This is a genomic window from Synechococcus sp. YX-04-1 (genome assembly GCF_030546365.1).
GTDB lineage: Bacteria > Cyanobacteriota > Cyanobacteriia > PCC-6307 > Cyanobiaceae > Parasynechococcus.
The window spans coordinates 1-54,083 of record NZ_JAUONZ010000009.1; the positions used below are offsets into that span (position 1 = coordinate 1).

Sequence of the window (54,083 nt, forward strand, 5' to 3'; positions counted from 1 at the left end):
TCCCGAAGGAACGGTTTAAGGAAGGGCAGGAAAGCCCTGCCTGCTGGGGAGTGTAAAGGAAGTTTGCGCTGTGTGTCCAGAGATTGCGAAACCAACGCTTATGGGCCTCAGGGCAGAAAAGCGAGGCTTCCGAAAGACTTAAGATTCATGAGACTCACTGGGGCGCTTTTTGGTTCTGATCCGCTGGATGCAAGCCGGCCATCGCTTGGAGGAAACCGTTCCTCTGACCCAGGCCCGTTACAGGCGACTGGAGCTGGAGGCTCAAGGTGCCACCGTGTATTGGAGTGAACGTCTGGCCCAACGCTAGTTCTGCTGAGAGGCTGGGGCCAATCGGGACAGGCCCATGCAGCGTTTGATTCCTCTGCTTTGTCTTCTGGTGACCTCGGTTGGCCTCACCAGCTGTGGACTGGTGTCCTCCAGTGGCGACAAGCCAAACGCCAACACGAGAGCTTCGATCAAACAGCTGGAACGACGGATCAATCAGCTGGAGCAAGAGCTGCAAGAACTCAAGTCACCCGCCGGCGATGCCGACAGCAAGACACCAGCCGGCCCGCTGCGATCCCTCACCCTGCGGATCGGCACCGAGGACGATCGATTGCGGATGTATTGGGCGGATGGTCAGACGAGCAATCTGATCTGCTCTGAAGAGGGCAAAGGTGTTTGGGCCTGCGGTTAAGCCGCAGAGAGCAGCTGCTTCAAGGCCGGCAGCCAGGTGGGCTCCACAGGCCACACCTCCCGGCGCGTGAGGGAAAAAGCGATGCTTTTCTCCGCATAGGCCGCTTCGTTCACAAACACCGGAATCTCCCCTTCAACCCACCCCTCACCACAATCGGTCCCATCCGCAGCCCGGAACATGGGCTGAGTTGAGGCGATGTCCTGCCAATCGCGCCCCTGTAGTTCGGGATGAACCAGGGCCTGCGGCTCTCCTTTCTCCGACTTCGGGAGATCGCGACTCCCCAAGTGGCGATGCACCACCAGAGCGTCCGGCAGCCGGGCCAACCCCTGACGTGCCTGATCCACGGCCCTAAGGCACGTTTCCAAGCCAAGACGGGTCTGTTCAACGACCCGGGCATTGAGCAGACCTTGCGGCACAGGGCCAACCTCGATCACCAGTCCGCAGGGCCAGGATTCCACGAGAAAGCCGGTCTGCTGAGCATCGGCTTCGTGCAGATAAATCGGCAGGCCAAGAGCCCCCTGCACCAAAGCCGCGAGGGCGAGATCAGCGGGGCGCCGGCCATACACCACCAAGGAATTGCCCATGGCCGCTGTGGTGCTGTGCAGATCAACGGCTACAACGCAGGGCTGCTCGCCGCTGGGGCCGTGCAAGTGCAGGAGTTCCCCAGCACGCTGGAACTCCAAGCCGGAGGCCCCCTGCTGCAACTGTTCCGGGAGGAAGCAGCGGTTGAGGTCACGATCGACGTAACGGCAGCGGCGGCGCAGCGCTTCCGGGTTGCCGATCACCCGCTGCACCACCAAACCTGCAGCGTCAATCAGATCAGGGTTGGCATGCCACTGCTGCAGCAACCAAGGGGCATTGACCTCATTCCCGTGGGTGCCGGCCACCACAAGAACGCCACAGCTGCTCATGAACCACAGCGAACCAAGTTCTGACTGAAGCACGAGTCACAGCGAGGATGAAAGCGATCCAAACCGCGCCATGTCGATCCCACCTGTCGTGGTCACGGCCGCCCGTCGCAGCTGGCGATGGCAATGGCAACGGCTCATGGGTGGGCTGGGCCCAGCCGATGCGGCCGGCAATTACATCCGACCAAGCAGCGATCCGCTCACCCCGCCGGCCTTGAACCCCGCGGACCTGCTCCAGCGCAGCGCCGGCCAACGGCCGCTGCTGGTGATCGGGCGCAGTTGCCCTTGGGCCCATCGCACCTGGCTGGTGCATCAGCTGCGCCATCTGCACGACAGCGTCAGCCTCCTGATGGCACAGGCGGATCACAACGCTGGACGCTGGGCCCTCAATCCAGCCTGGGAGGGGTGCGCAACGTTGCTGGAGTTGTATCAGCACTGCGGCGCCCCCCCTAGCTACCGGGCCACCGTGCCTGTGCTGGTGGATCCCAAAAACCACACCCTGCTGGGCAATGACAGTGCTCCACTGGTGGACCTGTTAAACCGCTGGCCCCATCAAGACGGGGTTGTTGACCTGGCACCGGCGGAATCAACCGACAAGATCCAGGCCTGGCAGCAGCTGCTGCAACCGGCCATCAACGATGGGGTTTACCGCTGCGGTTTCGCCCGCAACCAAGCGGCCTACGACCGCGCTGAAGCCGATCTCTTTGCCGCCCTCGATGCGGTGGAGCAAAGCCTCGCAACCAATGGTCCATGGCTGTGCGGCACAACACTGACCCTGGCTGACGTGCGGCTGTTCCCCACCTTGATCCGATGGGAGCTGGTCTATGCCCCACTGTTCGGCTGCAGTCGGCACCCGCTCTGGCACTACCCGCAACTCTGGGCCTGGCGACAACGCTTTTACGCCCTACCGGGCGTGGCGGAAACCTGCGACGGCAACGCCTGGCGACACGATTACTTCGGTGCCTTGTTCCCCCTCAATCCCGGCGGGATTGTTCCAGCCGGTCCCGACCTGAGCACACTGGTAAACAGCACGGCAGCGTCGGGATGACCAGCGCAGATCCAACTTTTGAAGGTGTCTATGGCACCTACTCGATCACCGCCGCCGATCGCCTGGAGGTGCGTTCCTATCGAATCGCCCTGTTAATCACCGGCCTCAGCCTGGCCGCTGGAGTGCTGCAGTGGTGGCAAACCGATAACCCCTGGGCATGGCTCTGGGTGCTGCCGATGGCCACGGCCCTGGGCCTGGCGCTCCGCTGGATTCACATTTATCTCCGTCCCTTGCACCGCGCCCTTCAATTGTTCTGGCTCAGCGGTTGCATCGGTTGGGGGGCACTGCTGCTGCAGGCCGGCCCCACCGAAGCGCTCTCCGCCCTAAGGGATCAGCCGATCTGGATCCTGGCCATCGGCCCGCTGTTTGCCGCCTTGGCCGGCATCGGCTTCAAGGAGTTTTTCTGCTTCCAACGACCCGAGGCGATCGGCCTCACCTTGCTGCTGCCTGCAGCGCTGCTAGGGCATCTGATGGGGGTAATCAATGGCCCCCTCTGCCTGGCTCTCCTGGAGTGTGCAGCGTTGCTGCTGGTGCTGCTGGCCCTGCGCAAATTCGGGATGGATGCGGCAGCGGATGTGGGCGACAAGAGCGTGTTTGCTTATCTGGACGGTCAACTGCCCGCTGGCACACCGTGAGTCTGATCAGCCTGGTGGGTGCGGCCAAGGATTTCGGCATCCGCACCCTCTTTTCCGATCTCGACCTCCACATCGGGGATGGCGAGCGGCTGGGCCTGATCGGCCCCAATGGCGCCGGCAAATCAACGCTGTTGAAAGTTCTGGCGGGGAAGGAACCCCTCGGTGAGGGAGAACGCCGCTGTTCTCCCCGGCTGCGGGTGGAGCTGGTGGGTCAGGAGAGCCGAATTACACCGGGGCTCACGGTGATGGAACAGGTGCTGGAGGGCTGTGGCACCAAACGGGATCTGCTGGTGCGCTTCAGCGCTCTCAGCGACGCCATTGCCGCAGACCCCAGCAATGAAGCGCTGATGGCGGAGCTGGGTCAGCTCAGCCAACGCATGGATGAAGAGGACGCCTGGAGCCTGGAGCAGCAATGCCGAGAAGTGCTGCAGAAATTGGGCATCAGCGATCTCCAGCGCCCGGTCGACGACCTTTCCGGCGGTTACCGCAAACGGGTGGGTCTGGCATCAGCCCTGGTGGCTTGCCCCGATGTGCTGCTGCTGGATGAGCCCACCAACCATCTCGATGCCGCTGCTGTGGAATGGCTGCAGAGCTGGCTGGATCGCTATCCCGGTGCTCTGGTGCTGGTCACCCATGACCGCTACGTGCTCGATCGGGTGACGCGGCGGATGGTGGAGGTGGACCGAGGCCAGGCCCGCACCTATCAAGGGAACTACAGCACCTTTCTGCAGCACAAAGCGGAAGAAGATGCCTCAGAGGCAGCCTCAGCAGCCAAATTCAAAAGCGTGCTTCGCCGCGAATTGGCATGGCTGCGCCAGGGCCCCAAGGCCCGCAGCACCAAACAGAAGGCGCGGCTGCAACGCATCGAAGCGATGCGTGAGCAGAAACCCAATCAGGCCAAAGCAAAGCTGGAGATGACCGGCATCAGCCGGCGCATCGGCAAACAGGTGATCGAAGCCGAAGCCGTTGGCGTCACAGCCGATGGCAACCAGGGTGGTCGCCCACTCCTCGATGGCTTCAGCTACAGCTTCAGCCCCGAAGACCGAATCGGCATCATCGGCCCCAACGGCAGCGGCAAATCCACCCTGCTTGATCTCATCGCCGGACGGCGCGAGCCCACCCAGGGCAGCCTGCTCCTTGGAGAGACCGTTCACATCGGCTACCTGGACCAGCACACCGAAGCCTTCAACGAAGGCAAGGGGCTCGATCGCAAAGTGATCGAGTTCGTGGAAGAAGCCGCCAGCCGGATCGATCTAGGGGGTGAACAGGTCACCGCATCCCAGCTTCTGGAACGCTTTTTGTTTCCACCGGGCCAGCAGCACAGCCCCTTGGCCAAGCTCTCCGGCGGCGAGCGCCGCCGCCTCACCCTCTGCCGGATGCTGATCCAGGCGCCCAACGTGTTGCTGTTGGACGAACCCACCAACGATCTGGATGTTCAAACCCTCAGCGTTCTCGAAGACTTTCTTGAGGACTTCCGGGGCTGCGTGATCGTTGTTTCCCACGACCGCTACTTCCTCGATCGCACCGTTGATCGTCTGTTCTGTTTCGACCAAGGACGGCTCAATCGGTTTGAAGGGAACTACAGCGCATTTCTGGAGCAGCAGCGTCAGGAAGAACGCTGCCAAAACCAGGCGAGCAAACCCACCACACCAAAACCAGAGCGCAGCAGCGAAAGCAAGCGCGACGGTCCTCGGCGTCGAAACTTCAAGGAAAACAAGGAGCTTGCGGCTCTTGATCAACAGCTGCCTGAACTGGAGCTGAAGAAAGAGGACCTGGAGCAACAGATGACCCACGCGGGCGCTGACATGGCCAAGCTGAGCCTTGATCTGGCTGATCTGATCTCCCGCATCGAACAGGCCGAAGAACGCTGGCTGGAACTCAGCGAATTGACGCCCTGATCAACGATCTGGAGCCATGGTTGTAGCCACGGCTACCGCCACTTCAGATCAACATTGTCGGATGGTCATGGGGCGGGATTCCACCACTCCAAAACCGATGAATCGCCGTAAAGTGCCTTGAGGCCACGGTCTCAATTCATGAAGTCCATCGACGAACACATCCAGCAGGATCAATCGGAAATCGAAGCTGCCAAGGCAGCTGGAGACGAGGCCAAGGTTCGTCACCTCACCGATGAGCTGAAGTCGCTAGAGGAATACAAGGAACACCACCCCGGCGACAGCCACGACCCCACCTCCCTGGAGCTGCATTGCGAGGCCAATCCCGATGCCGATGAGTGCCGCGTCTACGACGACTGAATCAACAAACGTCGTAAATCCAACGAGGGCTCAGTAGTCCTCGTTGTAGTCAGAGGGGCTGCCGGTCAGGCTGCAGACGACAGCCTCTTCGAGACGCATCGCCTTCACTTCAGCGATGGGACGTCCCATGCGTTGAAGTACAGCAACAGACTCTTTCGTTTGGCACCGGGCGATCACATCGCCCTTGTTGTCCAGACAGGTGTAGAAGGTCATGTCATGGGAGAGACATCCCCGTTATGGCTCGCACCTGATCAACCCACAAGCATTGACGTGGCTGATCACATGAAGATTGTCTGGAGCTCAGCTCACACCCCGAGCTCAGCCCAGGTTTCGGACAGCAACTGATCGAGATTGGTTCCCATCGCTGCAGAAATGCAGAGCACGGGACGACCACTCGCTGCTTCAAGATTTTGCCGCAACGTGGGGAGATCCTCCTCTAACAACAACTCCTGCTTGTTGATCACCAACAACCGTGGTCGATCAACAAGACCATGGCCATAGGCCTCCAGCTCCTGCTGGACGACGTTCAGGTCAGCCACGGGATCCTCGGATCCAGCGTCCACGAGGTGGATCAGTAAACGGGTGCGTTCGATATGACGCAGAAAGTCGTGGCCAAGACCAGCACCCTGGGCGGCCCCTTCAATCAAGCCTGGAATGTCTGCGAAAACGGTTCCATCTCCACTGGGGCGGCGCACCACACCAAGGTTGGGGACCAGAGTAGTGAACGGATAATCGGCAATCTTGGGCCGCGCTGCCGACAGCACGGCGATCAAGGTGCTCTTGCCTGCATTGGGAAGACCAATGATGCCAACTTCAGCCAGCAACTTGAGTTCAAGCTGCAGGGGCCATTCCTCACCCTCTCGCCCCTCGGTGAATTTCTCCGGCGCGCGGTTGCGGTTGCTCAGGTAATGGGCATTGCCCAGACCACCTCGTCCTCCAAAGGCAACGGTGAGACGTTCCCCCGGCGCTGTTAGGTCGCCCAGAAGGATGCCGGTGCGCAGATGGCGCACCTCCGTGCCGCAAGGAACCTTGATCACCAAGTCTTTCCCGGATGCACCGGTGCATTTGTTCGGTCCACCGCGTCGCCCGTCGTCGGCAGCGAACAGGCGTTTGTATTTGAAGTCGAGAAGGGTTTGCAGATTGCTATCGGCCTCCAGAACCACGGGAGCCCCACAACCGCCGTCACCTCCGGAAGGGCCTCCAGCCGGCACATACTTTTCACGGCGAAATGCAGCGATGCCATCGCCGCCGCGACCGCCTCGGACCGTGATCCGTGCCTGATCGATGAACTGCACGGTGCTTCCGGCTGAATCCAGTCCTTAACCCTAAGATTCAGCCGCTGCAGCTCTGCCGTTGGCCGGCGTCCATTTCGAAGACCTCAGCAAGACCTTCCCAGGACGAGGCGGCGGAGATCCCGTTGAGGTGATTCGTCAGTTGAATCTGACGATCATCGATGGCGAGTTTTTGGTGCTTGTCGGTCCCTCGGGGTGCGGCAAAAGCACCTTGCTGAGACTGCTCGCCGGTCTGGACGATCCCAGCAACGGCGAAATCAGAATCGGAACCCGACCCATCAGCAATGTTCCGCCGGCGCGCCGCAACGTAGCAATGGTTTTCCAGAGCTATGCGCTTTACCCGCATCTCAGCGTGCGGGACAACCTCAGCTTCGGACTGCGCAGAAGCCAGGCAAGGTCAACGTTCCAGCGGATCCAAGACCAAGCCTTTCGATCCACGCGCGCGTTGCCCCAATCACTGAGGGTGAAGTCGGTAAGAGAAGAACGAATCGAAGCCAGGGTGAACACCGTTGCCAGATCTCTGGAACTAACGGAATTGCTCGACAGAAGGCCAAAGGAACTGTCTGGCGGACAAAAACAACGGGTCGCCCTAGGGCGTGCCATGGCACGAAATCCTGAGGTGTTCTTGATGGATGAACCGCTGAGCAATCTCGACGCCAAACTCAGAACGAGCACGCGCCAAAGAATCGTCGAGCTGCAGCGAGAACTGGGCACAACAACGGTTTATGTCACCCATGATCAAGTGGAAGCAATGACCATGGGTGATCGCATCGCGGTGTTGAACCAAGGACGCTTGCAACAACTGGGGACACCGATGGAGTTATACAAGTGGCCTTCCAACATCTTTGTAGCCCAGTTCATTGGCAGCCCGGCAATGGGCTTATTGCCCGTAACAGTGGGAGCCAATGCAACACTCATTTTGGGAAGTAAGCGGATACAAGTTGAAGGCGAAATGGTCGAGCCTTTACTTCAACGTGAAGGCCAACATCTCACCGCAGGGTTAAGACCTGAACACTGGCATCTGGCACCACCAACAAACCGAAACCTCCAGGCCGAGGTGAGCCATTGCGAGCGCCTGGGCAATGAACAGATTGTGACGTGTAGACTTAAAGATGGTGAACACCTAATCCAAATAAGACATGACACGGAGACTCAAGTAATCGCGGGTGATCAAATCCACCTAGAAACAGAACCAACGGGCTGGAGATTGTTTGAGAACGACGGGGAGGCAATAAGACGGAAGCAGTAGGTGCCGATACTTCGCGAAGGAAAAATTAAAAAGAATTCAGGCAAGAGTTACAGCTTTCAACCAAAGACCCTGGATATGAGAAGCAAAAACTTGTAGGAATTTAGACGTGGGAACAAGGCTTAGCCGAAAAGAGGCAAAAATGCAGTGAGGAGCAAAACAAACACAAAGAAAATGAGCATTCCAAGACCAAAGAAACGGAACACTAAGCCCCTTAACGACAGAGAGGGGCCAAGAAAGCCCATCAACAAAGGCTCGCAAGAGTTGAAAAGTAAAAAAAAAGAGAAGAATGCAAAGTAAATAAATACAACAGGGTCAAGCAAGAATCATATGGCTAGGTTGAAGAAAATTCCGTAAATGCGATGGCTCGAAATGTCCTTGTTCTAGTAGAGGAACATTACGACGAAACTGAATACAATGTTTTCAACGAATTTTTCCCAAAAAATGGAATTGAAGTTGAATACGGCTCCTATCTTTGGGGCAACGAATCTCTGACATTTGAAGGGAACGATAAAACAAGCAAGGTTAAAGTAACAACATGCGTGAGCAAGGTTAATCTCGCGGAATATGCAGGGCTAATACTGATCGGGGGATATGCAATGGACAGACTACGCTATGAAACAAAGACAGGAGAAAATAACAAAGCCCCCGCAGTTGAGCTACTGAGGAAAGCTGTAAAAATGATGGACAACAACGAAATAGCGATAGGTACTATTTGCCACTCATTATGGTTATTTTGTGCAGACAAAACACTACTGCAAGGGAGAGAGGTTACTTGCGCACACAACATCTTATGCGATGTTGAGAATGCAGGAGGGAAAATAATGATCAAAGACAACGAAACCGTTGAGCTTCACCAGCAAGGCTTACTCATCACTGGAAAGCATCCGGGATGTGTTGATGTATTTGTAGAAAAATTCAAGGATGTGATTAATACCTTGTAAAAAAGTCGAATACTTTCCACACAACAAACATCAAAACAATGAACAATCTTTCATTCTCCTTTTCAGACCTGATCTCCGGATACGTCACTTCGTACGACGAATCAAGCAAACTGGTGGGAATAGAAACATCAGATGGAAGACAATACGAATGCAAGATCACAGGAAATACCTATGCAAGAGGAACCCAAAATCTGGGCGAGGGCTGGAACAGCGCTGACATAGGAAACCTATTGAAAAAAGGGCAAATGATTTTTGCCTATGGCACATATTATCCAGAGAATAAGATTAAATTTGAAATTAATTATATGGTATTCGCAGGTGATCGTGTTGATCACTACAGATACGCCGATGAACATGGTTGGTGGATCAAACAAATTGATCAGATCGCAGCTTCATATTGCAAATGGCAATTCAATGCGCCAGATCAAACAATTGATTACCACAACTACAGGACTGTTATTAGTCTGACAGGTGGAAAGAAGAACGAAGATTACCTCCAAGAGACAGATACAATTTCAAGGATGGTCTACGGGATGGCATGTGCTTACATGCTGACTGGAAAGGATTTGTACCTAGAAGCAGCCGAAAAAGGGACAAAATATCTAAGCGAAAAAATGAAATTCGTAGATACCGACACAGGACTCATCTATTGGTATCACGGGCTTAAAGTTGGTCAAGACGGGGAAGAACAAAAACTTCTTGTTTCCGAATTTGATGATGATTATGATTGCATTCCTGCATATGAACAGATTTACGCCCTGGCGGGCCCAGTACAAACCTACCGACTAAATGGAGATCCAGCGATTTTAGAAGACACAGAAAAAACTGTGGATTTATTTGATGAATGCTTTAAGGATAAAGACAAAGGGGGATATTACTCACACATCCATGCTGTGACGTTGAGTGCCCATGAAGAAACTCTTGGAAGAAACAAAGCCAAGAAAAATTGGAACTCAGTAGGCGACCATGCTCCCGCTTATTTGATCAATCTCTACCTGGCGACGGGAGAGGAACGATACAAAAAATTCCTCGAAGATACCTTCGACACAATCACGGATCACTTCCCTAATTACGATGAAAGTCCGTTTGTCCAAGAAAAGTTTTTTGATGATTGGAGCAAAGATCAAACTTGGGGATGGCAACAGAATCGAGCAGTGGTAGGGCACAATCTGAAAATTGCATGGAACCTGATGCGCTTCTATGCAGAAATGCCCAAAGATAAATACATTCAAATTGCAGAAAAAATTGCTACATTGATGCCTGAAAAAGGATACGACAACCAACGATTCGGCTGGTACGACGTCGTTGAAAGAGTGCTTGGTGAGGATGAAAAATTCCACAGGTATGCATGGCACGACCGTAAGGCTTGGTGGCAGCAGGAACAAGGAATCCTGGCTTACCTCATCCTTCAAGGACACCTTCCAGAGAATAAAGAATACAAAAAGTACTCTGATGAAAGTGCGGCCTATTACAACGCATTTTTCCTTGACAACAACGATGGGGGTGTCTATTTCAATGTTTTGGCCAACGGAGTTCCCTATCTGATGGGGACAGAGCGATATAAAGGAAGTCATTCAATGAGTGCATATCACTCAACAGAACTTTGCTTCCTATCTACGGTATACATTGATCTCATGATCAAGAAGCGCCCACTTGATCTTTTCTTCAAACCACTTCCGAATGGCTTTAAAAACAGACAATTACGCGTCGAGCCAGACATCCTTCCTAAGGGCTCAATCAAGATAATCTCTTGTGAAATCGATGGTCAGAAGTACGAAAACTTTGATGCAGAAGGTCTGACCGTACAATTGCCGGAATCTAGTTCAAGGCTGAAAGTCAAAGTGACCGTTGCACCAAAATAATCAATGGAAGTAACACAAGAACTTCTAGGTAGCTGGCAAGTCATTAAAGTTTCAGGTGAGATTGATTCAAAAACAGTCACAACACTGCGAGATTTTATCGACACAAAGCTGGTTGAAGACAAGGCCGTTGCACTGGACTTGGAAATGGTTCCGTTTATGTCCAGTGCAGGATTACGAGCACTTTTAACGCTGCAACGTAAAACCAGCTCAATGAAAGTTGAATTGGCTTTAATAGGAGTTGCTAGTGAGATTCAGGACACAATGAAAGTCACTGGATTCCTGCAATATTTCAAACTTTATGAATCTATTGAATCACTCCCTTAAAACACATGGAATTAGAGCGGATTGACAATCAACCAGTCGAAACAATTGATGGGTTGAGAGTAAGACCAGGAAAACCATTACCTTTCGGAGTATCAACGGTACCAGGCGGTTTGAACTTTTCTGTCTATACATCGGCAGGAACAGCTTGTAAATTGGTCTTACTCAGCCGCTCGGAAAAAAAGATAATCAAAGAGATAAGGATACCAGATCACTACAGAATAGGAGACGTATACTCCATCGTTGTTTTTGATCTAGATTACGAAGACATCGAGTATGGCTACAAGATAGAAGGGCCATATGATCCTGAACAGGGGTATAGGTTCGACGGAAGTAATATTCTCATGGATCCCTATGCTAGAACAACATCGGGAAGAGAAGAATGGGGTGAAGAACCAAACTGGGAAATACAATATCAGCACCGATCAAGGATATCGTTTGATGACTTTGACTGGGAAGGAGATTCACCACTTGAGTTGAAAGACGAAGATCTCGTGATATACGAGATGCATGTGCGATCATTTACCCAGAGTGAATCTTCAAACGTAAAGTTTAAAGGAACGTACGCTGGAATTGTAGAAAAAATACCCTATCTAAAAGAGTTGGGCATCAATGCTGTCGAATTGATGCCAGTGTTTGAATTTGATGAATTTGAAAATTCAAGAATCCATCCGGATACTGGAGAAAGGCTTTATAACTATTGGGGATACAGCACCGTAGCTTTTTTTGCCCCTAAGGCGGGCTTCGCATCCACAGGAAAATACGGGATGCAAGTCGATGAATTCAAACAACTGATCAAGGAATTACATCGTGCAGGGATAGAAGTGATACTTGATGTTGTGTTCAACCACACAGCAGAAGGGAATGAACACGGACCCTCGATCTCGTTCAAGGGATTAGACAATAAAATATATTATATGTTAACGCCAGAAGGATACTATTACAACTTCAGTGGAACTGGTAACACGCTGAACTGTAATAACCCAATTGTTAGGAATCTGGTTTTGGATTGTTTGCGATACTGGGCAAGTGAATATCACATCGACGGGTTTAGATTTGATCTCGCGAGCATACTGGGAAGAGATCCGTGGGGAGCCCCACTCAGTAATCCTCCACTACTTGAATCACTAGCTTTTGACCCAATTTTATCCTCTTGCAAACTGATTGCAGAAGCATGGGATGCTGGTGGTTTGTATCAAGTTGGTACCTTCCCCGCTTTTGGACGCTGGTCAGAATGGAATGGAAAATATAGAGACACAGCAAGACGTTTTCTGAAGGGTGATGAAGGACAAGTTGGTGAATTGGCTCAAAGAATACAAGGTTCACCAGACCTGTATCAATGGAATGGTCGGTCACAGGCAACATCAATCAATTTCATAACCTGCCATGATGGATTTACACTGACAGACCTTGTGTCATACAATCAAAAACATAATGAAGCAAATGGAGAATTTAATAGGGATGGTGGTGACGATAACCACAGCTGGAATTGCGGCGCAGAAGGATGGACAGATAATCCAGACATCCTCAGTCTGAGAACGAAACAAGCAATGAATGCAGTGGCTCTACTCATGACAAGTAGAGGAACACCAATGTTACTAATGGGAGATGAATTTGGGAGATCACAGCACGGGAATAACAACGCTTACTGCATTGACTCACCGATATCATGGGTTGACTGGACACTGCTAAACAGCAATAGAACCCTATTTGAATTTACAAAAGCAGTGATACAGTTTAGACATCAACATCCGTGCTTACGCGTTAATCGATTTGATCATGCAGGAAGTGAAGTGCTCCCAAGCTGTAGCTTCCATGGAACAACACCCTGGAGTGTTGATTGGAGTTCAGAATCGAGGCAGCTAGGTTGGTTGATGAGCAGTCAACAAGAAAACAACAAGCCAGACACGGTTTACATAGCAGCCAATTCAGCCCATTACGCAACTTGGTTTGAACTGCCACGATTGCCTGAAATATTTGAATGGAATATTTGCTTTAATACCGGCAATCAAGCTGAACCATATCTTAAAGAGCCCAACGTATTTAAAGAAGCGGGTATATTGGTTGGGGAACGATCAATGGTCATTTTCACTGCGTCTCCACGCGAGACGTAAATCAAATTCAAACATCTAACATGCCACTCTCAATCAAAGTCACACAAGCAGAAAGCATCGTTACCCTAAACATTTCAGGGGACGTAGACACCAAGACTGCTCCAGATTTGCTTAAGGAGTTAACTGCTCTAGACCTCAAAGAATTATCTGAGCTGAGATTAAATCTGAGCGAAGTCCCATTTATGAGCAGTGCTGGGCTTCGAGCCATCGTCTTCGCAAAACAGAAAATGCCTCACTCAGGACGTTTGTATTTGATCGGGGCATCTGAGCTCATTGTGGACACAGTCAAGAAAACAGGTTTATCGCAGGCTGTGGTTTTTGCGAAAAGTGAAGATGAGATTTAACGATGTCGTTAATCCCAGCCGAAAATAAATTACTGCTGGTCGAAGAAGAAGCTTCGATGGACAACTGGGATTTGTTCATCGAGAATGCCGGGACAGCAGTCATGAGTGGCCTGAAAAATGCTGAAAAAGCATATAAGTTAAAACTTGCGTATGAAGAGCTGATATCGAACATAATCAGAGCGGCAGGAGAAAACAATGTGGAACATGTAGTAATACTAAAAGTTTACTGCGCAGTCTCAAATCACGACGGAGAAAAGCTATTTATATTGCAAACAGAAGACAATGGAATACCATACGACCCAGGATTTAACAAGGAAAGTACCGTAGATATTGATCAAGAAATAAGCGAACGAGAAATTGGGGGATTAGGAATATTTCTGATAAAGCAATCTGTTGACTTGGCATCCTATGGATACATTAACGGCTTAAATGCAAATCAATTGAGCATGCAAATAAATTAAAAATAAGGTATCCTACACTAAACACAACAACCACAAATGACAGAACCATCAAGAGAAACAGCATTGAATGCTGTAATCGATGATACTGAGCTGAAAGAGGGGCTCTTAAGTCTCAATCAAAGCTTTGGTGACTTGTGCATCCGAGTGTGCGGTGAAGTTTGGGGGAAACCCAATATTTCGCAAAAAACCAAATGCTTGTTGACGATCGCTTTAGACGTAGCCAATCAATCCATAGGGTCAGGAACACCATTTGAAACGCACATTTCGATGGCGATGAAACAAGGAGCTACATTGGAAGAAATCGAAGAACTGCTTATGTTCACCTGCGCTTATTGTGGATTCAACAAGGCAGCAGGTGCCTTCGCGAAGTTCAACGAATTCAAAGCTAAGCTCTAAAAGACAGCATCATTCAACCTAAAACTTCTGTCGAACATGACACGTCAAAACTACTACAAGGACCTCATCGCTGATTACTCACGACCGGGACTTGTGAATGATGAACTAAAAGCAAAACTTATTCAACGATCCAAAGAGATCGGAGAGTTACAAGAAGCTGAGCTGCCAGTGATCGGTCCTGATTACACGCTCGAACAAATCGAAGCCGAAAACCGTGAGTTTTGGCCAACCCACTGTGAGGCTCTGCGTCAAGGTCGTGGGGACTTATTAACCAAGGAGTATCGGCCAGACCTTGTTTATCACTGCCAGGATGGCCCGTACTTTGGCATCAAACAACAGGCAGAAAGGGAGAAGCATTGGTGGGCGATTATTGCCCAGCCTGGAGTTACCATGACTTGGCCAATTGTACAATTCTGGGGTGAATTTACACATTTTGAATGGATTTGCTTTGACGACATCACGGGTGAGCAAATCGCAAAAGGAAGCGTCTGTTGGGTACGACGTGGACATCGAGGTGGTTGCTATTACAAGAGTGAACAGCTCACTTTTACTAGAGATGTGTTCGCCTCAGAACAGTTGCTTAAACTAATCAACACTTAAACCCCTACACCAAAAAAGGGACTAATGAGGCCAGGTTGGTTACTCAACCTGGTCTTTCTTGTGTGTAAAAGAATGCAGGTTGCTGATACAAGAGGTAAGGCTGATTATGATGAGGATATACATAGGATCAAATGAGGATGAAATCGATAACTCGCCAAATGCCATTCACGGTTGTTGTACTGGCGGCCATAGCTGTTCTAGTCACCGTTTATAACTACCCACTCTTTTGGGGAATTCAATTTGTGTTCGGAATGAGCGTTGCCTTGGCAACCCTATTTCTGAAACGCGGATGGTGGGGTTTGATTGTGGCAATCCCTGTAGCAGTAGTCACATACTTCATGTGGGGAGCGCCCTATGCAGGCATTTCTTTTACGACTGAAATTATATTCTTAACATTAATAAGGAATAGCCGCTCAGGCGAAAAGATTCTAAGAAACGGGTCAATTCTTATTTACGATTTTATCTACAATGCTTTGATTGGGGCACCATTTTACTATTTATCTTACACATATATTGTCAAGGCGACAGAAGAGACTACCTTACTGCTGGCACAGAAGTCGGTTGTCAATGGAGTAATAAATTCGCTAATTGCCTATATCGTATATGCAGGAGTCACTTTATATCTGAATAGAAGATACGAGAATAGGCAAACCGTATCTATGCAGGCTTTAGCACTAACAACAGTATATAGCGTAATTGTATTTATATCACTTTTCATGGCCGATAGATTGTACGGGAGCGTAATGATAATAAAAGCAAACTCTATTTTTGAAGAAATGGATACGATGGCAACATTGGTAAGCAAAGCAGCAACATCGCAGAATGAATATCAAGACTATGCGATCAACATGGCAATCGAAAGTAAAAATACTGAAGTTTATTATAAAAAATCTACGGACAAAGGATATGCTTTGTACATGAATAATACAGCCAAATACAAGAATCTAGACAAGGACTACTTAAAGGCCAATTCCAGCTCAAGAATATCAAAGATATTGGCAAAAGTAGCAGGAAAAAAAGACAGTGAGATGAAACTTTTATTGCCAAAACCAGAGATTGAACCTGCGAGAGTAAAAAGATATTTGGGAGGAATATGGGTAGCAGACTTCAACAAAAATGGAACGAGCATAAAGATTATTCAGCCAGCACGAAGAGACTTCTTGGTGAGCGGAAGATTTTTTGAACGTGCCTTCCCAATTATCAATATGACAATCATTGGGGGTATTCTATTAAGCATAGTAATTGCTAACGGAATCGAGAAAGAGTTTCTAACTGTACTTGGGAAATCAAAGCGAAGAAAAATGCAGATCCAGGAGTCTGAATATTATCGATCATTAGAATTATCCCCTGTAACAGAGATTAAGAACTTTGCAAAAGAAATCAATCGAAGAACGAACGAAATTAATGAAGCAAAGGCCAGAATTGAAGAACTAAATAATATCGCACAGAAACAATTGAACACAGCAGGAGAAATCCAGCAAGCATTCCTGGGTGATAGCTCGGATGTTGGCCAAAAACCTGATGTGAGCCTCTTTATGAGACCGGCATTGAATGCAGGAGGCGATTGGTACGACGCATTTGATCTTGACAACAAGACCTTCATCATTGTCGCCGATGTTTGCGATAAGGGTGTTGGAGCTGCATTATTCATGTCTGTGTTCCGAAGTCTCATCCGTTATTCAGCGGAAAATTGGTGCGCTGAACCATCAGAAACTGAACCGTTAGATCAGGTCATCAGCAGCGTCAATGACTATATGAGTACAGAGCATGAAGATATGACGATGTTCGCAACTGTCTTTATTGGCTGTATCAGCCATCCAGCGAAAAGGCTTGATTATGTGTTGGCAGGACATGAAGAACCAGTGCTTCTCAACTCTAAAGGGGAAAAACAATCCTTAGAAGTCACAGGACCTGCAATCGGATTGTTCACAGGAGCTGAATACAGCATGAACAGCATCTTCATCGAAGAGGGTTCTGTACTCGTTGGATACAGCGATGGTGTTGTCGATGCAAGGAATCCGGAGGGTGAGTCCTTCGGGCATCCAAGACTCGTCGAGATTGTGCGATGCATGCAGGAGAAGAAAGTATCAGCTCAATCCTTAAAGGAAGAGATAGTTAGTGAGCTAGAAAGACACATGAAAGATGCAGAGCAATTTGACGACATCACCATTGCTACAGTGATAATGTAATTCACAAAGGAAGATAATATGAAACCAGAGCAATAACGACCATGAAATAAGGTTTGAAACCAAAGATGTATTCATGAGCAAAGGACGATGCACCAATTCGTATTATTAGCACGATGAAGCTCAACCTATCAATTGAAAAACACGAAAACATTATTACACCAATAAATATACTGTTAAAGCATACTGAGACAATTGAGCGTCCTATGGAATACACCTGAAGCGAACCGATTCAAGCAAAAAAATTTGTATGGAATAAGATGCGGATCTCCAAATAGAATCTCGAGAAGTATTAATATCGAGTCACATGCAGAATTCATGGAAATTGGCAAAGGAAATCACAAGGATGCACAAGATATAGCTTGCGCGGAAGTAGCAATACAAAAACATTGAAAAATAAGAGATCAAAAAGCGTAAGTATCAAACTACACAATATATACAAAATGATTTAGGAATTGAAGTTGCTTGAGGCTAGAGGCGAACTAGAATTTAAATATATAGGGCTTTTACAATGGGTGCCAACGATCCACACGCGAACCTGCGCCTGAAGACGGGAGCAGGCAACAATTATATTGGAGAGGAAAGTATTAAAAACGTTCTGCGTATATGGCTAGACAAAAATAAGGAAACATTATTGGCACAAAAAAACGTTGGCGAATTTAACGGTGTGATGATGCAGTGGTTTCATTGGTATACAGATGAAGACGGTAATCACTGGAATAGATTAAAAGAAGAAGCACCAAAATTAGCCAAAGCAGGAATTACAGCAGTTTGGCTGCCACCGGCTTATAAGGGAATGAATGGTGCTAAAGACGTTGGCTACTCAACATATGATCTCTTCGACCTAGGAGAATTTGATCAAAAAGGGAGTGTGAGAACAAAATATGGGACTAAGGAGGAGTACCTAAATGCAGTACGCGAGTGCTCAGCATACGGTATTGAAGTATATGCAGATGCTGTATTTAATCACAAGATGGGAGGGGATTCAGAAGAGGAATTTGAAGCAGTTCCTCTAGATGACAACAACAGAAATCATGCACTCGGAATGGCGAGAAAAGTCAGTGCTTGGACAAACTTCACATTTCCGGGTCGGGAGAATCAATATTCCGAGATGAAATGGGGATGGCAACATTTTGATTCTGTTGATTACAACAGTCTCGAACCAGGGACAAGAGCCGTGTGGCAAGTAAAAGATAAACCGCTCGAAAAAAACGTCGATGGAGAGAGAGGCAACTATGACTTCTTGATGGGATGCGATTTAGACCTTGATCATCCCGAAGTAAAAAATGAACTAAAAAAATGGGGTGAATGGATGCTCGACACCACGGGGGCCAAAGGCTTCCGATTGGATGCCATCAAACATATCAATAGTGACTTCTTCGTAGATTGGATTAAGCATATTGAACAATATGCGGGACGAGATGTGTTTGTTGTTGGAGAATTCTGGAGTTATGACATAAATATTCTATGCAATTATGCATCTAGAACTGGCGGTCAAATGTCATTGTTTGACGCACCATTGCATTTTAATTTTCACAAAGCTAGTGAATCTGGAGGATACTTTGATATGGGGTCTATTCTAAATGGAACACTTGTTCGAGAAGCTCCTCTATTAGCAGTTACATTGGTTGAAAACCATGACACACAACCAATGCAAGCATTGGAATCACCCGTTGCGGACTGGTTTAAACCGTTGGCTTATTCAATTATATTGTTGAGAGCTGAAGGATATCCCTGTATCTTCTATCCTGATTATTATGGTGCGAACTACTCAGATTATGGAGGAGATGGGAATCTTCATGACATAAATATTAAAAGCCATCGTTCCATTATTGATCGCTTATTAATGGCAAGAAAATACTTTGCCTATGGAGAGCAATATGACTACTTTGATTCTCAGGATATTATTGGATGGACAAGATTAGGAACAGAACTTCATCCCTATGGTTTGGCTGTACTAATGAGTGATGGGCCAGGAGGTGAAAAAATAATGCAGACAACAAAACCACAGACCACCTACGTCGATTTAACTGAACATTGCTCAGAGATCATCACTACTGATGAAAATGGCTCAGCAAGTTTCAGATGCGAAGGCGGTTCTGTGTCTGTCTGGGTTGAAGTAGAAGCACTTAAACTACATGAAAGTCAAGTAAAAGTGCTTTAACAAGGATCACTCCGAGAGTTGATTAGTCAACATAAGGTTTTTAATATCATCACGGATTTGATTGGTGGCTCCCAGATCAGTAATAAGTTGCGCAGTAGATGAACCACGCTGACCAGCCAAGGTCATTTGATGATCACAAACAAATGTGGAAGCAAATCGCTCTAGACAAGGTTTGATCATCTGTATAATGCATCCACCATCAGACATGGCCTTAATGTACTGATCTGAGGCAAAAAAGCGCTCACGATCTAAACCATTGCTGAAAGTGATTTCAAAAGCAGCATTGTAGTCTTTACCTTGCTTTTCGACATGCTCTACACCTTGAGCGTCAGGTCGTGATGTATCAATCTCATCGAAGACATGATACCTCAGCTGCAAAACCTCGTCACAACGTCCAAATGAATGCATCAAGGTATGGATGAAATATTCACGGAAATCATTTACTGAAACTTCATCATGCTTGCGAACCATAACATGATATCGAATAGCAGAGATAGGGCCATTCGGGTATGGGTCAGGCAATTTGCTTAAAACTGTGCGAGTATTACCTAAGGAAGTGGTATAGCCAATTGCCTTACTAAAAATATTATGCTCATCGTCCATCAAAATCGCGGAGGCAGTAAACCAAGATGTGCGATCTTCTACACTTGAGAAGGTCAGTTCAGCAATACCAAGGAATTGATCTTCTGGAGAATCATTAACAACTATGTTCTTGATTTCAGGAAAGATTCCACCTTCATAGGCAGAGAGATGATACTGCCAGTATTCCATTTGTCCTGGCAAACGTGCGCAGACAGGACCATGAACATCACGCCAGTAGTCGTCAAACTGGGCGATACTGATACCATTACGTTTCCACAAAGGAACGTAGAACACTACTTCATCACGAGGGTCAGCGAAGCTTGCCATTTCGAGGGTTCATTGCACCCACATCTTATGCGAATCCCAAGAAAGCGATCAACCCCAAACATAATATGCGCGATTAAAAACAAATTAAGGACACAAGGAAATGCCTAAATAGAATAAGAATACAATCTTGATTAAAAGTGAAGCCAGGACTACTCTCTTTCCTCTTGATCTTGGCTGCCTTGCCAACTCTCGACATTGAGAGCAGAGGGAGATGGGCTAGAGCCTCTAATGCAACCAAGCAGGTTGAGACTAGTCTTGGAAATCCACTGGCTAATTTCTCAGAAACAAATGACAAGCTAGATGCGATTATAAAAGATTATCAAGGTCGCGCCAAAGAGTTTTCTCTTGAAGAAGCAACTAATTACGCAATTGCCAATAATTCAACGCTTAAGGCTGCCTACAAGAGCGTACAGTCCAAGCAATGGAGTGCCATCAGTGACAAAAGATTGTGGTGGCCTACTGTTTCAGGAGCTGGTCCGATGGGTGATATCACCCGTGTTCCGACCTTACCGTTAGTTGGACAACGCTACGCATCAAAAAAGGGAGGTACTTACAGCACATCAAGCCTTCCAAGCCAACCACTTAGTTCCTACACAGTACTTGATAGTTTGTCTCCAGCAATACAGGCGCGATGGACATTTTTCAATCTAAGCAGAGGTGAGAAGATCAATAGTTCAACAGAGTCAGCGAAGGCAGAAGAACTAATTTTCAATATGTCTGCTCGAGATATTGTTTTAGATATTCATAGAGACTATTATAAATTATACAGCATTCTTCAGTACATATCCGACCTTGAGCATGATTACAAAAATAATGTTGAGCAACTCATTGAGTCTGAAGATAAATACAATTCCAATGCAACCCTTGCGAACCTGAACGCTGTTCAGCAGAACAAATCTACCTTATACAATCAACTCGAGGTTAGAATCCAACAACACGTATCTTTAATTGAAGCGGCAACAGCATTATCGTCGAAAATGGGATTACCACTAGGAACTCTTATTCGACCCTCTAAAGATTTTAAATTGCGTCCATTAGGGGCCTGGCCTATGGAGCTGATGGAGACAATTGAACACGCACTCAATCATCGAGAGGAAATTAAAATCGCTTCCATTCGAGCAAAGTCTTCCAGTCATTTAGCGACATCACTGAGGTACAGCTACATACCGACGATTTCCTTGTATGGCTATGCAGGGTATTCCAATGATAGTGGAATTAACAATCAGCCAGGGACTCAAAAAGAATATGGAAGTTACATGTATGGGCCAGAAGCAAATATTGGCTTAAAAATGAATTGGCAGTTTGATGGAACAGTGGCAGCTGCAAAAGCCAAAAGTTTGGATTATGAATCCAAAAGGTTTGAGGCTCAAGCACAATCCTATAGAGATAATATTGAAGCTCAAACAGCAACCGCATTCGCTAAATACACTATTGCAAAAATGAGTCTAGATACATCCGCCTCAGCCCTAAAAAACGCCCTAGAGGCGAGAAAAACTAACATGCAGCTCTATAAATTAAATCAAATCTCTGCATCAAGTTACTCGACTACAGCTGGAGCCGTGGCATCTGCCTCCCAAAGATATAACAAAGCTCTGTTCAATTATAATAACTCAATTTCCGAACTATATCGCTATACGTCGATATGGCCAACAGGTATTTCCCAAATGATTGATAACGAAGTCCTTGTGATGAAAGCAGACTAAGACACCTGGTTGTGGGCATGGAGCAATTGGCTCACTCTCAATATATGGATATTCTGACAATCCTCACAGGTTTATGCTAGAGCTTGGTTTTCTGGCCATATTGACAGAAGAAAACTTCCTTTAAGATGGAACTGTACTCTCCGAATCCTCAAGAGAAGGCGTCTGCGTTAGGCCACATGCTACAGGGGATTCAACACTTCGGATTGACAACTCCAGATCTTGAAAAATCTCTTACGTTCTACATCGATATCCTGGGTGGCCGTCTTGCCGTTGGTGGTGATGGCTTTTATGGGCCTGAACTTCACAACCTGCTATTTCAACAAGATGAGCTGAAGAGTAAGGAAGGTGAACATTCTCCAGAATTCTATGGAGTTCCAGATCTGAGAGATGGGAATAAAGATGCATTGGACGTACGTTTTATTCAATTTGGAAACACAAACCTCGAGCTTTTGCATTTCAGAGGTGCATCAGAAACACCCTCCGCACCCAATATCTTTAAACCTGTCTCATCATCCGTGGGATTTGGTAATGTTCCCCACGTTTCTTTTCATATGAAATCGAACGTTGATATGGACGAATTTGCAACCAAGCTTGTTGAGGAGTCACACAAACGTGGGCTTACTGAAGTCTCCGTCAACCGCAAAGTAGAGGTTGAAAACCGTGAAGAACTCAAGCAATCTCCTGATAGCTATGCAATCACAGAATTCCCTGGCTCTTTCGATGGATGGGCTCTCATTTATGCGAAGGGACCAAACGGTGAGCAATTAGAATTCAACCAAGTGCGCTCTGTGTGTCGAGACAACTTCATAACTGCCATGGAGCAATACAACAAACTGAATGGCACAGACCACAGCTGGCCACAGGGCTAAAACTTAAATGAATTCGTGGGAGTCAAAGTAATCTATCCTCACTGATTAAAGTGAGGATACAGTTTTTGAAAAGCCCAATGTCTGCTTTGCGTAATGCATACATTATCGGCAAAAGCAATCATGCGGCTTGGAGTAAGGGCTTTGACTCCAATGCATTTTTGAAGGTTTTACCGCATCCAGATAAAAAAGTTGCTTATCAGAGTGCATGGCAAGAGTGGCAAAAGGGACAAGCTGGTTATAAGGATGGACAATATACATATACAGATCCCAACGGGCTTTACTATTCAAGTTGGGGGCCTAATAGAGATGTTGTAGAGCTTGAACTTAAGCTCTCGTCGTTTAATGAACTCAATATCCCAGGATTGGGGCTGCTTACAGCGAACAACACTGGGGATGATTCATCTTACAATGATGATTTCCAATTTTACAATGGCGAGACGGGATTAAGCCATGGCCCACTAATTGTTGTCGACCCAGGCGATACAATTAAAATAAAGTTAATCAATGACTTACCCGAAGATAAAACCTACTCTTTCTATAACGACACCAACTTACACACTCATGGCCTTCATGTTTCTGCTCAAGGGGATAGCGATAATGTTCTAATAACGATTGATCGCGGTGAAACATGGCATACAGAAATCCAAGTACCCGATGATCACTTTGTAGGTCCGGATTGGTATCACCCCCATCTACATGGGGCAACAAATATACAAGTCTCCAAAGGTCTGGCAGGACCGCTGTTAATTCAGCCATCAACTGAAGAAGCGGACGATTTATATAAATTTGACCCGGTTGAAGATCCTGTCTACTGGATGAATCTGCAGACATGGGGCTTGCAGCAAGAGGTACGAGTAGCGTCTAGCACCGATCCGGTCAATCAAGATCCTCAAGGGAATGCTTACACCATTGCAACCCCTCCTAAATTTAGTAACGATGCCGATGGAATTGCAAATTACAACGTTTCTGATGCTAAATATATAGGCTATAACTATATGCCTTTTGGTTATAACCCTGAGGCTCCTGATCCATCAGAGATGGGTGGCTATGGAAATGGTCTGAATGGTACTCCCATTGAGAATATTATTCATACAGTCAACGGACAATATAACCCTACGATTGATGCAAAGGTTGGTGAGTGGAACTTATTTGGTTTCCTCAACTTCTCTGTCAACGCGCATCACGTTATCCAACTGGTGCGGGAGTACGAAGGGCAACTGACTATTGAAGACTTTGAATTGGTCGCTGTTGATGGTGATGTTGCGGGTGCAGCTGTAGAGGGATTGTTAAGTACAACTGAAACGCCTGTCATCGCCCCAGGCGCCAGAATGACTCTTCAGCATGCATTCACAAAACCTGGTAAATACTATTTTTTAAGTAACGGTACTGATGAAATTCTAGGCGAAGAGCTAGCTCCAAAGATTACCAACACAAAAACGAATGAGCAATCAGCGAAAAATGTCGCAGGCAAATCATATTATGGATTCAATGACGGTCACCTCGTTTGGGGACCTCAGGTTTTAGCAACAGTTGATGTAACGGGGCAAGCCATATCTCAAAAACCGGAATCGCCGGAACCATGGGACTATATCAAAAAAGAGAAGGTTGAAATAACGGCATGGATGGAGGAGACCTCTGCAGAACTTGCAAAAGGTAATCTCAAGACAAGAGAGTTCGTCTGGAGCGCATTTCTAAACGACGAGAATGGCAAACCCGCATATGACCGATTTGGCGAAAATGGTGTTGGTTCTGCACCCTCTGATAATGATCCCCAGAGTTTTGAAGGTGCTTACCGAATCAATGGTCGTTATTTTGGCCATTCACCCCAGGAACAAACCGTTCTGGCCATGCCCATGCTGGGCACAACAGAGGAATGGACCATCGTTAATGAGTCTTATGGAGAAAATAACGGTCAGTGGGGTGAGGCGCACCCATTCCACATCCATCAAAACGATTTTGTTGTCACTGAAATCAATGGACTGACAACAGATCAAATCACTGCTTATCCCACCAATCAACTGGCTGACACAGTTTTACTAGGTGGTGCATACCTCGATGGAACAGAATCAGCAGATAATCCCTATGGACAAGCTGCTTCTCTTAACGATCCACGAAGCAAGCCTTTCACGGCAAACATTCGAATGCGCTTCGAAGATTTCCCTGGAGCTTATGTGAATCACTGTCACATCCTCTTTCATGAGGATGCCGGCATGATGCAAGCCGTAAAGGTTATCCTGAACACTGATTCAACCTTCCTGGCTGCTGATCATGCAGAAAACAGCGTCAGCCTAACTCTTGGAAGCGATAAATCAAAGCAGTACCAACTGACACCATACGCGAGCAGAAAGGACAACAAAAACATTAATGTAGCAATTGGCGATGTTAACTACAATAAGTTTTTCGGAAATCCCGCACTGGAAAATAATGCCAATTACAAGGCAGGCACTAAAGGCTTTAGCGACAACATTACTGACATTGTTACGATCCAAAACTCGACGAGTGGTGATTATACTATTCGCATTTTCGATGGAGACGCCGTAAAACAGGCGGTGACAGGTAATTATAAATTCGCTGGCTTTGCACCAGTTGCTGAAGACGATATGGATAAAACATATATCAATGAAGAAGCAAATTTATCGCAACTCACTTTGGAAAGCGATGTGTACTGGGAAAAGAAATCAGACAATCCTGGCGATCACCAAGGAACAGGTGGTACTGGCACATGGGGCATTAAAACGTTTGAGGGAACAACATATATCGAGGATGTTTTTGACAATGAAGGAAATTACGCAGGATGGAATGCCAATACAGATCCCAGTCAAATCACCGGAGCTAATGGAGAAACCATCCCAAGTTCTTATCCACAGGGTGAATTCGTTTTTACATCTAAGAATGGAAAAGACTCCCTGATTACCAGCGAGTCGCATGGTGTTGATGATATAAATCCAGATGGAGAAGGTGAAGAGTTGTACACCATAACCGGTGGCACCGGACGGTTCAAAGGTGCAAAGGGTGAAATTTTTGGTAGCGAATCTTTCTACGGCGGCGCAGATATAACGTTTTCAACAAATCCCAAACAACTGATCGAAGCCAAACCCCAAACATCGATTGATGGCACAGATAAAAACTATATATTGAAAGACATCACACCCTTTGAGGACATCAAATACACCAAACAAAGTGAGACGTCATTGGCCGTCGGAGACATCGATGGAGACGGACACGCCGATATTATTGCAGGCATTGGTGCCAAGAATATGAAGCCGGTGATCGAGATTTACAGCGGAGCTGATTACTCCCTCATGGGACGGATTAATCCATTCAACAAAAAGGGAAAAACAACGATAAACCTGGCTGTAGGTGATATCAATAGCGATAATTTTGTCGACATCATCGTGGGACAGGGTGAAGGTGGCGTTGGAGCCGTTGAAGCCTTCAGTGGTCGTCGAATTTTTGATGTCATTCAAAATTCAAAAGGTATTGAGATCGGCGGTGAAGATGTTAAAGGCATCAATCCTCTTAATGGGCGAAAACTAGCCGATGCAACAAGCCTTTTCACAGGAGACTTTAGGCCTTTTAAAGAAGACAACTACAAAGGTGCGATTGATGTTTCATCTGGTTATATTCTGCCAAGACCTGAGAATAACCAAACCCAAGAAGAAGTTGACGAGCAGGTAATTCAATCCAGCTTTGCCAACCTTATAGCTTTGAAAGTCGACTCAAAGTCAACAAAAAAATCACCATCAATCAAAACCTTCTATTACACAGGCGGCAGCGGTCATGCTGCACATGGCAATGGCGAGATGGGATCTATGGCTATGGCCGTGAGTGAAGACATACCTACACTTGAATCGTCCTTAGATATCAGAGAGCGATTAACATCCATCAATGGATCATTTATTGATTTATCGCCCAATCCAAAAAACAGAGGTCAAGGTGCTCTGATCGGACGGCTTGAGGATGGGCGCGAATATGCCTACACGATCGATAGCAATGAGATCCAAAAAGGAAAAATGCAGACTTTTAAACACAGAAGCACTTCTTTGAATCCTGGCAAAACCATTCATGCCAGCAATGGTTCATCCAAACAAAACAAACTAACTGGAACATCAGGCAACGACCATATCACCGGCAATCAATTCAATAACAAACTCTACGGATTGGAAGGTGATGATCACCTGATCGGTCGTCACAGGAATGACGTCTTATACGGTGGCAAGGATAATGATCGATTAAATGGAGGTTCTGGCCGCAACACACTGATCGGTGGTGAAGGGGCAGATACTTTTGTCGTTGGAGATGGCTTTGACACCATTCGAGATTTTAATTCCTCAGATGATGTAATTCAAATAACAGGAGATTTCCAACTCATTGCAGACAGGAACAACACCCGTATCGAAATGTCTGATTCCAACAACTGGGTTGTGGTGCTTGGGATTGAAGCCTCTCAACTCAATCTCATCTCTTGACCTAATGAGAGTGATGTGAGGTGAAACCCTCTAATCAGTTTCACCGTAACCAGACAACGCTGCAACCCGGTCCGCCGTCCCCCTGCTCAGCATCGGTCACCCGTTCCACGTAGGGAACAGTGTCCAGCCAGGCGCGCAGGCCGCGCTTGAGCTTGCCCGTGCCGATGCCATGGATCACCCAAACCGGGCCATTGGCACTGCGCAAGCATTCCTCGACTGCCGCTTCGGCCTCATGCACCCGCATACCACGCACATCAAGGGTGTTACGACTGGTGCGCACCTGTGCACCACCGACGCCAGCTGAACGGGCTTGCACCTTCACCACCGGCTTTGGAGGCGGCTCCGGCTTACGACCATCCAGGCTTTCCACCGCCGCAAGATCCACCGTGGTGCGCATCACCCCGCAACGGACCGTCAGCTGAAGGCCGTCATCGGAGATGGCCAACACATCCGCAGCCTTGCCGAGGGCCAGCAAGCGCACGCGATCGCCCACCGCCGGACGCCAGCCCGGCTTGGGTGCACGCCTTTCAGGAATGGGGCGGTGATGGTCCTCCAAGCTGCGTAACCGTTGCCCAGCCCGCCGCGCGGTTTCCCCATCTGCGCGCTCATCACGCAGCCGGCGAATCAGCGTGCGAACTTCCTTCTGGCCTTGGCGGATCGACTGCTCCAAGCGTTGACGCCCCTGCTCCTGGTGTTGCGCGGTCTGCTGCTTTTGCTTGTGCCAGCGCTGCAGCAACTCCTCGTGCAGCAGCTCAGTGCGTGCCAAGAGTGCTGCAGCATCTTCTGCCGCGGCCTGTTGGCGCTGCCGTTGCTCCTCCAAACCGCGGATCACACTGTTCACCTCACCATCTCCGCCTGGAGCCAGAAGCTGCTGGGCCTGGTGAAGCACATCCGAATCGAGACCCAAGCGCGTCGCGATCGCCAGGGCATTGCTGCGTCCAGGAATTCCCCACAGCAATTCGTAGGTGGGAGACAAGGTCTCGGAATTGAAGGCCACGGAGGCATTCTCGAAACGAGCGTCGTCGTATTTGAGAGCCTTGAGTTCACCGAAGTGAGTGGTTGCAATCGTGAGCCGGGCTCGATCGGCAAGAGCCTTGAGCAAAGCCGTTGCTAAAGCCGTTCCCTCGCTGGGATCCGTTCCGGCACCCACCTCATCCAACAGCACCAGGGCAGGGGCACTACCGCACTGCAGCGCCTCAAGAATCCGCCCGATGCGCTTCACATGGCCGCTGAAGGTGGACAAGCTCTGCTGAAGGGATTGCTCATCTCCGATGTCCGCCAGCACCTGGGCACACCAGGGCAGGGAGGGTTGCCCTGAACAGGGCAAGAGCATGCCGGCGCGCGCCATCAGTGCAGCAAGGCCGATGCTTTTCAGGGTGACCGTTTTGCCACCGGTGTTCGGCCCAGTGATCGCCACCACCCGCAGCTCCGGCGACACCTCCACCGAAATGGGAACCACGGGCGGCCCATCCGCCCGTATGTGCTGCCACACCAACAGTGGGTGCCGCAGACCTGAAAAGCGAAACGGAGCCTCCGCTGCTGTCTCAAGCTGCGGCTCCACCCCGCCAAGCCAGCGGCCGTAACGCCCGCGGGCCAGCGCAAGATCAAGTGTGCGCAGCACAGCCACAAGCTGGTTGAGGGCGGATGCCTCTTCAGCCACCAGAGCACTCAGCTCCGCCAACACCTTGCGTTCTTCATCGCGAATGCGCGACTCCAGCTCCACCAACTTGTTGCCCATCGTGAGCACCGAGCGGGGTTCCACAAAGAGGGTGCTGCCTGAGGCCGAGCTGTCGTGAACCTGGCCGGGCACCTGGCTCACCGCACCGGCCTTAACCGCCAGAACAGGTCGGCCATGACGCTCGGCAATCACACTGTCCTGCAGGGATGGGGCCAGGCGCCGCAGCAACGCCTGAAGTTTGTCGCGACGCTCCTGGCGCAGCCCGTTCCATTGATGCCGCAGCGCCGACAACGCCGAGCTGGATCGATCAGCAACGCGGCCCCCCTCTTCGAGGGCAAATTTGAGCCGCTGCTCCAACTCCGGCAGCGTCACCATCGTTTCAATCAACGCAGTGCACACCGGGCGTAGCTCGGGGTCGTCGATCTGACGGCGCAAGCGACGGGCCGCTGCCAACGTTTCCGCCACGGACAGCAGCTCTTCACCGGAGGCCACCCCACCCTTGCTGCAGCGCAGCACCACTGGCTCAAGGTTCTGCACGCCGCGGAAGCTGAGTCCCCCTTCGGTGAGGTCATCGAGCACCGCCATTTCAACGGTCTCAGCCAGGCGTTGTTTCGACTCATCCAGAGTGCCCGGCAGCGGTTGAACCCGGGCCGCATCACGACCCATGCCGGTGCTGGCAAAGCCGCTGAGATGGTCACAGACCCGATGCCACTCCAGCAGTTCAAGGGTTTCCTGCTGAGCCCTATCCGCCTCTTGACTCAAGTCAATTGCAGTTGGAGGGGATGCCACCGGGGGGTTCATAAAGCATTTCGAGCCAGTTGCCTTCCGGGTCTTTCAGATAGAAAGACGCCGTGCCGTCGCGGTGGTCATGGACAGCACCAACGTGCACACCCTGCGCTTTGAGACGGTCGTGAATCACATCCACCTGCTCACGATCGCGGAAATGGAAGGCGAAATGTGGGCCAGCGGCCTTGTAATTCGGGCCTAACAAGGCGAGCCCGTCGCGTCCTTCCCCGGCTTCCAGATAGCACCAGTCGTCGGCGCGCCAGACCAGATGCATGCCCAGATCGGTGTAGAAGGCAACAGCCCGATCGACGTTCTCAACGCGAATCGCAACGTGACCGAGACGATCCACACCCTTGGGTTGATCGGCTGTTGCCATCGGATCAGGCCTCCTTCAACCAGGCCGCTGCATCGCAGGCGTGGTACGTGAGGATCAGATCGGCACCGGCGCGCTTGAAGCTCAGCAAGGTCTCCAGCACGACAGCCTTTTCATCGATCCAGCCCCTCTCCGCCGCGGCCTTCACCATCGAATACTCACCACTCACGTTGTAGGCAGCGATGGGGAGTTCCGACTCCTCGCGCAGACGGTGAATGATATCGAGATAAGCCAAACCAGGCTTCACCATCATGATGTCGGCGCCCTCCTGCTCATCGAGCTGGGCCTCGGTAATGGCTTCCCGAGCATTGGCGGGATCCATCTGATAGGTGTCTTTGTTTTTGGGGATCGGCTTGCTGCCGGCGGCACGCGGGGCGGAGTCGAGGGCCTCGCGGAAGGGTCCGTAGTACGCGGAGGAGTACTTCGCCGTGTAGCTGATGATGCCCACATGTTCGAAGCCTTCATCGTCGAGGGCTTCCCGGATGGCGCCGACCCGGCCGTCCATCATGTCGCTTGGGCCGATCAGATCAGCGCCCGCTTCAGCCTGCACAACGGCCTGCTTGCAAAGCAGTTCAATCGTCTCGTCGTTGAGGACCACGCCGTCCTGACTGACGATCCCGTCATGACCATCGCAGGAGTAGGGATCCAGGGCGACGTCGGTCATGATCGCCATCTCAGGAATGGCTTCCTTAATCTGACGGATTGCCCGAGGAATCAGGCCATTGGCGTTGAAGCATTCAGCCCCGTCTTCGGTCTTCAGCCCCTCAGACACCTTCGGGAAGAGAACGATGCAACGCACCCCCAGGTCGTAAGCGCGCTGCACTTCGCCGGTAAGGGCTGCCAAGCTCCAACGGCTAGCACCAGGCATGGCACCGATCGGCTCCACCTCAGCGCCTTCATGCACAAAGAGGGGATAGATGAAGTCTGCAGCCGAGAGGCTGTGCTCACGCACCATGGCGCGTAGGGCGGGCGTACGCCGAAGACGACGGGGGCGGTAGGTGAGCTCCATCAGACCCAAACACAAGGTGTGATCGTAAGGGTCACCCGATCAGAGGGCCGCCGAACGAAGCCACTCTTGACGTGGATGGTCCGTGCGCTTGGCACGCAACTGCTCGAGCAAGCGACGCTCCTCCTCACTCCATGAGGGCGGCATGGCCAGCGTCAGCGTGAGTAGGAGATCACCGCGACCGGTCTTCGACGGCCAGCCTTTGCCCTTCAGCCGCAGGCTGCGGCCCGGGGCGGTGCCGGCCGGAATGCTCACCTGGGCATCACCATCGGGCGTCATCACCGAGACCATGCCTCCAAGAGCCAGTTCATCAAGGCTGACGGGCAGATCGGCCCGCAGCTGATCCGACTCCAGGCGCCAGATCGGGTGCTCCTGAACCTTGAGGTTGAGGTAGAGGTCGCCCCGCCGTCCGGTTCCCGGTTGCAGGTTGCCCTTGCCCTTCAAACGCAGACGCGAGCCGTTCTTCACCCCGGCAGGGATACGCACCTGAACGCGCTCGTTATTGACCGAGAGGCTGCGTTCGCCACCGCGGAAGGCCTCCGCGAAGGTCACATTCACCGAAGCTTCGGCATCCAGATTCACCGGAGCGCGTGAAGCCTTGGCACCACGGGGGAAACCGCCTCCTGCGAATCCACCGCCGGGGAATCCACCCCCAGGGAAACCTCCCCCCTGAAAACCGCCGCCAGCCGGTCCACCGAAACGGCCCAACAGGTCGTTAATGAAATCATCGAAATTGCCGTAGCGACCGAAGTCAACATCCATGCCAGGAGCTGCTCCCCCGCCCATGCCGCCGGCCTGATTCCAGTACTGGCCGAACTGCTCATAACGACGCCGTTTCTCAGGATCGGAGAGCACTTCGTAGGCCTCACTGATCTCCTTGAACCGCGCTTCAGCCTGGGCATCACCGGGGTTGACGTCAGGGTGGTATTGGCGCGCCAGGCTGCGAAAGGCTTTCTTGATGGCAGTGGCATCGGCACTGCGATCGACACCGAGCACCTGGAAATAGTCCTTGTATCCGCTGCCTGCCATACCCATTCAGTGGTGATAACAGTCTCGCCGCAACAGGGCTTGCGTGGTTACTTCCGCATGGAGGGAAGCCCGAACGCACCAATGCGACCTAGCTTCAGACCAACCGCTGGATCAGCATGAGGAGCACGGCTTCATCTCTGCTGGCAACCGTGCTGGTCGCAGCTGGCGGAGCTGTCGGTGGCCTACCGGTATCGGCAGGTCCCTGGACCAGCACGATCGGAGAGCCCCTGCGCGACTCCAGCCTCCAGGCCCTTGAACTGACGCAGCATCTGAAGGCGATTGGGGCCAAGTTTTACGGCGCTTGGACCTGCCCGGCCTGCTTCAAGCAGATGAACCTTTTCGGCAAACAGGCAGGAGCGGACGTGACCTACGTGGAGTGCCGCAAGCCGAAGCAGCTGCCGGAGCAAGCCGAAGCCTGCAACGCCGCAGAGATCCGGGCCTACCCCACCTGGGTTCTTCCCGATGGACGCCGAAAAGTTGGAGTTCAGTCTTTGGAAGTCCTGAGCCGCTGGAGTGGCCTGAACTGAGATGGCACTGATTCACGGTCTGCATCAGCGCAACATCCGAGGCGACCTCCTCGGAGGATTAACGGCAGCCGTTGTCGCCCTGCCCCTCGCCCTGGCCTTCGGCAATGCCGCCCTGGGGCCGGGCGGCGCCATCTACGGCCTGTATGGAGCAATCGTCACCGGATTCCTGGCGGCCCTGCTTGGGGGAACTCCCGCTCAGGTGAGCGGACCCACCGGACCGATGAGCGTCACCGTGGCGGGGATCGTCTCGAGCCTGGCCGCCATTGGCATCAGTCGAGATCTCAATGCCGGGGAAATGCTGCCGTTGGTGATGGCCGCTGTGGTTATCGGTGGTTGCTTTGAAGCCCTGCTCGGGGTGCTGCGGCTGGGGCGCTTCATCACCCTGGTGCCCTATTCAGTGGTCTCCGGCTTCATGTCGGGGATCGGTTTCATCATCTTGGTACTGCAACTCGGGCCCTTCATCGGGGTGAGCACCCGGGGCGGCGTAGTCGGGTCCCTGAGTTCGCTGATCGAGGCACCCAGCTGGAACCCAGCAGCGCTCGCCGTTGGATTGATGACACTCGCCGTGGTGTTCTTGACCCCCCTGCGCATCCGTCAGTGGGTGCCAACACCACTGCTGGCGCTGCTGATCGTGACGCCGTTGTCGCTGGTGCTGTTCAACGACAACCGGCTGCTGGAACTGGGCCTTGAACCCATTGCCCGGATCGGTGCAATCCCGGAAGGCGGCTTGCAACTGGTGTTTCCCGATTTCAGCCAACACCTGCCGGAGCTGGTGAAAGCCGGCATGGTTCTCGCCCTGCTCGGGGCCATCGACTCATTGCTCACCTCCCTGGTGGCCGACAACATCACCCAGACCAATCACGACTCCAACCGTGAACTAATCGGCCAAGGCATCGCCAACACCGCGGCCGGGTTTCTCTCCGGTCTTCCCGGTGCCGGAGCCACCATGCGAACGGTGATCAACATCAAATCCGGTGGTCAGACGCCCTGGTCGGGCATGACCCATTCCCTGGTGCTGCTGCTCGTGCTGCTGGGGGCGGGTCCTCTGGCAGCACAGATCCCCACAGCGCTGCTGGCGGGAATCCTGATCAAAGTCGGCCTCGACATCATCGACTGGGGCTTTCTCCTCCGCGCCCATCGCCTGTCAGCGAAAACGGCCGCGCTGATGTACGCGGTGCTTTTGATGACAGTGTTCTGGGACCTGATCTGGGGCGTTCTGGTGGGGATGTTCGTAGCCAACCTGTTGACCGTTGATTCGATCACGCGGTCTCAACTGGAGGGGATGGAGCAGGACAACCCTTCCGATGCCACGGAGGCACGTCACGCCAATCTCTCCCCGGAGGAGGAAGCCCTGATCCTCCGCTGCGGCAAGGCCTTGATGCTGTTCCGTCTGCGCGGCCCTCTGAGTTTTGGCGCCGCCAAGGGGATCAGTGCCCGGATGGGGTTGATCCAGAGCTACAGCGTGCTGATCCTTGACCTCACCGACGTGCCTCGCATCGGGGTCACAGCAACCCTGGCGATTGAACGCATGGTGGAGGAAGCACAATCAGCGGGCCGCACCCTGTTCATCGCCGGTGCAAATCAGGGCCTTGAACAACGGCTGCGGCAATTCGGTGTGGAGGGTGTGCTCCGGCATTCCAGGCTGGATGCCTTGCAGGAGGCCGCTCAGCTGATCTGACTGGCATCCACCCCGCAGGAATGCATCCGCACATCTTCAGGGCGTGCCAACTCCCCTGCCAGCGCCTTCACTTCAGCCCGGGCCAGCACTTCGAGGCGCTCGACGATCAGCTCCCGCGGATAGCGCTGCTCACACAGCACCCAATACAAGCCGAAGTGGCGGGCTTCACTCGCCAGCAGATCGCTGTAAAGCGCCCTCAACTGGGGATCCGGACTGTGCTCGGCCAGAAGAGCCATGCGCTCATGGCTGCGGGCTTCGATCAGACCGGCCACAAGGAAGGAGTCGAGCATTCTTTGCGGCTCACCTTTACGGATCTGCCGGGCGAGATCAGCGCCATAGCCCGGGGAAGGCAGCGGTTCCAAGTAGCGCCCCCGCGCCTTGATCAGAGCAAGAACTTTCTCGAAGTGCTCCAGTTCTTCCCTCGCCAGAGGGCTGAGGGCTTCGCCCAGACCCGGTTCGCAGAGATAGCGAAACATCATTTGCACAGCAGCCCCGGCAGCCTTGCGTTCGCAGTGGGCGTGATCGATCAGCACCTGCATCGGCCGGGCATTGGCCTGCTCCACCCAGCTACAACTGGTGGGCGCAGCCAACCAGCGGATCGAGGCCACCGTTTTCGAAGGAACGGTGAGAGTCATGCGTTCGGCCTGAGGTGGCTGAGCAATCCTTTCAAGGCAAGGCTGTAACTGGCGGGTCCGAAGCCGCAGATCACACCTACAGCGCGCTCAGCCAGAAACGAGTGATGGCGGAACTTTTCCCTGGCATGGGTGTTGCTGAGATGCAATTCCACGTAGGGGATCGCGACGCCAGCCAGTGCATCACGGATGGCGATGGACGTGTGGGTGTAGGCCCCGGCGTTGATCAAGATCCCATCGCATCGGCCCATGGCCTGGTGAATCCGGTCCACGAGGGCACCTTCGAAATTGCTCTGAAAACAGTCCAGCTGCACAGATTCCTGTTCCGCCTCCCGGGTCAGCGCCGCTTCGATGTCGGCCAGAGAGGAATGGCCATAGATCCCCGGCTCACGCTGGCCCAACAGGTTCAGATTCGGACCGTTCAGCAGCAGAATGTGCATGGCTGGGGATCGGTTCAGCTCGGCAGATCGTATCGAGATCATGGAGAAGGACACACCGACTGGTAAGTTCTTGCGGTGTGGTTCGGGTCGGTGCCCGAGTGGTTAATGGGGGCGGACTGTAAATCCGCTGGCTCTGCCTACGTTGGTTCAAATCCAACCCGGCCCATCCTCCACATGCCCTTGTAGCTCAGCGGTAGAGCACTCCCTTGGTAAGGGAGAGGTCTCGAGTTCAAGTCTCGACAAGGGCTTCCTTCCTCCCCTCGGCACCAGGGGAGAGGGGTTTCGACCCCAGAACAGCCGCCGATTGCGGTCCAACACCTTGGCTGTCGACAGTTCCCAGCCTCCAAACACAGGAATATCCCGGCTCGATCTTTAGGGGCACATGGTTTGAGCGACTGCGGTTGATCACGACCCGTAGGCCATCCGCAATGCCCTCAAGCACGTCCGCCCCTTGGGCTGACCAGCGCAGACCATCCCTGCGCAAGACCCTATGGGCACAGCGGAGTTCTGCGAGGGACTGAATGAAAGGGCGCAGATCAGCGGGCCAAGGGACATCCCAGGGATAGGCCTCACGGCAGGCCGGTCCAGGACCGCTGGAGGGGCCCGGTTCAGGGCCACCCGCCAGAGCAGCTTCGGTCCCGTAGTAAATGCAGGGCGCTCCCGGGTGGAGAAAGAGCAGCAGTAGGGCCAACTTCAGGGCCGCCAAGTCGTTGTTGAGGCTGTGAAGTGCCCGGGGCACGTCATGGCTATCGAGCAGGTTCATCTGGGCTCTGTTCACCACCTCCCGATAGGAACCCGTTGTTGTCGTCCAAATGGTCAACAGATCCTGACAATCCAGGGGGTCGAGGGGGTATTCGGAATTGCGGTAGTCCCGCCGCAGCGCCTCACCAGCGGCCCAGCAAATGCTGCTCCAGCCCAGCCGGTAATTCATCACGCCATCGAAGTGGTCCCCCTGCAGCCAGGTGGTTGCATCACCCCACACCTCTCCAACAATCCAGGCCTCCGGGTTGGTGGAGCGGACCATCTGCCGAAACTCCACCCAGAAGTCGGCCGGGACCTCGGCGGGGACGTCGAGACGCCAGCCATCAATCCCCTGTTCGAGCCAGTGACGGCCAACCGCCAGCAGGTGCTCCCGCACCCCTGGATTGGCATGGTTGAACTTAGGCAGATCAGGCAGTGCCCACCAGCCGTCGTAGCCGCAGTCCTCGCCTTCAGCGGGATAGGGCTGGAGGGGCAAGCGGTGCACATGGAACCAATCCCGGTACGGCGAATCCGCACCGTTCTCCACCAGGTGATGAAAGGCCCAAAAGCCGCGGCCACAATGGTTGAACACACCATCCAGAACCACCTTCATGCCGCGCTGATGCACAGCTTCGATGAGCTTCGTTAGGGCTGCGTTGCCCCCCAACAGAGGATCAACCTCGAAGTAGTCGTAGGCGTGATAGCGATGGTTGGCGGCTGAACTGAAGATCGGCGTGAGATAGAGGCAGGTGATGCCCATCGCTTGAAGCCCATCAAGAGCATCGATGACGCCGTAGAGATCCCCGCCCTGGAATCCTTCCTCGCGAGGGTCCGCCCCCCATGGCTTGAGGGCGAGATAGCGCTGCGCATCGACCCGTCCACTCCGCCGGAAACGGTCGGGAAAGATTTGATAGAGCACCGCATCGGCAACCCAAGCGGGTGGGTCTCGAAACGGAGTCATCGCTCTCAAAACCTTTGCAGTCAGCCATCTCCTGGCTAGCAGGAGAGAAAGACATTGGCCATGGCTGAACAGCCTCTTCTTCTGGCCCTCGATCAGGGCACCAGCAGCTCCAGGGCAGCGCTGTTCAGTAGCTCGGGGGATCTCGTGATCAGCGCCAGTGCACCGCTGCCGATTTCCTACCCCGCGGATGGATGGGTGGAACAGGACCCGATGGCGATTTGGACCAGCCAGCGGCATGCCCTGGTGCAGCTCGATTCGCAGCTCAGCGATGGGCAGCGCAAGGCGGTGGTGAGCTGCGGCATCACCAACCAACGGGAGACCACCGTGCTCTGGCGACGCAGCAGCGGCCTCCCCTGCGGACCAGCCCTCGTCTGGCAGGACGGCCGCACCGCCGCCATCTGCGAGGCCTGGAAGCAGCAGGGTCTTGAGCAGGAGTGGCGCCGACGCACGGGCTTGCTGCTCGACCCCTATTTCAGTGCCAGCAAGATCCGCTGGATGCTCGATCACTACGACGACGCCCAATCCGCCGCGGCCAGCGATGACCTCTGTTTCGGAACGGTGGAGAGCTGGCTGCTCTGGCAGCTCACGGGTGGCCAGCGCCACGGCAGCGACATGAGCAATGCCAGCCGAACGCTGTTGATGGATCTGGAGCAGCAGCGCTGGGTGGATGACTTCCGAACCCCGACAGGGCTACCCGCCAACGCTCTGCCGGAGCTACTGCCCTGCCGCGGGGAGTTCGGGCACATTGGATCGGATCTGCCTTTTGCAGGCCTACCGATCCAGGCGATGCTTGGCGACCAACAGGCCGCCACCCTTGGCCAGCTGTGCCTGCAACCCGGGGAAGGAAAGTGCACCTACGGGACGGGGGCCTTTCTGGTGATCAACACCGGCGACGTCATCCGCCGCTCGGATGCGGGGCTGCTCAGCACCCTCGGCTGGACCGATGCCGCCGGAACACCCAGCTTCTGCCTTGAGGGAAGTCTGTTCAACGCCGGCACCGTGATCCAGTGGCTGCGGGATGGGCTGCAGATCATTGATCAAGCCCCCCAGGTCAACGACCTGGCGCGTTCTGTGCCGGATTCGGGAGGTGTGATGCTCGTGCCCGCCTTCACCGGCTGGGGGACACCGCACTGGGATCCCCAGGCTCGCGGTGTTCTGGTGGGCCTCACCCGTGACAGTGGGCGCGGTCACATCGCCCGTGCGGCTCTGGAAGGAATCGCCCTGTCGGTGGCGACGTTGGTGGAGCTTGCCGAGCAGGCCCTCGGCACCAGCCTGGGAGAACTCGCCGTGGATGGTGGCGCCGCTGCCTCCGATCCCCTCTTGCAGGCACAGGCGGATTGCACAGGTCTGACGGTCCGGCGGCCCGCCAGCCTCGAGAGCACCGCCCGGGGCGTAGCACTGTTCGCAGGCCTTCAAGCGGGGGTGATCAGCAACCTGGAACATCTCGCGACCGCGCGGAGTGACGGCGCGGAACGATTTCAGCCACAGATGGACGAATCCCAGCGCAGCCGCTGGCGCGCACGCTGGCAGGACGCCGTGACCAGAAGCCTGGGGTGGCATGGCTGATCACCAGGTGGACCTGCTGGTCATCGGGGCTGGTGCCAGCGGTGCCAGCGTGGCCTATGAGGCAACACGACGGGGGCTGAGCGTGGCCCTGCTCGAGGCCGGAGACATCGGCGGTGGCACCAGTTGCCGCAGCACGAAGCTGCTCCATGGCGGAGTCCGCTACCTGGAGCTGGCCTTCAAGACCCTGGATCTGGCCCAGCTGAGGCTGGTGCGGGAAGCCCTGCTCGAGCGGAGCCACTGGTTGGCCCAGGCGCCGTTCCTGGCCCGACGGCTCGAGCTAGCCCTACCCACGCAACAGCTCTGGGGACAGGCCTACTACCGACTTGGGCTGGGAATGTATGACGCCCTGGCCGGTCAGCGGAGCATCGGCCACAGCCGACTGCTATCCCAGAAGCAAATGCGTCAGGCCCTACCTCTGCTGAAGGAGTGTCAAGGCGGAGTGGCCTACAGCGATGGGCAATTCGACGATGCACGCCTGAACCTTCTGCTGGCTCTCACTGCAGAGCAGCAGGGTGCAACCCTGCGCACCCGTTGCCGGGTGGTGGAGCTGGAAACCGATGGCACAGGCCAGATCAAGGCCGCCATCAGTGAATCCGCCACGGGCCAACGGGAACGTTGGTGCGCCTCGGCGTTTGTGAATGCCACGGGCATTCGCGCTGATGAGATCCGGCAAATGGCGCAGGCTGATGCCCCTCCACGGATGCTCACCAGCCGTGGGGCCCACATCGTTCTGGAGCAGAACCTCTGCCCGGAAAACCTTGGGCTTCTGGTGCCGTCCACTGCGGATGGACGCGTGCTGTTCATGCTCCCCTTCCACGGCCGCACCCTGGTGGGGACGACGGATGAGGCCTGCACCAAGGAGAGTGCCACATCCCCCTCTGAGGAAGAGGAGACCTACCTGCTCAATTACGTGCATGACTGGTTTCCCCAACTCGGGCATCCGAAGGTGAGCAGCCGTTGGGCGGGGGGACGACCGCTGCTGAAGCCCGCGGACCAGGGCATGGACAGCAGCCGTGTGGTGCGGGAGCACGAGGTGGAAACCCTGGCCTGCGGCCTGGTGAGCGTGATGGGGGGCAAGTGGACCACCTGCCGACCGATGGCTGAGGACACCCTGACTGCGGTGGAACGGCAGCTTTCAGCACTCCTGCCGAAGCCGCAAAGCCTGCCGCTGCTTGGGACAGCCGCCAACCCCGACCACACCATCGCCGCACTACAGCAGCAAGCCTTGGCTCTCGAGGGCCTACTGCCCGACACGCCCGAACGAGCCCAACAGATCCTGCATCTGCAGCACAACTTCGGCCTACGCGCCGAGGCGGTGGTGGCTGAGGCCCCGATGGAGGCACGCGAACCACTGAGCAGTGTGATCCCGATTTGCCGCGCTGAGATCCAGCACGCCATCCGCAAGGAGCACGCCAGCTGCGCCGATGATGTGCTGAGCCGTCGTTGCCGGCTCGCGATGGTCGATGCAGCCGAGGCAGAGCGGCTGAGCCCTCTGGTGAACAACGAACTGAAATCGGTGTAAATGCGCGCTAGGCGGCCTAGCTTTCCATCATCAGTGGAGAAATCCTTGCACTGCCTTGTTGTTGAAGATCAGCAAATTTTGTTGGATCTGCTGGCAACCATTGTGGACGCTTTCTCCGAGATCTCGACCGTCTCGAAGGCAACATCGTGCGCTCAAGCGGTGGCGATCAACAAAGACATACCGGTGGATTTAGCCATCCTGGATCTGCATCTTCCAGACGGTGATGGCAGCGAACTGGGACAACATCTTGTCCAAAGCAATCCCTCCATTCAACTCATTATCCTGACAGGAGCACCAGAAGACTTCCAAAGTTCGCGTGAACTGCGCGAATCAATCCATGCCTTGATCGACAAGCGGGATTCATTCGATGCGCTGCATCACAGCTTGAGCAGGATTCTGCAACCAGCACATCAAAGTTTGACACCACGCCAGAGCGAAATCTTCGATCTCATTGGTGCCGGCAAGAGCACCAAAGAGATCGCGCGCATGTTGAATAGCGCCACATCAACGATCGAATCGCACCGGAAGGCCATTGCCCAGGCATTGAAACTCAGCGGTGCTGAATTAATCCGCGAAGCATCTTTAACGCGTCAAATCACCCCACGCCCATGAGCCAGCACTCCACATTGAGCCTGGGGCAACGGTTGGTCCGGTCCACCGGCCTGCAACTCATCCTGGTGGCGGGTTCATTCAGCCTGGTGACTTACACCCTGGGGCGGAACAGCGGGATTCAGCAAAGTGAAGCGCACCGCACAAATCTTTCGATTACCCAAATTCGCGAGCAACTGAGCGGCAAGTTGCGCGTCCCAATGTTTCTCAACGACCTCAACGCATCGGCCATTGATGCCCAGCCCGATCTGTTGAAGAACTTCGACACCCTGGGGCGTCGGTTCTGGCATCAGCTGAAAGCCTTCCCTGTTGATTACATCAATTACGGCGCTCGAGATGGTTCCTTCCTGGGCCTAGAACGCGGCACCGATGATGATGTTTTGCTCTACGAGGACAGCACAAGGCTGGGGCGGGGCCAATTGACGGTGTTCTCCCTCTCACCCCGTGGAAAACGTCTCGAGCCAACCGAGATCATCCCCGGCATGAGTGCCACCCATGAAGAAGCCTGGTACGTCGACACCGTTGATGCTGGACGCCCGACCTGGAGCAGCATCTACGCCTGGGAAGACCAGCCGGACGTTCATTCGGTTTCGTACAACACCCCCCTCTTTGACGGTGATGGCCAATTGCTCGGGGTGATCGGCGTGGACATGGTGATCAACCAACTCAGCACCTGGCTAAGCCAGGCCTGGGGGAAGCGCAGCGGCTTGGCTGTGCTGATCGAAGCCGATGGACGTCTGATCGCCAGCTCAGACCCCAGTATTCCGCTCACAAAGACAGGAGGAAGCAACGAGCGCAGCAGCCTCGGGGAGCTCGATCACCCTCTGGCGGAGATGCTGCACCGGATCCATCAGAAGCCCGGAGATTCCGCACAACCAGCACTCCAGCGCCACAACGAAGAAGCTTTCCTGCTGCAGTCAACGCCATGGGGCGGTGACCACGGACTCAACTGGGTTCTGCTGACCGCCAGCAGTGCCAACGAGGAGGTGACGCAAGCCGGCCGCACCCTGTCCCTGGAAATCGGAGCGGCCGTGCTGGCGCTGGGCTTCACCCTGCTGTTGAACCGCAGCCTGATCAACAGGATTCTTCAGCCATTGAGCGCCCTAAGGCAAGCCAGCCGGTCCACAGAACAGCAAATCAACCTGCTGGGGGATGACCAGCCTCAGACCCTGCAATACCGCTGTGAGCTGGACCAGAAAAGCGGCCAGGAGCTGCTGGACCTGAACGTGGCGGTTCAATCGATGGTGAAAGCCTTCAATCAGCTCACCCGGAACCTCGCCACCAAAGAGCAACAGATCACGCAGATGTTTCAGGAGCAGCGCCTGCGGGATGAACAGGCCCTGACCCAGATGAACCAGCGCCTGAAGGTGAGCCTGGAAGCCGCGGCCATCGCCCACGAAATCAATCAGCCCCTGAGCATCCTGCGCCTCACGGCACAGCGTTTGCAGCATCAGCTTCGGCAGCGTGCCAATGGCGATGATCCCATCGAGCTGCTGGAAGCCCTTCAGATCCTTGACGACCAATCCAGCCGCATCGCACGAACAACCGATCAAATCAAGGCGATCCTCCGCAATGCGAACACCAACCTGACCCGGCTCGACCTGCGTGACGTGCTGAACAGCGTCCAGTTGTATGTGAACTCCAATCTGATCGAGGCCAGCAGCTGGATCAGCGCCGCGCTGCCTTCCGAGCTGAAGGGTCATCAGGGCGCCTGGGTGGATGGCGATGCCGTCCAGCTCCAGATCGCCGTGATCAATCTGGTGAAAAATGCTGTAGATGCCCTGTTGCTTCAACCTTCAGCAACCGAAGCTCCGGAAATCGTGATTCGGCTCGAACGCCAGCAACAGAACTGGGCCATCGTTGTCGACGACAACGGTCCCGGACTGCCTGACGACCACCCCGGTGACGTGCCGCTTTACAGCAGTAAGCCTTCCGGAAGCGGCCTGGGGCTGTTCATCGTGCGCTCTGCGATGGACAGCCACAACGGAGAACTCACTCTGGGCATCAGCCCTAGCGGTGGCACCCGCGCGGTGCTGCTCCTGCCCAGGCAGGGCTAAGCCCCCCCCAGAACTGGGGATTGTCCGGGCCGTCGTTGCAGAGAAAGATCAGAGCGCTCTGGTCAACAGCATGGTTTCGGTCGATCAGCTTTGCTGTCTCGACGGGTTGATCTGGCTTCAGTCAGGCAATGCGGTTGGGGCCCTGACGCTCCAGCACCAAACCACTGTCAGCAGAAATCAGCGAAAATGCGCGAAGGCCTTTGACGTCGACGTGCTCAAGCGAGATGGCCTCTGGCAGATCGAGGGCGACAGCCAACTCCTGCAGTTGGAGCGCGGCGTGCATCAAACGGCGCGACTGAAACTTATGCAGGGTCTGCGTCTTGAGGCGGCCTTCAGCCCTGAAACCGCCCTGCCTCAAGACTTCGCACAGGTCTGGAACGTTGGCAGCTCCCGCATCCGCAAGCCCGATCACTTCGCAACCTTGCTGGAACAACGGGTGATCGAGGCCTGGCTCACCTCTGGGGAGAAGGCCCCGAGCCTCAGTGATGCCATCGTCAGCATCCCGTTGTGGGACGAACCTGAAAGGATGCGTTTGGTGGTGCATCGCGACCTCCACCGGCAGCCCGTCATTAAGGAGCTCGTAACCGGCTTGTTAACTCAGCATCAGCAACAGCCGATTCGGCTCCAGTCGCATTAAGCCTCAGCGTCCACCTCGCCGATCAACCACCAGTTGAATCCATAAGGCGGAAGATTCACAAACCACTCCGCTGCAGCGGGGGGGAATTCACAACCCCACATCACCTCACGGGTGCGCTTGCCAGCCCACTCTGAGAGATCCAAACCGAGCGAGGCTCCAGCAGCAGTGACATTGGCGGCCACAAGCACCGTCATCGCCTCGGTGCAGCGGAGATACACCAGCACTCCGGGGTGGGGGCTGTGGAGCAACCGGAAGCTTCCATGCCGCAGCGCTGGCAGCAGACGGCGGCAGGTGAGCATGCGCCGGTGCCAATTCAGCAGCGACCCCGGCAGCTGCTTCTGCACCTCCACATTCACCACGCGGTAGTCGTAGCCAGGCGCGGTGATCGGTGGCAGCACCAACAGCGGATCGGGGGCAGTGGAGAAGCCACCGTTACGGGCCGGCGTCCAGGCCATCGGCGTGCGGTTGGGATCTCGGTCCCGCAGACCGGGCCAGTCGCCCATGCCCAGTTCATCGCCGTAATACAGACAGGGCATCCCCGGAAGGCTGTAGAGGAGCCCGTGCAGCAACCGGTTGGAGCGTGGATCGCCATTGAGAAGAGGAGCCAGGCGTCGGTTAATGCCCCAGTTCAACCAGTGCCCCTGCCCCTGGGGTAGGCCCACCCGGATGGTCTGAATCACTTCATCGCTGATGAGATGGCCATCCCCCAACCAGAGTTCATCGTGATTACGCAGGGGCAGGGCCCAGCGAGGACCACGCACCGCCTGCTCGGCTTGCATCAGACACTCCCCGAGCTGTTGGGTGCGGCCACTGGCAATAGCCGCGAACAGATGGGCGGTGAGCACGAAGTTGAACGCTCCATGCAATTCGTCATCCGCCAGGTAAGGGGCGGCCTCCTCCACCGGCTGAATCGCCTCTCCCAGCAAGAGCACATCACGACCATGGGAATCCACCCGCTCCCTCAATCGCTTGAGGAAAGAGTGGGTCGCCGGCAACCCCTCGCAGCGGGTGCCCTCTGACTCGAACAGGAACGGAACCGCATCCAGACGGAAGCCGTCGACACCACGATCCAGCCAGAAGTCGACCACCTCCAGCATGGTGTCCTGCACCCAGGGGTTCTCGTAATTGAGATCAGGCTGATGACGCAGGAAACGGTGCAGGTAGTACTGCTCGGCGACCGGATCCCACTCCCAGTTCGACGCCTCAAAGTGCCGGAACAGAACCGGTGCTTCGGCGTAGCGCTTGGGGTCGTCGCTCCAGACGTAAACATCCCGTTCCGAACTGCCCTTAGGAGCCCAGCGGGCCCGCTGGAACCAAGGATGCAGGTCACTGGTGTGGTTAAGCACCAGGTCCAAAATCACGCGCATGCCCTGGCTGTGGGCCGCCGTGAGGAACCGATGGAAGGAGGAGAGATCCCCCAGATCCGGATGAATTCCGGTGAAATCGGTGATGTCGTAGCCCCCGTCCCGCAGGGGAGAGGGATAAATCGGGGTCAACCAGAGGGTGTTGACCCCCAGCCAACGCAGATACGGCAACCGCGCCGCAAGCCCCTTGAAATCACCGGTGCCATCGCCATTCCCATCGGAATAGCTGCGAACGATCAACTGATAGATGACCGTCCCTGACCACCACGGAAGCGCTGGGGTCATCCCCCGGTTGCAGATTCACCACTGCTAGACCCGACTGGCCCAATCGTCAGCCCTGTGGCCCTCACCCAAACGCAACTGAGCCGGATGCAGGAGCTCGTGGGGGCTGGGCTGACCCGTCCCCTGGCCTGGCGCCGAGAGCAATTGCAACGGCTCTCCGCCCTGGTGGAGAAGCACGAATCGGAAGTGCTCGAGGCCCTCGCCGCCGACCTCGGCAAACCACCCACCGAAGCCTTTTTTGAGCTGGTAGCCCTGCGGCAGGAGCTCAAACTCACCGGCCGGCAGCTGGAGCGCTGGATGCGCCCACGCCGCGTGGCTGTCCCCCTCTCACTGCGCCCCGGCCAGGCCAAGGTTGTACCGGAGCCACTGGGGTGCGTTCTGGTGATCGGACCTTGGAACTATCCCTTTCAACTGACGCTGCGGCCCTTGATCAGTGCCCTGGCTGCTGGCAACACCGCCGTGCTCAAGCCCTCGGAGCACGCCAGTGCCATCGCAGATCTGATCGCACGGCTGATCCCTCAGCACTTCGAGCCCGACGTGGTGCAGGTGGTCCAGGGAGATGGATCCGTGGCAGGCTCGCTGGTGGCCATGCCTTTCGACCACATCTTTTTCACCGGTGGCGGCAGCATCGGACGGAAAGTGCTGGAGGGAGCCGCTGCACACCTCACGCCGGTAACCCTGGAGCTGGGTGGCAAAAGTCCGGCCATCGTTCTTGAAGGGGCCGACCTCACGGTGGGGGCCCGTCGCTTGATCTGGGGCAAAGGGATCAATGCGGGGCAGACCTGCATCGCTCCAGACCATCTGCTGGTTCCACTCGCACTGCGTTCACCCCTGCTGAAGGCCATGGAGGAGGCCCGAACCGAAATGTATGGCGCCGATCCCCTCAACTCGAATCAGCTTGGGCAGATCATCAATGAACGCCAGTTCAATCGGCTGGAGCAGCTTCTGGAGACCGCCAGAGCGGACGGCCGCATCCTGATTGGAGGAGAAATCAGCCGGGAGCAGCGGCGCATCGCCCCCACCGTGATCCGCGTGGATGACCGCACTGATCCGCTGATGGCCGAGGAACTGTTCGGCCCCCTCCTGCCGGTGCTGATACTGGACGATCTGACAACAACCCTTCAGGAAATCCGCCAAGGGCCTAAACCGTTGGCGCTTTACCTCTTCGGCGGGGATGAGGCCCAGCAGCAGCAGGTGCTCACCACCACAAGCTCAGGTGGGGTCTGCCTCAACGATGTGGTGATGCAGGCCGGCGTTCCCCAGCTGCCCTTCGGCGGCGTCGGCGCCAGCGGAATGGGCAGTTACCACGGCCAAAGCGGCTTCGACACGTTCAGCCACCACAAGGCGGTGCTGAAGCGCCCGTTCCGGTTTGATTTCAAGCTCCGCTACCCGCCCTACAAGGTGGATCTCAACCTGCTGAAGCGGCTGGCGGGATAAGGCGCACTCATCGCCACCACATCCCTTCTGCAGCAACTGCTCTGGAGGGCTGGCGCTTTACGTCAGGCACCGTATCTTGCGGGGATCTGCCGGAGACAAATGCGCCGTACCGCTCTTGCCGCCCTGCTACTGACGGCTTGGTTCCCGTTGGCAGCCACGGCTGCTTCAGTGACGGTGCGATCCGGCGAGACGCTCTCTGATATCGCTGACCGCTACGGCGTCAGCGTCGGCACCCTGATGCGGATGAATGGGATCCGCAACCCAGACCTTGTCGAAGCTGGAAGCCGCCTGCAAGTGCCAGGCCCCACCGTGAAAGCGGGCTCAGGCCGCCATCGCGTCAACAGCGGTGAGACCCTCAGCAGCATTGCTAGCCAGTACCGGGTCAGCAGTCGGGACCTGATGGCCCTCAACAACCTGCGTAACGCCAACCATGTCGAGGTCGGTCAGACCCTGCGACTCCCCAATAACGCAGTCCTGCCGCGCCCTGCCTTCAAGCCGGTTGCTGTGACCCCTATTCAAGGAGCCACGGAACACACCGTTGCCAAAGGACAGACCCTCACACAGATCGCCAAGGCCTACAAGCTGCCTGTCGCCAGCCTGATCAGCATCAACGAGCTAACCGACCCAAACAAGGTCGAGGTGGGAACGCGTCTGTACCTGACGGATCCCGCCTTCCAGGCACCGATCACCGCCCAACCGCAGCAAGCAAAAACGGAGCCGGTCGCCACCACCAGCTCACCGGTTGTGACGGCGAAGCCAAGGGTTCAAGCCAAGGCCAAGCCCGAACAAATCAAGGTGGTGCAAAGCAAACCCGTTCAGGCCAAAAAACCGATAGCGAAGGCCAAGCCGGTCGAGGCCGCCAAGTCCCAGCAGACCCTGGCCAAATCGGCTGACTGGCGTACCTATGGCCCCCTCCAGGTGGACTGGGGCAACTGGCAAGCCATGGGTGGCAGTCAAGTGGTGCCCACCCTCAATGCCCAGGGACAGGCCCTGTATTTGGCTGTGAACTGTTCCGCCAAGAAGATCAATGCGACCGGTGCCGATGGGAGCTGGAAAACCTGGGAAGCTCCGAAGAACCGCTTCGAAAAAGACCTGGTGAAGGACCGCTGTCAGATCAAGGCCTGACCTAAATCAGGCGGCGTAATCCAGCGGCCAGGGGGAATCCAGGAATCTCCGGCCGCTTTCACGGAGATAAAGCCGCTGAGCACAATCGTTGCTTTCCTGAATCAACTCCTCCTGCACGAGTCGACGGGCCAACCAAGTCCAGCGGTCGTGGCGTCCGGGTTCATGCAGAGCCAGGTGCTCTCCGAGGCGGCGCATCTCCGTACCGTCCTGCTCGGCCAGATGGGCCAGGAGCGTTTCCACCTGGGCTGACCAGTCGCGTCGTTTGGGGGCGTCCTTGCAGCGATCACAGCGACCACAGGGACCCACCAACTCGCCGACCGCCAGCATCAACGCCTGTTCGCGGCACATCTCACCCTCCGCGACAGCCTCCATGCGACGCAGCTGCTGCTGCGCCAGGTCCAATCGGCGGCGGTCCTCAAGGGCGTCACTGCCCCGGGCTGAGGCCTGCATGGCCCAGCCCAGGCTGGTGCGATCACCCGGCGAAAAAAGCACCTGGCAATGGGCCGACTTGCCGTCTCTGCCGGCACGGCCCGACTCCTGCAGATAACCCTCCGGCGTGGCCGGCAGATCGAGGTGAAGCACGAGGCCCACATCGCCTCGGTCAACCCCCATTCCGAAGGCCACCGTCGCCACCAGGACGGGCCGCTCGTGCTCGAGGAACAGCCTCAGGGCCTGCTGACGGGTCTCCGGATCCAAGCCGGCGTGATACGGCGTTGCTGCAACCCCTTGGTCACTGAGACGTTCCGCCCACTGCTCCACCGAACGACGGGTGCGGGCATAGATCAGCGCGGCGCCACGGGACATCTCCAGTGCCTCCAACACCTGCGGCATGGGGTCCCTGGGGCGCCGCTGCATCGTGTAGTGGAGGTTGTCCCGGCGGGCCGAACTCACCTGCACGAGCGGGCGACGCAGATCCAGTAGGCGAATGATGTCGGCCCGCACCCGTGGGGCTGCCGTCGCGCTGAGGGCCAGCATTGGCACTCCCGGGCAGAGGCGGCGGACCTGACCCAGGCGGCGGTAATCGGGGCGGAAGTCATGCCCCCAGGCACTGATGCAGTGGGCCTCATCCACCGCTATGGCCACCAGTCGCCCCTCTGTGGCATGACGTTCCAGCATCAGCCGGATCTGCTCACCCTGCAGTCGTTCCGGCGCGATGTAAAGCAGACGCAGGGTCTCGTCCCGCAGCTGTTCCAAGGCGTGCTGGCGTCGGGCTGGATCCAGTCCGGCATGCAGGCAGGCCGCAGCGATTCCCCGGCGCTGCAGGGCCATCACCTGGTCCTCCATCAGCGCCACCAACGGTGAAATCACCACCACCAGGCCTTCGCGCACCAGGGCCGGTAGCTGATAGCAGAGCGATTTGCCACCACCGGTGGGCAGCACCGCCAACGCGTCCCTGCCGGCCAGCACGGCATCCACCACGGGCCGTTGCCCAGGGCGGAAGCCATCCCAACCGAAGTGGGTCTGCAGTGCACGCTCGAGCGAAGCCAGAACACACCAGATGTGGAGACTTCAGCTTATCGAGCACAAGATCTGGAGTCAGGGCAGCGGCGGAGGATCCAATTGATCGGGGGCCTCCTCCACCAGCTGGAGCCGGACCCGTTTGCCACCGGCGAGCTCTCCCAACGACACCCGCATCGTGGCGCCACTGAGGGTCTGCAAGGCGTTCAACACATCGCGCAGGTAAGGCGTGCTGCTGCCGCTTTCAACCCAAAGCCGCTCCTGAAGCCCCCCCAAGCGCCGCCAGGATGTGTGCAGCTTCAGCACCGCAGACTCAAGGGCCTGGGCCTGGCCCATCGCATCAGCCAGCAGGCCAAGGGCATCCAGGCGCTGGGCTTCCTGCATAGCGCGGTCGAGGTCCAGTTCACCCTGTTGAAAGGCACGCACAGCAACACCCGACTCCGTTGCCTTGGTGATCCAACGCGCTGTGCTGGTGACGTCCTTGATGCGGTCGAGTTCGGGCTCATCGCGGAGCACCTTGCGCAGATCTTCCTGCTGGGGCTCAGGAAGCTTGGCCAATTCCCGCACCAGAGGAGCCACCGCACGGGGTGGCAGAAGGTTTTCCTGGGTGCGCTGACGAATTTCTTCCGGCAGCAATGGACTGGTGGCCGCCGTGAATTCATCGGTGAGACGGCGCACCTGCTTGCGGGTGATTTCCTGCCCCTCGTTAGCAGCCTCAGAAATCATCAGCTGCACTTCGGGAACCGCCTGGGCGGTTTCCATGAAGGCCCGCTTGGAGAACTGATTCACACTGCTCTCCTCCAGGGTGCCATCGCTGAGCATGCTGTCGGCGGATTCCGCCAGTTGAATCAAGCCATAGGCGCGGGTCTTGCTGATTTCCTGCTCCCGCAGCCACTGCAAAAATCCGGCACCTCGTCCTTCACCACCACGCTTTTCCTTGTCCCGCACAGCGCGGAGGATGCGACCACGCCAGATCTCCGTCTGGAGGTCAAAGCGGTCGCAGACGGCCCAAGCCTGTTCCAGGCGAGCCAGAAATTCCATCGTGCTGATGTCGTCTTGCTCTGGATCCGGCAAGTCCAGTTGCAGCAGCGACGGATCGGGATCAAGGGCGATGGAACTGGTCAAAAGGACGCCAACTATCAAGGGACGACATTCTGTGACGCAGCGGCCATCACCATCCATCTCACGAGATACGCTCCAGTTGCATCTCCTTATGCCCAGCGATGGCGATCACCCGCGGCGCCAAGGTGCGCATCAAGCGTCCAGAGTCCTACTGGTTCAACGAAGTTGGCACCGTTGCCTCCATCGACACCTCGGGAATCCGCTACCCCGTTGTCGTTCGCTTCGAGAAAGTCAATTACAGCGGCCTGCAGGGCGTTGACGGTGGCATCAACACCAACAATTTCGCTGAAGCGGAACTCGAGCCGGCCTGAGGCCGTTGCCTGAACTCCCTGAAGTCGAGACGGTCCGTCGGGGACTGGCAGACCGTCTTGTCGACTTCAAAATTGCGCAGGTTGAGGTCTGCCGACCGAGAGCCATAGCCAGCCCAGGAGGCCCTGACTCCTTTGTCCACGGTCTCTGTGGCGAAACGGTGGGCGAGTGGCAACGCAGGGGCAAATACCTCATGGCAGCACTGAATCCCCATGGCGGTGTCTGGGGCGTTCATCTGCGGATGACTGGCCAATTCCAATGGCATGGGCAGCCTTCAGAACCGTGCAAGCACACCCGTGTTCGCATCTGGAACACCAAAGAGGAGGAACTGCGCTTTGTGGATGTTCGCAGCTTCGGGGAAATGTGGTGGGTTCCCCCTGGGCAGGCAGTTCAGGCAGTGATCAGTGGTTTAACGCGACTCGGCCCTGAACCCTTCAGCCCAGACTTCTCCGCCGCTTATCTGAAGCAGAAGCTCAAGGGCAGCAGCCGACCAATCAAAACAGCTCTGTTGGACCAAGCCTTGGTGGCCGGAGCGGGCAACATCTACGCAGATGAATGTCTGTTCGCGTCAGGCATCGTCCCCTTCACGCCGGCGGGTCAGCTGAAACTCGAACAACTGGGAAGGCTGCGCGATGCCTTGGTCAATGTTTTGACCATCAGCATTGGAGCCGGTGGAACAACCTTCAGTGATTTCCGGGATCTTGAGGGGGTGAATGGCAACTACGGCGGCCAGGCCTGGGTTTACCGGCGTGGAGGAGAACCCTGCCGCAGCTGTGGCACGCCAATTCGACGGGAGAAGCTGTCCGGCCGAAGCACCCACTGGTGCCCGACCTGTCAAAGCTGATTGGGCAACGGAAGCGCAGAGAGAACCTCGCAATAGGGAGGACGAAGCACACCGAACTCGGTGATGAAACCCGTCACCAGATGAGCCGGGGTGATGTCGAAAGCAGGATTCCAGGCCTGGGCTCCAGGAGCAGCGACTGAAACACAGCGAACGTGAGTGATCTCTTCTGCATCGCGTTCCTCGATGGTGATGGCATCCCCGTCGGGAGTGGCCAAATCAATGCTGCTTCCGGGGGCGCACACGTAAAAGGGGATGCCATGGGCTCGGGCTACGAGCGCCAGGTTGTAAGTACCGATCTTGTTAGCGACATCCCCATTGGCAGCGACACGGTCACAGCCCACCATCACGGCGTCCACCTCACCCCGGCGCATCAGCAATCCACTGGCTCCATCGACAATCACGGTGCAGGGCACCCCGAGACAGCCCAACTCCCAGGCAGACAGAGCAGCCCCTTGCAAGCGGGGACGCGTTTCATCCAGCCAGGCATGGCGAAGAAGGCCACGGGTATGGGCGGCTGCGATCACACCGAGGGCGGTTCCAACACCTCCCGTCGCGATCGCACCCGTGTGGCAATGGTGCAAAACCTGGCAGCCCTGAGCCAACAAGGAAACGCCGTGATCCACAAGCCGCTGGGTCAGCAGACGATCCTCGTTATGGAGCGCAGTGGCAACACCAGCGAGTGCGTCAACATCAACCGAACCTGAAGAAGCAAGGGCCGCCTGCATCCGGTTGAGGGCCCAGCAGAGGTTGACGGCGGTTGGGCGTGATGCACGCAGGCCTTGGATGGCGGAAGGAAGGTCTTCACCGGAACGTGCAGCCAGCACAACCCCCCAGGCGGCCGCGATGCCAATGGCGGGGGCACCACGTACAGCCATGGATGTAATCGCCTCAGCAACGTCTTGCCATCCGTGCAATCGCATGAAGGCAACTGCATCGGGGAGTTGTCGCTGGTCCAGCAACTCCAAGCAATCACCGGTCCAGCAACAACTGGGGGGAAGCGTCAATGCAGAAGGGCCGCTGAGTCCTGTATAGAAGACGGAGGGATGAGCGGAATGTGACCGCAAGCCAAACCCAGCGCGATCGCTTGAGCGAAGTGATGCAGGACATCCACCGACGCGGCTGGTGCGATGGCACCGGAGGGAACTTCAGCGTGGTGGTGCAGCATCAGCCCCTGCAGTTGCTCATGGCACCCAGCGGTGTGGACAAGGGGCAGGTGCCTCCTGGTGAATTGATTGTGGTGGATGAGCGCGGCGAGGTTTTAACTGGCGAAGGAAAAGCCAGTGCCGAAACAGCGCTGCATCTCCGCATTGTTGAAGCGACCCAAGCGGGAGCTGTGCTGCACACCCATTCCATCCCCGGGACGGTGTTGTCCCGCCACTACGAAAACAAAGAAGGGGTTGTGTTGGAGGGCTGGGAAATGCAGAAAGGCCTGGTTGGCATCACGACGCACGCAAGCTGCATCAACATCCCTGTCATCAGTAACAGTCAGTCGATGCAAGAGCTAGGCGATGCCGTCGGCCCATGCTTGAAAACGGCGCCATGCGGGTTTCTTGTGGCCGGGCACGGCCTTTACGCATGGGGGGCTGACCTTGATGCGAGCAAACGACACCTGGAAATCCTCGAGTTCCTCTTGAAGGTGAAATTGACCCAAATGCAGATCGGACATCAATCATGAATCAACAACATCTTCTGCTCGACATTGAGGGAACGACATGCCCAGTAAGTTTTGTCAGCGACATTTTGTTCCCCTTCGCAAAGCGAGAACTGACCAGCTACATCAAAAAGCACTGGAACAAGAGCACTGAAAACAAAGCAATCCAAGAAGCTACAGCCGAGTGGAAAAATGATCAGTCCCCCGAAAGCTCGCGCCTAAAAAAGCAGATTGACGAACAGCAAATCAATGAGAGTGATGGGCTAATCCAATATCTCAAGCACTTGATCAGCATCGACAAAAAGTCGACAGCGCTCAAAAATATTCAAGGCAAAATCTGGGAATACGGCTACATAAACGGAGAACTCAAATCTCAACTATTTCCAGAAACGGCGGAATGCCTGCGTCAATGGCATGAGCAAGGATGGGCACTTTCGGTGTATTCATCGGGCAGCATTCAGGCACAACAACTGTTATACAGGCACAGTCCTGCAGGCAACCTTGAAAACCTTTTCAGCCACTGGTTTGACACCCGCACTGGACCCAAAAAATCCACCGAGAGCTACACAACAATCGCAAAGCATCTGCACACTTCCCCAAACAACGTTTGGTTCGTGAGTGACAACGGAGCGGAATGCGACGCCGCTCGTTCGGCAGGAATGCAGACCCTCTTCAGCCTTCGCGACGGCAACCCAGACCGCAACCCAAGGGATCACATGGTGATTGAATCGCTGCGTGAAGCAAGCACTTATCTCGCCGCAGAACAATAGACAACAAAAAAGCCACCTCAAGATGAGGTGGCTTCTTCGCAGGTGGTGATGGTGACTGCTTCAGCAATCAGCGCATC

49 protein-coding genes and 2 tRNA genes are annotated in these 54,083 nt (G+C 54.4%); 35 read left to right on the forward strand and 16 right to left on the reverse strand.

All coding sequences use genetic code 11. The features are described from left to right. Nucleotides 1-169 precede the first annotated feature (169 nt). Both Q3Y53_RS12455 and Q3Y53_RS12460 read left to right on the forward strand, forming a co-directional pair. The gene (locus Q3Y53_RS12455; RefSeq protein WP_226426142.1) at nt 170-307 is read left to right on the forward strand and encodes a hypothetical protein; all 138 of its coding nucleotides are present in this window, start codon (nt 170-172) and stop codon (nt 305-307) included. Between the two features lie 36 nt (nt 308-343). After that, on the forward strand, nt 344-676 hold the full coding sequence (locus Q3Y53_RS12460) for a hypothetical protein (RefSeq protein ID WP_226426141.1): 333 nt from the start codon (nt 344-346) through the stop codon (nt 674-676). Here Q3Y53_RS12460 and Q3Y53_RS12465 read toward each other — a convergent pair. Continuing rightward, nucleotides 673-1,587, reverse strand: a complete 915-nt coding sequence (locus Q3Y53_RS12465; protein ID WP_303536586.1) for an aspartoacylase — start codon at nt 1,585-1,587, stop codon at nt 673-675. The genes Q3Y53_RS12460 and Q3Y53_RS12465 overlap by 4 nt on opposite strands. A gap of 70 nt (nt 1,588-1,657) precedes the next feature. On the opposite strand from Q3Y53_RS12465, the gene Q3Y53_RS12470 reads away from it, so the two are divergent. The 4 genes from Q3Y53_RS12470 to Q3Y53_RS12485 all read left to right on the forward strand — a co-directional run bounded on the left by Q3Y53_RS12470 (nt 1,658) and on the right by Q3Y53_RS12485 (nt 5,522). Then, the gene (locus tag Q3Y53_RS12470) at nt 1,658-2,632 is read left to right on the forward strand and encodes a glutathione S-transferase C-terminal domain-containing protein (RefSeq protein WP_303536588.1); all 975 of its coding nucleotides are present in this window, start codon (nt 1,658-1,660) and stop codon (nt 2,630-2,632) included. Then, nucleotides 2,629-3,267: a DUF2301 domain-containing membrane protein gene (locus tag Q3Y53_RS12475; protein ID WP_226426139.1), complete on the forward strand. Its 639-nt coding sequence runs from the start codon at nt 2,629-2,631 to the stop codon at nt 3,265-3,267. Before Q3Y53_RS12470 ends, Q3Y53_RS12475 begins: the two co-directional genes overlap by 4 nt. Beyond that, nucleotides 3,264-5,165, forward strand: coding sequence for an ABC-F family ATP-binding cassette domain-containing protein (locus Q3Y53_RS12480; protein ID WP_303536592.1), 1,902 nt, complete (start codon nt 3,264-3,266; stop codon nt 5,163-5,165). The genes Q3Y53_RS12475 and Q3Y53_RS12480 overlap by 4 nt, the downstream gene beginning before the upstream one ends. 138 nt (nt 5,166-5,303) lie before the next feature. Continuing rightward, on the forward strand, nt 5,304-5,522 hold the full coding sequence (locus Q3Y53_RS12485; protein ID WP_226415295.1) for a CP12 domain-containing protein: 219 nt from the start codon (nt 5,304-5,306) through the stop codon (nt 5,520-5,522). 30 nt (nt 5,523-5,552) lie between these two features. Here Q3Y53_RS12485 and Q3Y53_RS12490 read toward each other — a convergent pair whose 3' ends face one another. After that, a complete protein-coding gene (locus tag Q3Y53_RS12490) occupies nt 5,553-5,735 on the reverse strand; it encodes a hypothetical protein (RefSeq protein ID WP_226426137.1) in 183 nt (60 codons plus the stop codon). A 92-nt stretch (nt 5,736-5,827) separates the two neighbouring features. After that, nucleotides 5,828-6,817 (reverse strand): Obg family GTPase CgtA, encoded by a 990-nt coding sequence (gene cgtA / locus Q3Y53_RS12495; protein WP_303536598.1) that lies wholly within the window; start codon nt 6,815-6,817, stop codon nt 5,828-5,830. Between the two features lie 58 nt (nt 6,818-6,875). Here cgtA and Q3Y53_RS12500 point away from each other — a divergent pair, with 58 nt between their 5' ends. The 11 genes from Q3Y53_RS12500 (at nt 6,876) to Q3Y53_RS12550 (ending at nt 19,452) form a co-directional block, all read left to right on the forward strand. Continuing rightward, a complete protein-coding gene (locus Q3Y53_RS12500; protein ID WP_303536600.1) occupies nt 6,876-8,063 on the forward strand; it encodes an ABC transporter ATP-binding protein in 1,188 nt (395 codons plus the stop codon). A gap of 359 nt (nt 8,064-8,422) precedes the next feature. Continuing rightward, complete coding sequence (locus Q3Y53_RS12505; protein ID WP_303536603.1) at nt 8,423-9,004, forward strand: DJ-1/PfpI family protein; 582 nt, start codon at nt 8,423-8,425, stop codon at nt 9,002-9,004. A 38-nt stretch (nt 9,005-9,042) separates the two neighbouring features. After that, nucleotides 9,043-10,866, forward strand: coding sequence for an AGE family epimerase/isomerase (locus tag Q3Y53_RS12510; RefSeq protein ID WP_303536606.1), 1,824 nt, complete (start codon nt 9,043-9,045; stop codon nt 10,864-10,866). Between the two features lie 3 nt (nt 10,867-10,869). Beyond that, nucleotides 10,870-11,190, forward strand: a complete 321-nt coding sequence (locus tag Q3Y53_RS12515; protein WP_303536609.1) for an STAS domain-containing protein — start codon at nt 10,870-10,872, stop codon at nt 11,188-11,190. Between the two features lie 5 nt (nt 11,191-11,195). Beyond that, a complete protein-coding gene (gene glgX, locus Q3Y53_RS12520) occupies nt 11,196-13,301 on the forward strand; it encodes a glycogen debranching protein GlgX (RefSeq protein ID WP_303536613.1) in 2,106 nt (701 codons plus the stop codon). Between the two features lie 20 nt (nt 13,302-13,321). Next, nucleotides 13,322-13,645 carry an anti-sigma factor antagonist gene (locus tag Q3Y53_RS12525; protein WP_303536616.1) on the forward strand — a complete coding sequence of 108 codons (324 nt, stop codon included), beginning with the start codon at nt 13,322-13,324 and terminating at the stop codon, nt 13,643-13,645. 2 nt (nt 13,646-13,647) lie between these two features. Beyond that, nucleotides 13,648-14,106: an ATP-binding protein gene (locus tag Q3Y53_RS12530; RefSeq protein WP_303536618.1), complete on the forward strand. Its 459-nt coding sequence runs from the start codon at nt 13,648-13,650 to the stop codon at nt 14,104-14,106. Between the two features lie 36 nt (nt 14,107-14,142). Then, complete coding sequence (locus Q3Y53_RS12535) at nt 14,143-14,502, forward strand: carboxymuconolactone decarboxylase family protein (protein ID WP_303536620.1); 360 nt, start codon at nt 14,143-14,145, stop codon at nt 14,500-14,502. Between the two features lie 36 nt (nt 14,503-14,538). Continuing rightward, nucleotides 14,539-15,102 (forward strand): hypothetical protein, encoded by a 564-nt coding sequence (locus Q3Y53_RS12540; protein ID WP_303536623.1) that lies wholly within the window; start codon nt 14,539-14,541, stop codon nt 15,100-15,102. 158 nt (nt 15,103-15,260) lie between these two features. After that, complete coding sequence (locus Q3Y53_RS12545; RefSeq protein WP_303536626.1) at nt 15,261-17,291, forward strand: PP2C family protein-serine/threonine phosphatase; 2,031 nt, start codon at nt 15,261-15,263, stop codon at nt 17,289-17,291. Nucleotides 17,292-17,799: 508 nt separating this feature from the next. Continuing rightward, nucleotides 17,800-19,452 carry an alpha-amylase gene (locus Q3Y53_RS12550; protein ID WP_303536628.1) on the forward strand — a complete coding sequence of 551 codons (1,653 nt, stop codon included), beginning with the start codon at nt 17,800-17,802 and terminating at the stop codon, nt 19,450-19,452. A gap of 6 nt (nt 19,453-19,458) precedes the next feature. On the opposite strand, the gene Q3Y53_RS12555 is transcribed toward Q3Y53_RS12550, so the two are convergent. Then, nucleotides 19,459-20,361, reverse strand: coding sequence for an EthD domain-containing protein (locus tag Q3Y53_RS12555; protein ID WP_303536631.1), 903 nt, complete (start codon nt 20,359-20,361; stop codon nt 19,459-19,461). Between the two features lie 170 nt (nt 20,362-20,531). Here Q3Y53_RS12555 and Q3Y53_RS12560 point away from each other — a divergent pair, with 170 nt between their 5' ends. From Q3Y53_RS12560 to Q3Y53_RS12570, 3 genes are all read left to right on the forward strand, one after another. Then, complete coding sequence (locus Q3Y53_RS12560) at nt 20,532-22,064, forward strand: TolC family protein (protein ID WP_303536634.1); 1,533 nt, start codon at nt 20,532-20,534, stop codon at nt 22,062-22,064. A gap of 125 nt (nt 22,065-22,189) precedes the next feature. Continuing rightward, complete coding sequence (locus tag Q3Y53_RS12565; protein ID WP_303536637.1) at nt 22,190-22,933, forward strand: VOC family protein; 744 nt, start codon at nt 22,190-22,192, stop codon at nt 22,931-22,933. Between the two features lie 77 nt (nt 22,934-23,010). Further along, nucleotides 23,011-27,402 carry a multicopper oxidase domain-containing protein gene (locus Q3Y53_RS12570; RefSeq protein ID WP_303536640.1) on the forward strand — a complete coding sequence of 1,464 codons (4,392 nt, stop codon included), beginning with the start codon at nt 23,011-23,013 and terminating at the stop codon, nt 27,400-27,402. A 40-nt stretch (nt 27,403-27,442) separates the two neighbouring features. On the opposite strand, the gene Q3Y53_RS12575 is transcribed toward Q3Y53_RS12570, so the two are convergent. Genes Q3Y53_RS12575 through Q3Y53_RS12590 form a run of 4 tightly spaced genes read right to left on the reverse strand, consistent with a single transcriptional unit; the run spans nt 27,443 to nt 32,274 of the window. After that, entirely contained in the window at nt 27,443-29,881 is a 2,439-nt protein-coding gene (locus tag Q3Y53_RS12575) for an endonuclease MutS2 (protein WP_303536642.1), read from the reverse strand. Continuing rightward, entirely contained in the window at nt 29,844-30,242 is a 399-nt protein-coding gene (locus Q3Y53_RS12580) for a VOC family protein (protein WP_226426133.1), read from the reverse strand. Before Q3Y53_RS12580 ends, Q3Y53_RS12575 begins: the two co-directional genes overlap by 38 nt. A 4-nt stretch (nt 30,243-30,246) precedes the next feature. Continuing rightward, on the reverse strand, nt 30,247-31,248 hold the full coding sequence (gene hemB / locus Q3Y53_RS12585; RefSeq protein WP_226426132.1) for a porphobilinogen synthase: 1,002 nt from the start codon (nt 31,246-31,248) through the stop codon (nt 30,247-30,249). A gap of 39 nt (nt 31,249-31,287) precedes the next feature. Next, on the reverse strand, nt 31,288-32,274 hold the full coding sequence (locus tag Q3Y53_RS12590; protein ID WP_303536646.1) for a J domain-containing protein: 987 nt from the start codon (nt 32,272-32,274) through the stop codon (nt 31,288-31,290). Between the two features lie 116 nt (nt 32,275-32,390). Here Q3Y53_RS12590 and Q3Y53_RS12595 point away from each other — a divergent pair, with 116 nt between their 5' ends. Both Q3Y53_RS12595 and Q3Y53_RS12600 read left to right on the forward strand, forming a co-directional pair. Next, nucleotides 32,391-32,801: a vitamin K epoxide reductase gene (locus tag Q3Y53_RS12595; RefSeq protein WP_226426130.1), complete on the forward strand. Its 411-nt coding sequence runs from the start codon at nt 32,391-32,393 to the stop codon at nt 32,799-32,801. Between the two features lies 1 nt (nt 32,802). Beyond that, nucleotides 32,803-34,479, forward strand: a complete 1,677-nt coding sequence (locus Q3Y53_RS12600; protein ID WP_303536650.1) for a SulP family inorganic anion transporter — start codon at nt 32,803-32,805, stop codon at nt 34,477-34,479. Here the strand turns inward: Q3Y53_RS12600 and Q3Y53_RS12605 are convergent. Then, on the reverse strand, nt 34,467-35,114 hold the full coding sequence (locus Q3Y53_RS12605) for a tRNA-(ms[2]io[6]A)-hydroxylase (protein ID WP_226426128.1): 648 nt from the start codon (nt 35,112-35,114) through the stop codon (nt 34,467-34,469). The genes Q3Y53_RS12600 and Q3Y53_RS12605 overlap by 13 nt on opposite strands. Further along, nucleotides 35,111-35,551, reverse strand: a complete 441-nt coding sequence (aroQ, locus tag Q3Y53_RS12610; RefSeq protein ID WP_303536654.1) for a type II 3-dehydroquinate dehydratase — start codon at nt 35,549-35,551, stop codon at nt 35,111-35,113. The genes Q3Y53_RS12605 and aroQ overlap by 4 nt, the downstream gene beginning before the upstream one ends. Before the next feature lie 84 nt (nt 35,552-35,635). On the opposite strand from aroQ, the gene Q3Y53_RS12615 reads away from it, so the two are divergent. Then, nucleotides 35,636-35,717 (forward strand) — tRNA-Tyr (locus Q3Y53_RS12615). A 10-nt stretch (nt 35,718-35,727) separates the two neighbouring features. Then, nucleotides 35,728-35,799 (forward strand) — tRNA-Thr (locus Q3Y53_RS12620). On the opposite strand, the gene Q3Y53_RS12625 is transcribed toward Q3Y53_RS12620, so the two are convergent. Beyond that, nucleotides 35,781-37,253, reverse strand: a complete 1,473-nt coding sequence (locus tag Q3Y53_RS12625) for a glycoside hydrolase family 13 protein (protein ID WP_303536657.1) — start codon at nt 37,251-37,253, stop codon at nt 35,781-35,783. The genes Q3Y53_RS12620 and Q3Y53_RS12625 overlap by 19 nt on opposite strands. A 60-nt stretch (nt 37,254-37,313) precedes the next feature. Between Q3Y53_RS12625 and glpK the strand changes: the two genes are divergently transcribed. From glpK to Q3Y53_RS12645, 4 genes are read left to right on the forward strand one after another with little or no spacing between them, the layout of a single operon-like run. Beyond that, the gene (gene glpK, locus Q3Y53_RS12630; protein ID WP_303536660.1) at nt 37,314-38,819 is read left to right on the forward strand and encodes a glycerol kinase GlpK; all 1,506 of its coding nucleotides are present in this window, start codon (nt 37,314-37,316) and stop codon (nt 38,817-38,819) included. After that, nucleotides 38,812-40,341 carry a glycerol-3-phosphate dehydrogenase/oxidase gene (locus Q3Y53_RS12635; RefSeq protein ID WP_303536663.1) on the forward strand — a complete coding sequence of 510 codons (1,530 nt, stop codon included), beginning with the start codon at nt 38,812-38,814 and terminating at the stop codon, nt 40,339-40,341. The genes glpK and Q3Y53_RS12635 overlap by 8 nt, the downstream gene beginning before the upstream one ends. A gap of 45 nt (nt 40,342-40,386) precedes the next feature. Then, entirely contained in the window at nt 40,387-40,953 is a 567-nt protein-coding gene (locus Q3Y53_RS12640; protein ID WP_303536666.1) for a response regulator transcription factor, read from the forward strand. Then, a complete protein-coding gene (locus Q3Y53_RS12645; RefSeq protein WP_303536670.1) occupies nt 40,950-43,007 on the forward strand; it encodes an ATP-binding protein in 2,058 nt (685 codons plus the stop codon). Before Q3Y53_RS12640 ends, Q3Y53_RS12645 begins: the two co-directional genes overlap by 4 nt. Nucleotides 43,008-43,128: 121 nt before the next feature. On the opposite strand, the gene Q3Y53_RS12650 is transcribed toward Q3Y53_RS12645, so the two are convergent. After that, nucleotides 43,129-43,290, reverse strand: a complete 162-nt coding sequence (locus Q3Y53_RS12650) for a hypothetical protein (protein ID WP_303536673.1) — start codon at nt 43,288-43,290, stop codon at nt 43,129-43,131. Between the two features lie 21 nt (nt 43,291-43,311). Between Q3Y53_RS12650 and Q3Y53_RS12655 the strand changes: the two genes are divergently transcribed. Then, on the forward strand, nt 43,312-43,644 hold the full coding sequence (locus Q3Y53_RS12655) for a hypothetical protein (protein ID WP_303536676.1): 333 nt from the start codon (nt 43,312-43,314) through the stop codon (nt 43,642-43,644). On the opposite strand, the gene Q3Y53_RS12660 is transcribed toward Q3Y53_RS12655, so the two are convergent. Then, the gene (locus Q3Y53_RS12660) at nt 43,641-45,293 is read right to left on the reverse strand and encodes an alpha-amylase family protein (RefSeq protein ID WP_303536679.1); all 1,653 of its coding nucleotides are present in this window, start codon (nt 45,291-45,293) and stop codon (nt 43,641-43,643) included. The genes Q3Y53_RS12655 and Q3Y53_RS12660 overlap by 4 nt on opposite strands. A 54-nt stretch (nt 45,294-45,347) precedes the next feature. Here Q3Y53_RS12660 and Q3Y53_RS12665 point away from each other — a divergent pair, with 54 nt between their 5' ends. Further along, nucleotides 45,348-46,727, forward strand: a complete 1,380-nt coding sequence (locus tag Q3Y53_RS12665) for an aldehyde dehydrogenase family protein (protein WP_303536682.1) — start codon at nt 45,348-45,350, stop codon at nt 46,725-46,727. 99 nt (nt 46,728-46,826) lie between these two features. Beyond that, complete coding sequence (locus tag Q3Y53_RS12670; protein ID WP_303536685.1) at nt 46,827-47,852, forward strand: LysM peptidoglycan-binding domain-containing protein; 1,026 nt, start codon at nt 46,827-46,829, stop codon at nt 47,850-47,852. A gap of 6 nt (nt 47,853-47,858) precedes the next feature. Here the strand turns inward: Q3Y53_RS12670 and Q3Y53_RS12675 are convergent, their stop codons facing one another. Further along, nucleotides 47,859-49,319 carry an ATP-dependent DNA helicase RecQ gene (locus Q3Y53_RS12675; protein WP_303536701.1) on the reverse strand — a complete coding sequence of 487 codons (1,461 nt, stop codon included), beginning with the start codon at nt 49,317-49,319 and terminating at the stop codon, nt 47,859-47,861. 69 nt (nt 49,320-49,388) lie between these two features. Then, nucleotides 49,389-50,492 carry a hypothetical protein gene (locus Q3Y53_RS12680; protein WP_303536688.1) on the reverse strand — a complete coding sequence of 368 codons (1,104 nt, stop codon included), beginning with the start codon at nt 50,490-50,492 and terminating at the stop codon, nt 49,389-49,391. Between the two features lie 41 nt (nt 50,493-50,533). On the opposite strand from Q3Y53_RS12680, the gene Q3Y53_RS12685 reads away from it, so the two are divergent. After that, nucleotides 50,534-50,743: a photosystem I reaction center subunit IV gene (locus Q3Y53_RS12685; protein WP_006851563.1), complete on the forward strand. Its 210-nt coding sequence runs from the start codon at nt 50,534-50,536 to the stop codon at nt 50,741-50,743. 5 nt (nt 50,744-50,748) lie between these two features. Next, nucleotides 50,749-51,585, forward strand: coding sequence for a DNA-formamidopyrimidine glycosylase (locus tag Q3Y53_RS12690; protein WP_303536692.1), 837 nt, complete (start codon nt 50,749-50,751; stop codon nt 51,583-51,585). Here Q3Y53_RS12690 and mtnA read toward each other — a convergent pair. After that, nucleotides 51,576-52,589, reverse strand: coding sequence for an S-methyl-5-thioribose-1-phosphate isomerase (mtnA, locus tag Q3Y53_RS12695; protein WP_303536695.1), 1,014 nt, complete (start codon nt 52,587-52,589; stop codon nt 51,576-51,578). The genes Q3Y53_RS12690 and mtnA overlap by 10 nt on opposite strands. A 50-nt stretch (nt 52,590-52,639) precedes the next feature. Between mtnA and mtnB the strand changes: the two genes are divergently transcribed. Both mtnB and mtnC read left to right on the forward strand, forming a co-directional pair. Further along, nucleotides 52,640-53,260 carry a methylthioribulose 1-phosphate dehydratase gene (mtnB, locus tag Q3Y53_RS12700; protein ID WP_303536698.1) on the forward strand — a complete coding sequence of 207 codons (621 nt, stop codon included), beginning with the start codon at nt 52,640-52,642 and terminating at the stop codon, nt 53,258-53,260. Continuing rightward, nucleotides 53,257-54,006, forward strand: a complete 750-nt coding sequence (gene mtnC / locus Q3Y53_RS12705; RefSeq protein ID WP_303536699.1) for an acireductone synthase — start codon at nt 53,257-53,259, stop codon at nt 54,004-54,006. Before mtnB ends, mtnC begins: the two co-directional genes overlap by 4 nt. The last annotated feature ends 77 nt before the right edge of the window (nt 54,007-54,083 follow it).

Excerpts from the sequence above, each read along its gene's own strand:
- Q3Y53_RS12525 (WP_303536616.1), top strand. The coding sequence starts at position 13,322 with ATGCCACTCTCAATCAAAGTCACACAAGCAGAAAGCATCGTTACCCTA.
- Q3Y53_RS12505 (WP_303536603.1), top strand. The coding sequence starts at position 8,423 with ATGGCTCGAAATGTCCTTGTTCTAGTAGAGGAACATTACGACGAAACT.
- Q3Y53_RS12510 (WP_303536606.1), top strand. The coding sequence starts at position 9,043 with ATGAACAATCTTTCATTCTCCTTTTCAGACCTGATCTCCGGATACGTC.
- Q3Y53_RS12515 (WP_303536609.1), top strand. The coding sequence starts at position 10,870 with ATGGAAGTAACACAAGAACTTCTAGGTAGCTGGCAAGTCATTAAAGTT.
- Q3Y53_RS12540 (WP_303536623.1), top strand. The coding sequence starts at position 14,539 with ATGACACGTCAAAACTACTACAAGGACCTCATCGCTGATTACTCACGA.
- hemB (WP_226426132.1), bottom strand. The coding sequence starts at position 31,248 with ATGGAGCTCACCTACCGCCCCCGTCGTCTTCGGCGTACGCCCGCCCTA.
- glgX (WP_303536613.1), top strand. The coding sequence starts at position 11,196 with ATGGAATTAGAGCGGATTGACAATCAACCAGTCGAAACAATTGATGGG.
- aroQ (WP_303536654.1), bottom strand. The coding sequence starts at position 35,551 with ATGCACATTCTGCTGCTGAACGGTCCGAATCTGAACCTGTTGGGCCAG.
- Q3Y53_RS12465 (WP_303536586.1), bottom strand. The coding sequence starts at position 1,587 with ATGAGCAGCTGTGGCGTTCTTGTGGTGGCCGGCACCCACGGGAATGAG.
- Q3Y53_RS12490 (WP_226426137.1), bottom strand. The coding sequence starts at position 5,735 with ATGACCTTCTACACCTGTCTGGACAACAAGGGCGATGTGATCGCCCGG.
- mtnC (WP_303536699.1), top strand. The coding sequence starts at position 53,257 with ATGAATCAACAACATCTTCTGCTCGACATTGAGGGAACGACATGCCCA.
- Q3Y53_RS12625 (WP_303536657.1), bottom strand. The coding sequence starts at position 37,253 with ATGACTCCGTTTCGAGACCCACCCGCTTGGGTTGCCGATGCGGTGCTC.
- Q3Y53_RS12460 (WP_226426141.1), top strand. The coding sequence starts at position 344 with ATGCAGCGTTTGATTCCTCTGCTTTGTCTTCTGGTGACCTCGGTTGGC.
- Q3Y53_RS12655 (WP_303536676.1), top strand. The coding sequence starts at position 43,312 with ATGCAGGGTCTGCGTCTTGAGGCGGCCTTCAGCCCTGAAACCGCCCTG.
- Q3Y53_RS12645 (WP_303536670.1), top strand. The coding sequence starts at position 40,950 with ATGAGCCAGCACTCCACATTGAGCCTGGGGCAACGGTTGGTCCGGTCC.
- Q3Y53_RS12600 (WP_303536650.1), top strand. The coding sequence starts at position 32,803 with ATGGCACTGATTCACGGTCTGCATCAGCGCAACATCCGAGGCGACCTC.
- glpK (WP_303536660.1), top strand. The coding sequence starts at position 37,314 with ATGGCTGAACAGCCTCTTCTTCTGGCCCTCGATCAGGGCACCAGCAGC.
- Q3Y53_RS12580 (WP_226426133.1), bottom strand. The coding sequence starts at position 30,242 with ATGGCAACAGCCGATCAACCCAAGGGTGTGGATCGTCTCGGTCACGTT.
- Q3Y53_RS12650 (WP_303536673.1), bottom strand. The coding sequence starts at position 43,290 with ATGCACGCCGCGCTCCAACTGCAGGAGTTGGCTGTCGCCCTCGATCTG.
- Q3Y53_RS12485 (WP_226415295.1), top strand. The coding sequence starts at position 5,304 with ATGAAGTCCATCGACGAACACATCCAGCAGGATCAATCGGAAATCGAA.
- Q3Y53_RS12660 (WP_303536679.1), bottom strand. The coding sequence starts at position 45,293 with ATGACCCCAGCGCTTCCGTGGTGGTCAGGGACGGTCATCTATCAGTTG.
- Q3Y53_RS12555 (WP_303536631.1), bottom strand. The coding sequence starts at position 20,361 with ATGGCAAGCTTCGCTGACCCTCGTGATGAAGTAGTGTTCTACGTTCCT.
- Q3Y53_RS12470 (WP_303536588.1), top strand. The coding sequence starts at position 1,658 with ATGTCGATCCCACCTGTCGTGGTCACGGCCGCCCGTCGCAGCTGGCGA.
- Q3Y53_RS12680 (WP_303536688.1), bottom strand. The coding sequence starts at position 50,492 with ATGGATGGTGATGGCCGCTGCGTCACAGAATGTCGTCCCTTGATAGTT.
- Q3Y53_RS12530 (WP_303536618.1), top strand. The coding sequence starts at position 13,648 with ATGTCGTTAATCCCAGCCGAAAATAAATTACTGCTGGTCGAAGAAGAA.
- Q3Y53_RS12475 (WP_226426139.1), top strand. The coding sequence starts at position 2,629 with ATGACCAGCGCAGATCCAACTTTTGAAGGTGTCTATGGCACCTACTCG.
- Q3Y53_RS12550 (WP_303536628.1), top strand. The coding sequence starts at position 17,800 with ATGGGTGCCAACGATCCACACGCGAACCTGCGCCTGAAGACGGGAGCA.
- Q3Y53_RS12535 (WP_303536620.1), top strand. The coding sequence starts at position 14,143 with ATGACAGAACCATCAAGAGAAACAGCATTGAATGCTGTAATCGATGAT.
- Q3Y53_RS12575 (WP_303536642.1), bottom strand. The coding sequence starts at position 29,881 with ATGAACCCCCCGGTGGCATCCCCTCCAACTGCAATTGACTTGAGTCAA.
- Q3Y53_RS12590 (WP_303536646.1), bottom strand. The coding sequence starts at position 32,274 with ATGGCAGGCAGCGGATACAAGGACTATTTCCAGGTGCTCGGTGTCGAT.
- Q3Y53_RS12670 (WP_303536685.1), top strand. The coding sequence starts at position 46,827 with ATGCGCCGTACCGCTCTTGCCGCCCTGCTACTGACGGCTTGGTTCCCG.
- Q3Y53_RS12595 (WP_226426130.1), top strand. The coding sequence starts at position 32,391 with ATGAGGAGCACGGCTTCATCTCTGCTGGCAACCGTGCTGGTCGCAGCT.
- Q3Y53_RS12565 (WP_303536637.1), top strand. The coding sequence starts at position 22,190 with ATGGAACTGTACTCTCCGAATCCTCAAGAGAAGGCGTCTGCGTTAGGC.
- Q3Y53_RS12635 (WP_303536663.1), top strand. The coding sequence starts at position 38,812 with ATGGCTGATCACCAGGTGGACCTGCTGGTCATCGGGGCTGGTGCCAGC.
- Q3Y53_RS12545 (WP_303536626.1), top strand. The coding sequence starts at position 15,261 with ATGCCATTCACGGTTGTTGTACTGGCGGCCATAGCTGTTCTAGTCACC.
- Q3Y53_RS12605 (WP_226426128.1), bottom strand. The coding sequence starts at position 35,114 with ATGACTCTCACCGTTCCTTCGAAAACGGTGGCCTCGATCCGCTGGTTG.
- Q3Y53_RS12570 (WP_303536640.1), top strand. The coding sequence starts at position 23,011 with ATGTCTGCTTTGCGTAATGCATACATTATCGGCAAAAGCAATCATGCG.
- Q3Y53_RS12685 (WP_006851563.1), top strand. The coding sequence starts at position 50,534 with ATGGCGATCACCCGCGGCGCCAAGGTGCGCATCAAGCGTCCAGAGTCC.